Source organism: Pontibacter sp. FD36 (assembly GCF_015686655.1).
In the GTDB taxonomy this organism is placed as follows: domain Bacteria; phylum Bacteroidota; class Bacteroidia; order Cytophagales; family Hymenobacteraceae; genus Pontibacter.
The window spans coordinates 1-56,449 of record NZ_JADPMP010000009.1 but is presented as its reverse complement, the minus strand read 5'-3'; the positions used below and the strand labels follow the sequence as shown (position 1 = coordinate 56,449).

The 56,449-nt window shown below is 51.0% G+C and carries 55 protein-coding genes (1 of these 55 cut by a window edge); 26 read left to right on the top strand and 29 right to left on the bottom strand.

Going from position 1 to position 56,449, the window contains the following annotated elements; all coding sequences use genetic code 11:
- The 3 genes from ppk1 to hflX form a co-directional block, all read right to left on the bottom strand.
- Positions 1-548 carry the start of a polyphosphate kinase 1 gene (ppk1, locus tag I0P70_RS13615; protein WP_196118920.1) on the bottom strand. The gene continues 1,549 nt to the left of window position 1, outside the view, so 548 of the gene's 2,097 nt are visible here — the first part of the coding sequence; the start codon lies at positions 546-548; its stop codon lies beyond the left edge, outside the window.
- Positions 549-645: 97 nt separating this feature from the next.
- Positions 646-1,140, bottom strand: a complete 495-nt coding sequence (locus tag I0P70_RS13610; RefSeq protein ID WP_230392190.1) for a histidine phosphatase family protein — start codon at positions 1,138-1,140, stop codon at positions 646-648.
- A 234-nt stretch (positions 1,141-1,374) separates the two neighbouring features.
- The gene (gene hflX, locus I0P70_RS13605) at positions 1,375-2,583 is read right to left on the bottom strand and encodes a GTPase HflX (protein ID WP_196118916.1); all 1,209 of its coding nucleotides are present in this window, start codon (positions 2,581-2,583) and stop codon (positions 1,375-1,377) included.
- 213 nt (positions 2,584-2,796) lie between these two features.
- Here hflX and rfbC point away from each other — a divergent pair, with 213 nt between their 5' ends.
- Positions 2,797-3,339: a dTDP-4-dehydrorhamnose 3,5-epimerase gene (rfbC, locus tag I0P70_RS13600; protein WP_196118913.1), complete on the top strand. Its 543-nt coding sequence runs from the start codon at positions 2,797-2,799 to the stop codon at positions 3,337-3,339.
- 129 nt (positions 3,340-3,468) lie between these two features.
- On the opposite strand, the gene I0P70_RS13595 is transcribed toward rfbC, so the two are convergent.
- Entirely contained in the window at positions 3,469-4,764 is a 1,296-nt protein-coding gene (locus tag I0P70_RS13595) for a T9SS type A sorting domain-containing protein (RefSeq protein WP_196118911.1), read from the bottom strand.
- On the opposite strand from I0P70_RS13595, the gene I0P70_RS13590 reads away from it, so the two are divergent.
- A complete protein-coding gene (locus I0P70_RS13590) occupies positions 4,763-5,071 on the top strand; it encodes a hypothetical protein (protein WP_196118909.1) in 309 nt (102 codons plus the stop codon). The two genes, I0P70_RS13595 and I0P70_RS13590, sit on opposite strands and share 2 nt — an antisense overlap.
- 249 nt (positions 5,072-5,320) lie before the next feature.
- On the opposite strand, the gene I0P70_RS13585 is transcribed toward I0P70_RS13590, so the two are convergent.
- Together I0P70_RS13585 and murF are read right to left on the bottom strand one after the other, a co-directional pair.
- Positions 5,321-6,031, bottom strand: coding sequence for a hypothetical protein (locus tag I0P70_RS13585; protein ID WP_196118907.1), 711 nt, complete (start codon positions 6,029-6,031; stop codon positions 5,321-5,323).
- Between the two features lie 302 nt (positions 6,032-6,333).
- On the bottom strand, positions 6,334-7,620 hold the full coding sequence (murF, locus tag I0P70_RS13580) for a UDP-N-acetylmuramoyl-tripeptide--D-alanyl-D-alanine ligase (protein ID WP_196118905.1): 1,287 nt from the start codon (positions 7,618-7,620) through the stop codon (positions 6,334-6,336).
- 105 nt (positions 7,621-7,725) lie between these two features.
- Here murF and I0P70_RS13575 point away from each other — a divergent pair, with 105 nt between their 5' ends.
- Entirely contained in the window at positions 7,726-9,975 is a 2,250-nt protein-coding gene (locus I0P70_RS13575) for a T9SS type A sorting domain-containing protein (RefSeq protein ID WP_196118903.1), read from the top strand.
- Entirely contained in the window at positions 9,975-10,352 is a 378-nt protein-coding gene (locus tag I0P70_RS13570) for a hypothetical protein (RefSeq protein WP_196118901.1), read from the top strand. The genes I0P70_RS13575 and I0P70_RS13570 overlap by 1 nt, the downstream gene beginning before the upstream one ends.
- Here I0P70_RS13570 and I0P70_RS13565 read toward each other — a convergent pair.
- The 3 genes from I0P70_RS13565 to I0P70_RS13555 all read right to left on the bottom strand — a co-directional run bounded on the left by I0P70_RS13565 (position 10,344) and on the right by I0P70_RS13555 (position 13,369).
- A complete protein-coding gene (locus I0P70_RS13565) occupies positions 10,344-11,120 on the bottom strand; it encodes an amidohydrolase (protein ID WP_196118899.1) in 777 nt (258 codons plus the stop codon). The two genes, I0P70_RS13570 and I0P70_RS13565, sit on opposite strands and share 9 nt — an antisense overlap.
- A 455-nt stretch (positions 11,121-11,575) precedes the next feature.
- Entirely contained in the window at positions 11,576-12,724 is a 1,149-nt protein-coding gene (locus I0P70_RS13560; RefSeq protein ID WP_196118897.1) for a pyridoxal phosphate-dependent aminotransferase, read from the bottom strand.
- Positions 12,725-12,784: 60 nt separating this feature from the next.
- Positions 12,785-13,369 (bottom strand): uracil-DNA glycosylase family protein, encoded by a 585-nt coding sequence (locus I0P70_RS13555; RefSeq protein ID WP_196119356.1) that lies wholly within the window; start codon positions 13,367-13,369, stop codon positions 12,785-12,787.
- Between the two features lie 62 nt (positions 13,370-13,431).
- Between I0P70_RS13555 and I0P70_RS13550 the strand changes: the two genes are divergently transcribed.
- Positions 13,432-14,019: a hypothetical protein gene (locus tag I0P70_RS13550; RefSeq protein ID WP_196118895.1), complete on the top strand. Its 588-nt coding sequence runs from the start codon at positions 13,432-13,434 to the stop codon at positions 14,017-14,019.
- Positions 14,020-14,037: 18 nt separating this feature from the next.
- Here the strand turns inward: I0P70_RS13550 and I0P70_RS13545 are convergent, their stop codons facing one another.
- The 5 genes from I0P70_RS13545 to mfd form a co-directional block, all read right to left on the bottom strand.
- On the bottom strand, positions 14,038-14,481 hold the full coding sequence (locus I0P70_RS13545; RefSeq protein ID WP_196118893.1) for an acyltransferase: 444 nt from the start codon (positions 14,479-14,481) through the stop codon (positions 14,038-14,040).
- A gap of 236 nt (positions 14,482-14,717) precedes the next feature.
- Positions 14,718-15,548: a hypothetical protein gene (locus I0P70_RS13540; RefSeq protein ID WP_196118891.1), complete on the bottom strand. Its 831-nt coding sequence runs from the start codon at positions 15,546-15,548 to the stop codon at positions 14,718-14,720.
- Positions 15,549-15,701: 153 nt separating this feature from the next.
- A complete protein-coding gene (locus tag I0P70_RS13535) occupies positions 15,702-16,109 on the bottom strand; it encodes a response regulator (protein WP_007652775.1) in 408 nt (135 codons plus the stop codon).
- A 70-nt stretch (positions 16,110-16,179) separates the two neighbouring features.
- Positions 16,180-17,781 carry a PAS domain-containing protein gene (locus I0P70_RS13530; protein ID WP_196118889.1) on the bottom strand — a complete coding sequence of 534 codons (1,602 nt, stop codon included), beginning with the start codon at positions 17,779-17,781 and terminating at the stop codon, positions 16,180-16,182.
- A 181-nt stretch (positions 17,782-17,962) separates the two neighbouring features.
- Positions 17,963-21,334, bottom strand: coding sequence for a transcription-repair coupling factor (gene mfd, locus I0P70_RS13525; protein WP_196118887.1), 3,372 nt, complete (start codon positions 21,332-21,334; stop codon positions 17,963-17,965).
- 1,461 nt (positions 21,335-22,795) lie between these two features.
- On the opposite strand from mfd, the gene I0P70_RS21615 reads away from it, so the two are divergent.
- The 3 genes from I0P70_RS21615 (at position 22,796) to I0P70_RS13515 (ending at position 25,091) form a co-directional block, all read left to right on the top strand.
- Complete coding sequence (locus tag I0P70_RS21615; protein WP_370583226.1) at positions 22,796-23,089, top strand: alpha/beta fold hydrolase; 294 nt, start codon at positions 22,796-22,798, stop codon at positions 23,087-23,089.
- Between the two features lie 137 nt (positions 23,090-23,226).
- Entirely contained in the window at positions 23,227-23,583 is a 357-nt protein-coding gene (locus I0P70_RS21610; protein WP_370583225.1) for an alpha/beta fold hydrolase, read from the top strand.
- A gap of 110 nt (positions 23,584-23,693) precedes the next feature.
- Positions 23,694-25,091 carry a CPBP family intramembrane glutamic endopeptidase gene (locus tag I0P70_RS13515; protein ID WP_196118885.1) on the top strand — a complete coding sequence of 466 codons (1,398 nt, stop codon included), beginning with the start codon at positions 23,694-23,696 and terminating at the stop codon, positions 25,089-25,091.
- A 55-nt stretch (positions 25,092-25,146) separates the two neighbouring features.
- On the opposite strand, the gene I0P70_RS13510 is transcribed toward I0P70_RS13515, so the two are convergent.
- The 5 genes from I0P70_RS13510 to I0P70_RS13490 all read right to left on the bottom strand — a co-directional run bounded on the left by I0P70_RS13510 (position 25,147) and on the right by I0P70_RS13490 (position 30,838).
- Positions 25,147-26,223, bottom strand: coding sequence for a J domain-containing protein (locus tag I0P70_RS13510; RefSeq protein ID WP_196118883.1), 1,077 nt, complete (start codon positions 26,221-26,223; stop codon positions 25,147-25,149).
- A 66-nt stretch (positions 26,224-26,289) separates the two neighbouring features.
- Complete coding sequence (locus tag I0P70_RS13505) at positions 26,290-26,919, bottom strand: hypothetical protein (RefSeq protein WP_196118881.1); 630 nt, start codon at positions 26,917-26,919, stop codon at positions 26,290-26,292.
- A 68-nt stretch (positions 26,920-26,987) separates the two neighbouring features.
- A complete protein-coding gene (locus tag I0P70_RS13500) occupies positions 26,988-28,745 on the bottom strand; it encodes an ABC transporter ATP-binding protein (RefSeq protein WP_076421047.1) in 1,758 nt (585 codons plus the stop codon).
- Between the two features lie 185 nt (positions 28,746-28,930).
- The gene (locus I0P70_RS13495; protein ID WP_196118878.1) at positions 28,931-29,377 is read right to left on the bottom strand and encodes a PepSY-like domain-containing protein; all 447 of its coding nucleotides are present in this window, start codon (positions 29,375-29,377) and stop codon (positions 28,931-28,933) included.
- A 105-nt stretch (positions 29,378-29,482) separates the two neighbouring features.
- Entirely contained in the window at positions 29,483-30,838 is a 1,356-nt protein-coding gene (locus I0P70_RS13490) for a mechanosensitive ion channel family protein (protein ID WP_230392189.1), read from the bottom strand.
- Between the two features lie 221 nt (positions 30,839-31,059).
- Here I0P70_RS13490 and I0P70_RS13485 point away from each other — a divergent pair, with 221 nt between their 5' ends.
- The gene (locus I0P70_RS13485) at positions 31,060-31,587 is read left to right on the top strand and encodes a DUF2911 domain-containing protein (RefSeq protein ID WP_196118865.1); all 528 of its coding nucleotides are present in this window, start codon (positions 31,060-31,062) and stop codon (positions 31,585-31,587) included.
- An 86-nt stretch (positions 31,588-31,673) separates the two neighbouring features.
- On the opposite strand, the gene I0P70_RS13480 is transcribed toward I0P70_RS13485, so the two are convergent.
- A complete protein-coding gene (locus tag I0P70_RS13480; RefSeq protein ID WP_196118863.1) occupies positions 31,674-32,591 on the bottom strand; it encodes a glutamate--tRNA ligase family protein in 918 nt (305 codons plus the stop codon).
- Positions 32,592-32,799: 208 nt separating this feature from the next.
- Between I0P70_RS13480 and I0P70_RS13475 the strand changes: the two genes are divergently transcribed.
- From I0P70_RS13475 to I0P70_RS13430, 10 genes are all read left to right on the top strand, one after another.
- Positions 32,800-33,165 (top strand): hypothetical protein, encoded by a 366-nt coding sequence (locus I0P70_RS13475; protein ID WP_196118861.1) that lies wholly within the window; start codon positions 32,800-32,802, stop codon positions 33,163-33,165.
- 4 nt (positions 33,166-33,169) lie between these two features.
- Complete coding sequence (locus tag I0P70_RS13470) at positions 33,170-33,736, top strand: hypothetical protein (RefSeq protein ID WP_196118859.1); 567 nt, start codon at positions 33,170-33,172, stop codon at positions 33,734-33,736.
- Positions 33,737-33,983: 247 nt separating this feature from the next.
- A complete protein-coding gene (locus I0P70_RS13465) occupies positions 33,984-34,421 on the top strand; it encodes a DUF3592 domain-containing protein (protein ID WP_196118857.1) in 438 nt (145 codons plus the stop codon).
- A gap of 12 nt (positions 34,422-34,433) precedes the next feature.
- Positions 34,434-34,997, top strand: a complete 564-nt coding sequence (locus I0P70_RS13460) for a Crp/Fnr family transcriptional regulator (RefSeq protein ID WP_230392187.1) — start codon at positions 34,434-34,436, stop codon at positions 34,995-34,997.
- 82 nt (positions 34,998-35,079) lie between these two features.
- Complete coding sequence (gene yiaA / locus I0P70_RS13455) at positions 35,080-35,502, top strand: inner membrane protein YiaA (RefSeq protein ID WP_196118855.1); 423 nt, start codon at positions 35,080-35,082, stop codon at positions 35,500-35,502.
- Positions 35,503-35,574: 72 nt separating this feature from the next.
- A complete protein-coding gene (locus I0P70_RS13450) occupies positions 35,575-36,540 on the top strand; it encodes a DUF2157 domain-containing protein (RefSeq protein WP_196118853.1) in 966 nt (321 codons plus the stop codon).
- Positions 36,530-37,606, top strand: coding sequence for a DUF4401 domain-containing protein (locus I0P70_RS13445; RefSeq protein WP_196118850.1), 1,077 nt, complete (start codon positions 36,530-36,532; stop codon positions 37,604-37,606). The genes I0P70_RS13450 and I0P70_RS13445 overlap by 11 nt, the downstream gene beginning before the upstream one ends.
- Entirely contained in the window at positions 37,596-38,111 is a 516-nt protein-coding gene (locus tag I0P70_RS13440; protein ID WP_196118848.1) for a GDYXXLXY domain-containing protein, read from the top strand. The genes I0P70_RS13445 and I0P70_RS13440 overlap by 11 nt, the downstream gene beginning before the upstream one ends.
- Before the next feature lie 31 nt (positions 38,112-38,142).
- Positions 38,143-38,628 carry a hypothetical protein gene (locus I0P70_RS13435; protein WP_196118846.1) on the top strand — a complete coding sequence of 162 codons (486 nt, stop codon included), beginning with the start codon at positions 38,143-38,145 and terminating at the stop codon, positions 38,626-38,628.
- A 4-nt stretch (positions 38,629-38,632) separates the two neighbouring features.
- Complete coding sequence (locus tag I0P70_RS13430) at positions 38,633-39,073, top strand: hypothetical protein (protein WP_196118844.1); 441 nt, start codon at positions 38,633-38,635, stop codon at positions 39,071-39,073.
- 7 nt (positions 39,074-39,080) lie between these two features.
- Here the strand turns inward: I0P70_RS13430 and I0P70_RS13425 are convergent, their stop codons facing one another.
- Positions 39,081-39,605 carry a YfiT family bacillithiol transferase gene (locus I0P70_RS13425; protein WP_196118842.1) on the bottom strand — a complete coding sequence of 175 codons (525 nt, stop codon included), beginning with the start codon at positions 39,603-39,605 and terminating at the stop codon, positions 39,081-39,083.
- A gap of 137 nt (positions 39,606-39,742) precedes the next feature.
- Positions 39,743-42,118 carry a carboxypeptidase-like regulatory domain-containing protein gene (locus tag I0P70_RS13420; RefSeq protein ID WP_196118807.1) on the bottom strand — a complete coding sequence of 792 codons (2,376 nt, stop codon included), beginning with the start codon at positions 42,116-42,118 and terminating at the stop codon, positions 39,743-39,745.
- Between the two features lie 259 nt (positions 42,119-42,377).
- Here I0P70_RS13420 and I0P70_RS13415 point away from each other — a divergent pair, with 259 nt between their 5' ends.
- From I0P70_RS13415 to I0P70_RS13405, 3 genes are read left to right on the top strand one after another with little or no spacing between them, the layout of a single operon-like run.
- Complete coding sequence (locus I0P70_RS13415) at positions 42,378-42,725, top strand: DUF4174 domain-containing protein (protein ID WP_230392186.1); 348 nt, start codon at positions 42,378-42,380, stop codon at positions 42,723-42,725.
- 10 nt (positions 42,726-42,735) lie between these two features.
- A complete protein-coding gene (locus tag I0P70_RS13410) occupies positions 42,736-43,359 on the top strand; it encodes a hypothetical protein (protein WP_196118805.1) in 624 nt (207 codons plus the stop codon).
- A gap of 55 nt (positions 43,360-43,414) precedes the next feature.
- Positions 43,415-44,614, top strand: a complete 1,200-nt coding sequence (locus I0P70_RS13405) for a carboxypeptidase-like regulatory domain-containing protein (protein WP_196118803.1) — start codon at positions 43,415-43,417, stop codon at positions 44,612-44,614.
- 9 nt (positions 44,615-44,623) lie between these two features.
- On the opposite strand, the gene I0P70_RS13400 is transcribed toward I0P70_RS13405, so the two are convergent.
- A complete protein-coding gene (locus I0P70_RS13400) occupies positions 44,624-45,172 on the bottom strand; it encodes a lipocalin family protein (protein ID WP_196118801.1) in 549 nt (182 codons plus the stop codon).
- A 12-nt stretch (positions 45,173-45,184) separates the two neighbouring features.
- Positions 45,185-45,616, bottom strand: coding sequence for a GNAT family N-acetyltransferase (locus tag I0P70_RS13395; RefSeq protein WP_196118799.1), 432 nt, complete (start codon positions 45,614-45,616; stop codon positions 45,185-45,187).
- Positions 45,617-45,936: 320 nt separating this feature from the next.
- On the opposite strand from I0P70_RS13395, the gene I0P70_RS13390 reads away from it, so the two are divergent.
- The 4 genes from I0P70_RS13390 (at position 45,937) to I0P70_RS13375 (ending at position 50,462) form a co-directional block, all read left to right on the top strand.
- Positions 45,937-46,434: a YajQ family cyclic di-GMP-binding protein gene (locus I0P70_RS13390; RefSeq protein ID WP_196118798.1), complete on the top strand. Its 498-nt coding sequence runs from the start codon at positions 45,937-45,939 to the stop codon at positions 46,432-46,434.
- Between the two features lie 28 nt (positions 46,435-46,462).
- A complete protein-coding gene (locus I0P70_RS13385; RefSeq protein WP_196118796.1) occupies positions 46,463-47,245 on the top strand; it encodes a TerC family protein in 783 nt (260 codons plus the stop codon).
- 318 nt (positions 47,246-47,563) lie between these two features.
- Complete coding sequence (locus I0P70_RS13380) at positions 47,564-49,801, top strand: M28 family peptidase (RefSeq protein WP_196118794.1); 2,238 nt, start codon at positions 47,564-47,566, stop codon at positions 49,799-49,801.
- A gap of 106 nt (positions 49,802-49,907) precedes the next feature.
- The gene (locus tag I0P70_RS13375; protein WP_196118792.1) at positions 49,908-50,462 is read left to right on the top strand and encodes a DUF4142 domain-containing protein; all 555 of its coding nucleotides are present in this window, start codon (positions 49,908-49,910) and stop codon (positions 50,460-50,462) included.
- A 14-nt stretch (positions 50,463-50,476) separates the two neighbouring features.
- On the opposite strand, the gene I0P70_RS13370 is transcribed toward I0P70_RS13375, so the two are convergent.
- The 5 genes from I0P70_RS13370 to I0P70_RS13350 form a co-directional block, all read right to left on the bottom strand.
- Positions 50,477-51,145 carry a hypothetical protein gene (locus I0P70_RS13370; protein ID WP_196118790.1) on the bottom strand — a complete coding sequence of 223 codons (669 nt, stop codon included), beginning with the start codon at positions 51,143-51,145 and terminating at the stop codon, positions 50,477-50,479.
- Positions 51,146-51,235: 90 nt separating this feature from the next.
- Entirely contained in the window at positions 51,236-51,421 is a 186-nt protein-coding gene (locus I0P70_RS13365; RefSeq protein WP_007657379.1) for a hypothetical protein, read from the bottom strand.
- A gap of 178 nt (positions 51,422-51,599) precedes the next feature.
- The gene (locus I0P70_RS13360; protein ID WP_196118788.1) at positions 51,600-52,607 is read right to left on the bottom strand and encodes a dipeptidase; all 1,008 of its coding nucleotides are present in this window, start codon (positions 52,605-52,607) and stop codon (positions 51,600-51,602) included.
- Positions 52,608-52,751: 144 nt separating this feature from the next.
- Entirely contained in the window at positions 52,752-55,214 is a 2,463-nt protein-coding gene (locus I0P70_RS13355) for a TonB-dependent receptor domain-containing protein (RefSeq protein WP_196118786.1), read from the bottom strand.
- 371 nt (positions 55,215-55,585) lie between these two features.
- Positions 55,586-56,119 carry an RNA methyltransferase gene (locus tag I0P70_RS13350; RefSeq protein WP_196118784.1) on the bottom strand — a complete coding sequence of 178 codons (534 nt, stop codon included), beginning with the start codon at positions 56,117-56,119 and terminating at the stop codon, positions 55,586-55,588.
- Positions 56,120-56,449 lie beyond the last annotated feature (330 nt).

Sequence of the window (56,449 nt, the reverse complement as noted above, 5' to 3'; positions counted from 1 at the left end):
CGCTCGGGCTTCAGATCTTTCTTTTTAGGGTCGAATAGATGCACCCCCAGGTATACGGTCTGATCCTTGAGGAAGAAGTGCGTCTCAGTGTCGTCAAGCAATAGTGGCAGGATGTGCGGCTGTATGTGCTCGGCAAAGTATTCGCGGACCCACTTCTGCTGCGTTTTGTTCAGGTCGTTCTCGGTGAGGAGGTTGATATGATGCTGGCGCAGGTCGGCCAGTATGCCTTCTCTGAACACCTCTCCGAATTCCTCCTGCTGACGTTTTACCTCCTGCATCACCTGATCGAATGTGTCGGCAGGGTCCTCGGAGAGTTTGTCACGGGTTTTCTTTTTGAGCTTGATCAGGCGCTTGAGTGTGGCTACACGCACCTTGAAGTACTCGTCGAGATTGGCCGAGAAGATAGCCATAAACTTGACACGCTCCAGCAACGGCACAGTGCGGTCTTTGGCCTCCTGCAGCACGCGGTAGTTGAATGCCAACCAGCTGAGTTCGCGGTTGATCAGCGGTATGGTGGTTGGTTTTTTATCTTCGGTATTAGTTTCCATGGTTTTGTATGTTGCCCGGTGCGGAGCAATGTGATAAAGGTATAAGCATAGCTTACAGGTGTGGGGTTATACCTGTAAGCTATGCCGGTGTGCTGTGTTATTTGTGGTTTTTAGGTACATCGTAGAACAATAGCTCGGCATTGTCACGCTTGATGTCATACCAGCTGTCGCAGTTAAAACGCAAGGCCACCACGCCGGCTGTTGGCATGCTGGCCACATGTTTGGGTGAGAGCATGTTGGCAAACTCTGAAATGGATTCATTGTGCCCCACCATCATCATGCTGTCTACATCGGCGGGTGCTTCGCGGGCTATCTCAAGCAGCTCTTCGGCACTTGCGCCATACATACGATCATTTACTGCAATATCATCGGCATCGTAATCGTGCTCGCGGGCTACCAGCGTGGCGGTGGTAAGCGCCCGCACAGCAGGACTCGACAGGATGAGTTGTAGTTGGGCATTGTTGGCTGCCAGTTCCTGTCCCATGAGCGGTGCGTCAGTACGGCCGCGTTTGTTCAGTGGTCGGTCATGGTCGCTCAGCTCTTCGAACTTCCAGCTGGATTTGGCATGACGCATGATATATAAGGTTTTCATAAGGTAATTCTCTTTCAGAAAGGTATAGCAAGACGCCAGGTACATAGTACGGTTGCTATGCAAGGTGTTTACTGAAAGCAAAGGAAATTTGTTGTGAGGACGGAGCTTAGATTGTTTTTGGGGGAGGCTTGGCAGGTATAGCTGAAGGATAGACAGGTATAGGAGGCCCTTAAAAACAAAAAGGGAACAGCCCTTGCCGGACCATTCCCCCTTTTCTGATGTTTTAAAGATGGCTTACACGTTGTTCGGGTAGCGCTCAAAATGAATCTCTGCTACACGGCGCTGCAGCTCGGCACGCAACTCATCGATGTTGATGCGGTTGGTAGCTGATATGAACAGAGCCGGAGCATGGATCTTCGCCATGTAAGTAGCTTTCAAATCCTCGATAGAAGGCCGTACATGATGCTCTCCTTCTTCATTATTCCCGCTTTCTTCCTGCATCTCCTGCTCACGCTGCTCCAGGTACTGGTCTATTTTGTTGAATACCAGCAGCACCGGTTTGTCAGCCGATTTAATGTCCAGCAGGGTGTCGTTCACTACCGCAATATGGTCTTCAAAAGAAGGGTGCGACACATCCACTACGTGTACCAGCAAGTCGGCTTCACGGATCTCGTCGAGCGTGGACTTAAAGGCCTCAATCAGCTTGGTAGGCAGCTTGCGGATGAACCCTACCGTATCAGACAGCAGGAAAGGGATGTTGTCGAGCACGACTTTGCGCACCGTGGCATCTACTGTCGCGAAAAGCTTGTTCTCGGCGAACACATCGGACTTGGAGAGCAGATTCATAAGTGTGGACTTGCCTACGTTGGTATACCCAACCAATGCCACACGCACCATGCCTGCACGGGATTTGCGCTGCTCAAAGTTTTGCTTCTCGAACTTCTCCAGTCTGTCGCGCAGCAAGGAGATTTTATCGCGCACAATACGACGGTCAGTTTCGATCTCGGTTTCACCCGGACCCTTCATGCCGATACCACCCTTTTGCTTGGAAAGGTGAGTCCAGAGGTTGGTCAGGCGGGGCAGCAGGTACTGGTATTGGGCCAGTTCCACTTGGGTGTGGGCCTGTGCCGTCTTGGCACGTAGCGCGAAGATGTCGAGGATTAGCAAGCTCCTGTCCACGATCTTGACCTGCAGTTCGCGCTCAATGTTGCGCACCTGCGAAGGGCTCAGGTCATCGTCAAAGATCACCATGTCGATGTTGTGCTCTTTCACATAAGCCTGTATCTCTTCGAGTTTGCCGCTACCCACAAAGGTGCGGGTGTCGGGCTTGTCAAGCTTCTGCACAAAGCGCTTCATGGTGACGGCGCCGGCTGTTTCGGTGAGGAAGGCCAGTTCGTCGAGGTACTCGTTGGTTTGTTCGTCGGTTTGCTTATAACCGGGCACAGCTACCAGTATGGCGGTTTCCTGTGGCTTGGCGGTTTCGTAGTATTTTTGTTTACCCATTGTCAGATGTTAAGCGTAGCGGTTTGGTAGCCTTAAATTCGGCTTGAGTCTGTGTACGTAATTGGTCCCGACCCCGGTTGGATGGCGACAGGTATAGCGCTGCAAGCGCATGCAGGACAGATGCAAGTTAGGTGAAAAATTTCAGAAGAAAGGGGAAAAAGCCTAACTTGCTACTCTTATAAGAGAGCCACAGCCTATCCACTAACACCAGCCATGGAGCACAAGACCTATCATATTGAGGGCCTGATCGAGTTTATACCGCGCGTGTTCCGCGACGAACGTGGCTGGTTTATGGAAACCTATAATACCAGCATGTTTAAGCCTTTCGGCATCGACCCGGTATTCGTGCAGGACAACGAATCTGTATCGAAGAAGGGTGTATTGCGTGGGCTGCATTTCCAGAAGCCGCCTTATGCGCAGGGTAAGCTGGTGCGCGTTGCTTCGGGCCGTGCGCTGGACGTGGCGCTCGACCTCCGCAAAAACTCTCCAACCTACGGACAGCACGCCACCTGCATACTCGATGCAGAGCAGCACAACATGCTCTATATCCCGGAGGGTTTTGCCCACGGCTTTATAGCTTTAGAGGACAATTCCAGCTTCCTTTACAAATGCACCAACCTGTATCACCAGCCATCAGAAAGTGGCATTCTCTGGAACGATCCGGCTCTTGGTATAGACTGGGGTATAGTCGAGCCGCTGGTGTCGCCAAAAGACGAAGTATTGCCGCTGTTGCAGGATTTTGATTCGCCGTTTTGAGTGCCTGGGCAAAAGAATTAAGATAGGGGTATTTCGTCTGAAATTTAGGTTGATGACGCGTCTGTATTTAGAAACAACAAGGCCCGCGATTGCAGTCAATTGCGGGCCTTGTTTGTTCAACCGGGTTGGTTACTTCTCTATTATCATTCTTTTGGTCGTGGATTTGCCGTTATGCTCCACCCGGAGCATGTACGTGCCAGCCGGTATGTCCTTGGTGCTCACCTTTGCCTTCTTGCCCTTGGCTTTGCCGGAAAGGCGCTGGTTTCCCTGCAAGTCATATAAGGTATAGCTGTAGCTCTCGTCAGAACTGCCAGAAAGTTCTAGGGTGAACTCGTCTTCTGTAACTGGATTCGGGCTAAACATAGGCTCTGCACCATTGTCGCAGTCGCGGATCTCGTAGAGCATCACAAACTGCTGTGTCCAACCGAGAGGAGTTTCAACCTCTAAGCCGATTGACATGCGGGAGCTAAAGTTAAACCCTGCTGCCGTTACAGTAAGTGTCGAACCTGTTAAGTCGCCATGGCTGCTCACATTACCAACTGTCCAACGGTAGCGCGTTGGCTGCCCCTGATATCCGTTACTGTAAACAGGAGCAAAAGTGTGTTGTTCGTAGGGGCAGGTAGGGTATTTGGCACTGCCAAAATAGCTGAAGTATAAAATTTCTGGTTGGCCTACCCAAACATTTTTGGTAACTGAACTACTACTGCACAGCGCACTATTGGCCGTTACCTTCACCCAGCCTGCACCGCTATGGCCGGGCCTTTGAGTGATTGCTACTGCCGTTGACGTGCTTTGTAGCGGCGAGAGTTGTCCATTGATTAAGATGTTGGGGCTTGCCTCCCAGGTATAGCCGGAAGCACCAGCCACTGGGGTTATGCTATAAGAAGACGCAGTATTGCCTATATCGTAAGGGGCGTTGCTGAACGTCAGCGCGGGCAGGTTGCTGTTGTAGTTGATGGTGATAGGTTTTGAGTTGACCGCCTTGGTTGGGGTGGTGCAGGTAATGTTAGCGGCTACCGATACCTGCCCGCCATTCGTGCCGCTTGGTATGGCTGAGATAGAGTTGCCGGAAGCAGATCCCGAAATCGTCCAGCCCTGCGGTAGCGACCAGGTGTAGGATGTCGCCCCCGTCACAGTCGGAACCGAGAGATTAACAGGGTCTCTGTCGCCGCAGTGCAAATTGGTTTTGGAGGCAATGATTGCGCCTACCTGAGGTTCGCGCGTAACAGTGAGTGTGCTGTAATTGCTGTAGAAGTTTACACGCGGCGAACTGTATATGCTACATTCCTGATTCAGGCCTCTCACCTTTACCTGGCCTCCGGACCCTGCTGCAGGTATAACAGAAATGGAGTAGGAAGAAGTGGTAAAGGTACCCGTCTTATTGTCATTAGTGCGCCACCCCGTCGGTAGTGTCCATTCATACATGTCTACATATAAAGTAGAGGAAAAGAAAGGATTAGAGCTGCTTGGGGTGTTGGGAATTGCAATTCTGTCTATGGCAAGTGTTATAGGGGCTGTGCTGCACCAGTCTATGCTGTGGCTTGATTTTGCTACGTTGTTTACCTTAACTTGTGAGGGGTTAACGCTGTTTATGGATTTTATTATGACGCCACCTGTAGTTGGCGTGCCATCATTAGATTTGTTGTTACAGGACGTGATCGTTACTTTTAATTCTCCTTTATTTGTTACATCGTTCCAGATTACTTCTACAGAACTGTTGGATGTAGTATAATCATCACTGCTGTTAGTAAAGTAAAATTTGCCGTTTGTAATGGACCATTTAAAAGAGCAGCCTGCATAATTGGCAGAAGCAGAACCACCTGCTGGAAAAGCTGTATAAGCAATTCTATTTCCAGGACATTGAGGAACTCTGCCATCAGGCGTTAAAGCTGTTTATGCAGCTAATAAAAATGGAACTACTAAGAATAGTAGTAAGAAGTATAGCTTCTTCATAAGTTTGTTTTATTTGATTTATTAAGTTTTAGAAAATCCAGTTAAGATTTACAAACGTTATTGGGATGTAGGAAAAAACAAGTTTGTTAATAGTGTAGTCAATATAGGTCTTGGGGTTGCCGAAACTATCGTATTCTGGGGAGTATGTTTTGAGGGAGAGTACGAGATCTTGCGAGCTTTTTACTTTGCTTAAGTGGAAAGCTGTTTCTGTCGATAAATAAAGTCTGGTGCCAACATTAGCGCGCAAGCCAATAAACGGCCTTATCCCGTAAGAGGTGGTAGTAAGAAGATCTTTTAAATGTTTCTCTACTACACCATATGGATCCGGTTCACTAAACTCATCCCACATCTCTATATTCCTTCCTTTCTGATTGTAAAAGGCATCTGCTCCGTAATACAGCATAAAAATTTTGGATAGAGGCTTCTGCCATTCGTGGCCAACACTTCCACCTAAAAGGTAATCGGTAATCTCGTCGCGACGATTTGTATAAGACTGAGTAGAGTCGGACTTGGCATATGTCCCCTCCAGCCCGATCCGGATGGCCCCGGTTCGGGAAAGTTGGTACTTGTACATAAGCTGCAGGGGCATGCGGCTGGCCGGGTCAACGATTTTGTCAATAATTACACGTGTATTGATGCCGATGTGGTGACGATAGAATGTTGTGGAATCCTGCGATTGAGCAGACGCAAACTGGCAGACGAAGAGTAGAAAGGCAATTAGAGGATACTTGAATTTCATAAAAGGCAGGAGTTAAAATAAATAATTATATATAATAATAGATATAGTTATGTGTCTAATAAAGGAAAGTTTGCCCTTAAAGGTAACTTGGATGTTATTTATATAAATTATAATTTATATGCAAGTATAGTAATTCAAGCCGTAATCGAGGCGTTTTATAATTGTTATAATGCGTGTTTAAGTCGTATTTGTAACAGAGTGGAAGGCTTGAATTCAAAAGAAGACAATAATTAAAAAAGCGCCTGGTAAAACGGGTCTACCAGGCGCTAACTGCTGTACTAAATAAATACCCATCTCCAACTCTACAGCACCTCCACCAGCGTCTCCAGTCCCATACCTCTTGAACCCTTCACCAGCACGTAACTTTCCGAAACCCGATTAGCCTCCAGCCAATTTTGCAATTCAGGCTTTGTAGCGAAGTAGTGGAAACGGCTGTCAGTTTCGGCAGCGTGTTTCATCTCCGGCCCACATAGCAGCACGGTTTCAAAGTTCTGTTCCGCGATGATCTCACCGATGGCTTTGTGCTCTGCGGCGCTTTCGGCACCCATTTCCAGCATATCACCCACGATAACCACCTTGCGCGGCGCGTTCATGCCACCGAAGTTGCGGATAGCCGCCGCCATGGAGGTTGGGTTGGCGTTGTAAGCATCCAGAATCAGGGTGTTGGAGCCTTTCTGCATCACCTGCGAGCGGTTGTTCACGGGGCTATAGTTTGCGATGGCGGCATTGGCTTTCTCCAGCGGCACACCAAAGTACTTGCCAATGCAGGCTGCTGCGGCCATGTTCTCGTAATTGTAGCTGCCCACCAGTTGGGTATGCACCACATGACCCGCTTCGTCTTTGTACACTACATAAGGCGAGGCCTCCAGCAATTCGCTGTGGTAAAAGTCGCCAGATGCAGGGTAGGTTACTTTGTCTTCAATGCGGCGGCTCATGCGCATGAGGTGCTCGTTGCCGGTGTTCACGAACACAGTGCCGCCATGCTCGAGCAGGTGCACGTAAAGCTCACTCTTGCCACGGGCCACGCCCTCCAAACTGCCAAAGCCTTCCAGGTGCGCCTTGCCGATGTTGGTGATCATACCGTGTGTAGGCTGAGCGATGCTGCTGAGCAGGGCAATCTCGCCGATGTGGTTGGCGCCCATCTCGATGATGGCCATTTCGTGCTCCGGCTTGATGCGGAGCAATGTAAGTGGCACCCCGATGTGGTTGTTGAGGTTACCCTGGGTATAGAGCGTGTTGAATTTCTGGCTCAGCACCGCATAGATCAGTTCCTTAGTGGTGGTTTTGCCGTTGCTGCCCGTGATGCCGATCACCGGTATGCTCAGTTGCTTGCGGTGGTGGCGAGCCAGGTCCTGCAGTGCCTGCAGCGTGTCTTCCACCACAAACACATTATCAGACGCCAGGGCAGGGTCGTCAACTACCGCGTATTTGGCACCTTTGTCCAATGCGCCTTGCGCAAACTTGGCACCTTTAAAGTTAGGTCCGTTCAGGGCGAAGAACAGGCTTTGGTCCTGCGGGGCGCGGGAGTCGGTGCTCACGTGGCGGCACTCGAGGTTTTTTTGGTAAAGAAAATCGATGCTGTTCGGCATGAAATGCGTATTTTTAGTCTATGATTGAGGCAGCTGCCCGTAAAGAGGTATGGTCCGCCACTGTCATGGCAATATACACCCAAAACGGCAAAAGCAACAGCCCAATTGCCTAACAAACTGTCTATGCGCTACCTGTTGTTCCTTCTCTTTTTCTTCCTGCTGGTGCCTGCCGTATCAGCTCAGGAGCCTTTGCGTTTCAGCCAACGCAGTGATATCCCGGTTACGGCTAATGGTGCCCAGCTGCAAAATCCCTGGGGTGGTGGGCTCAACACCCCGCAATTCTCGACCATCGACCTGAACAAAGACGGCCGCGACGACCTGTTTGTCTTCGACCGCATGTTGCGCAAGGTCTATACCTACCTGGCGGTGCAGCAGGGAGGTCAGTGGCGCTATCAGTATGCGCCCGAGTATGAAGTCATGTTTCCGGCCGAATTGGAAAACTGGGTGCTGCTGCGCGATTACAACTGCGATGGCCTGAAAGACATTTTCACAAGCACACCCCTGGGTATACGGGTATACCGGCAGGAGGCAAGCAGCAACAAGTACCCGACTTTTGTGCTGGCACAGGATGCTCTCTTTTACCGGAGCCGCAATGGCGTGAACACCATCAACATGCAAATGAATATCTCTGATATACCTGCCATCGTGGACATGGACGGCGACGGTGATCTGGATATCCTGCTGTCGGAGTTTTCGGGGGGCTATACCTTGGAGTACTACCAGAATATGCAGGTGGAAGAAGGCAAGCCCTGTGGTACGCTGGAGTTTGCGCTCGGCTCCGATTGGTGGGGGCAGATCACCGAGTGCCATGGCTGCAATAATTTTGGGTTCGGGATACAGTGCCGTATGGCCACACCGCTGCACTCCGGCCACGACGGCTCGGCGCTGCTGGCTATAGATCTGAATGGTGATGGCGCGAAAGACCTGATGATGGGAAGCGTGGAGTGTCAGGACCTGGTGATGATGGAAAACAAAGGGACCAGCACACTGGCCCGCATGGAAAGCTTTGAACCTGCATTCCCCGTCGGCCCAAAGCCAGCCAGTTTTAATCTGTTCCCGGCGGCTTACTACGAAGATGTGACATTTGACGGTATACCTGACCTGCTCGTAGCCACAAACAGCAACGAGAACATGGGGAACCTGGAGCTGCAACGCTCCTCCTGGCTTTACCGCAACACAGGCACCACAAGTCAGCCGAACTTTGAGTTTACGCAGGATAACTTTCTGCAAAGTCAGATGATCGACTTGGGCGAAAATGCCTACCCTGCCTTTGCGGATATAGATGGCGACGGCCTGCTTGACCTGGTAGTCGGCAACGGACGGTCGGATCGTAATGGCCGCTTCGTGGCAACGCTCAGCCTCTATCGCAACACCGGTACTTTAACTGAGCCCGCCTTCACGCTTGTCACAGACGATTACCTGGCCCTCTCCAATAAGAACATACTCTCACTGAAGCCATCATTCTTCGATATTAACCAGGACCAGGTGCCGGATCTTGTTTTAACTTACAAGGAGCATGGGACAGGACATCATGGAGGAAGCACAACGCAACTAGCGTACTTCATAAACGATGCGAAAGCCGGGCAACCTGTCGCTTTCAATACGTCCCGCCTGCTTCCGCTGTATACGCTGGCTGATGGCGATACTCCTCACTTATTTCAGGTAGATGGCCAGCGCGTAGACATGCTGGTTGGAAAAGCCACAGGTACGCTGGACTATTACCGCTCTTCTGGCAACAGTTTCGTGCTGGAGAAGCAAAGCATCGGCGGAATTAAATTTGACTTTTACCGCCGCAACCTGGCACCGGTTGTGGTGGACATAGACGGCAACGCCAAGCTCGATCTGCTCACCGTGGATGACAGTGGGGCCCTGCGTATTTACAATGATTTTCTGGACCATCTGAATGGTGACTTTATCGAAACCACAGAGGTGTTGGAAAACGAGCTGACAGGAGAAGCACATGCTACCCGTTTTGGTCGCGGACTCGGACTGGCTGTGGCTGAACTGGGTGGGCCTTACAAGCTATACCTGGCCATTGGCACGCAGGGAGGAGGGCTATACCTGTTGCAGCAAACGGCCGGCAACTACGGTAATCCAAATGATAAAACCAGCGGCCTTGGACTGAAGGTATACCCGAATCCGGTGGCTGGTGCGCAGGAGCCCGTGCAGGTACAGGCGAATGAGTCCGTATCGCTGGTGCTGCACGACATGATCGGGCGCAAGGTATACGATGCCGCCGATAGCTACAACCGCCGCCATACCCTAAAGCTGGGCCATCTGAAAGCAGGCGTATACCTGCTGCGCGCCACTTCCCGCGACGGCCGCCACGAAACCCGCAGACTGGTAGTACACTGATGCAGGCCTTTCTGTTAGTAGATCTTTCGGAGGAAACCGCATTCAGCAAGCCCATCCTGCAGTTGGTGCGGCAGTACGCCCCGGCTATACCTGTCTTTGATGTAGACGCCCTGTCTGATGCCTCTTTGCAGCAGTACGCCGTGCGCCTGCTGCAGGAAAATCCAGAAACTGTCGTGTGTGTAAAGAGTGGGGCAGGGGACCTGAACCGGCTGATGCCCTTACTGGAAGAACTGCTTTTGCCGCATCCGCAGCGTCGCTTGCTGCTTGTCGGTGAGCAACCTCGATTACAGCGCATGTTGCAGGCTCGACAAGGTATAGCCTATACCTTGTTAGCCGACGAAGAAGACCTGCGGCAGTTTTTAGAAGGATCAGTTTAGCGTGAAATCATCCGCATCAAGGTGCGCCGGGAAAGCTTCCCGGAAATCCGTCAGCTCTTTTTTGTTGAGCGTGATGGTGTGTATACCTTCTGCTTCTGTGGTTTCAAGTAGTTTATACCCTTTCGGGTGGATGACGGCTGAGTCGCCGGAGTAGGGGTGCCCGTTGCCGTCCGTTCCGACCCTATTCACACCCACCACATAGCTCAGGTTCTCGACGGCACGAGCCTGTAACAGAATGCTCCAGGCATTGGCTCGTGGCTTAGGCCAGTTAGCTACGTAGAGCAGCAAATCATACTCGCTACCTACGTTGCGGCTCCATACCGGGAAGCGTAGATCGTAGCACACCAAGGGGCAAATTTTCCAGCCTTTCAATTCCACCAGCAGCTTCTCTTGTCCCGGGGTATAGGTATGGTGCTCCTTCGCCATCCGGAACAAGTGGCGCTTATTGTAGTGCTGATAAGTGCCGTCAGGATGAACCCAATACAGGCGGTTGAAATACTGCTCACCCTCCCGCACGATCACACTACCCGTGATCACGGCGCTATACCTAGCTGCTTCTTCTTTCATCCATTGCAGGGTGGGACCTTCTGCCTCTTCTGCCAATCCGGCTGCGTCCATGCTGAATCCTGTTGTGAACATCTCAGGGAGCACGATCAGATCAGTAGCGGGTGCTACAGCAGCAAGCTTTTCCGAGAACATGGCTCGGTTTGCAGCAGCGTCCTGCCAGTGCAGGCTGGTTTGGATGATGGTAACGCGAAGGTCTTGCATAATAGAGAGTATTAAAAATAGCTTTTTACGATTGTATTAACATTCTATTCCAAGCTAACCCTTTTGTCATTCTGAAAGAATCTTGTGGACAAGTTAGATAAGCTCTTGCTACGTAGCTTCTGCTATTGCTCCTCTTAACTTGACATTGTTTTATAGCTGGCTTTTGCCCTGGCCGGGCGGGCCTTACTTTTTTCCTTGATGAAAAAATCGAGGGCCCCTACCCCCAGTAAGCAAAAAAATCAAGACGCTCCAAACTCGCTGAACGCTCAAACAGTGGAGCGCCGCAAAGCGCACTTGGCACCGCTGCTTATTTCATAGCCAGCGTGCGAGTTAGTCTTGCTATACCTGCCAGTGGTTGTGTTGTAAAAGGCTTTTATCTGTGTCTGCGTACTTGCATTAGCCGAACAACAATTTAACCTTCAACAATCAACAACTAGCAATCAACAATTTAACCATCAAAGTTTCACCAACCTCTCCGCTGCTTGCCTGAGCGTGTCCTCACTTTTAGCGAAGCAGAAGCGCAGGTAGTGATGGTCGGTTTTGTTGTGGTAGAAGGCTGAAACGGGTACGGAGGCGACACCGATCTCCTGCGTCAGGCGCTTGGCAAAGTCCAGGTCGTGCTCCTGTGAGATGGCATCATACTTCAGCAGCTGGAAGTAAGTACCTGCCGAAGGTATAAGCTCAAAACGAGACGGCTTCACCAGTTCGCAGAACAGGTCGCGCTTGGCCTGGTAGAAGTCGGGGAGGGTACGGTAGTGCTCCTCGTTGTCCATGTAGTCGGCGATGGCCAGCTGTAGTGGCGTAACGGAGCAGAACGTGATGAACTGATGCATCTTGCACAGCTCTGCCGTAAGGGCCGGTGGCGCTACGACATAGCCGATCTTCCAGCCAGTAGTATGGTAGGTTTTTCCGAAAGAGGAAATCACGAAGGCCCGTTGCCGCAGCGACTCGATCTGCAGGGCGCTCACATGCTCCTTCCCGTCAAATACCATGTGCTCATATACCTCGTCACTCAAAACGAGAATATCGGTACCATCAGTCAGGTTAGCCAGCTTTTCCAGGTCCTCTCGCGGAATCACAGCACCCGTCGGGTTGTGGGGTGTGTTGATGATAATCATGCGGGTACGACGCGAGATGTTCTTCTTAAGCAGATCCCAGTCAATGCTGAAGTCAGGTATAGCCAGCGGAACATAGATTGGGATGCCGCCAGCCAACCGGATGGCAGGTGCATAGCTGTCGTAGCAGGGTTCCAGTACCACCACTTCGTCGCCGGGTTTTACCACAGCCGTGATGGCCGCAAACAGCGCCTCGGTAGCGCCGGAAGTAACCGTCACTTCCTGGTCCGGGTCTGGACGATAACCGTATACCTTCTCCGTCTTTTCGCTGATCTTGTGGCGTAGTGCCGGCATGCCAGGCATGGGGGCATACTGGTTGTAACCTTCCTGCATGTACTTGGTCACCAGTGCAATCAGCTCGTCGGGACAGTTAAAATCCGGGAAGCCCTGCGACAGGTTAATCGCTCCGTGCTCATTGGCCAGCGCCGACATCACAGCAAAAATACTGGTGCCGACATCAGGAAGTTTGCTGCCTGGGTAGTTGATCATAAGGTGGTTTTATTGCTGATGAACGAAGATAATATTTACGGGGTAGATACCAAGTAAAATTTAGCCAAGGGTCTGGGCCACGAGCTGCTGCAACTCAGGTATAGCTTCCTGCTCAAACCAGGGATTGCGTCGGAGCCAGAACTGGTTTCGTGGCGAGGGGTGAGGCAGCGGCATATACCTGGGGAGGTAGTCTGCCCAATGCGTTACGGTTTCGGTGAGGGTCGGTTTGGCCGCTCCGCCCAGAAAGTAATCCTGTGCATACTTGCCTACCAACAAAGTGAGCTGAGTATTGGGAAGTAGCGGCAGAAGTTGCTGGTGCCAGTGCTGGGCACACTCAGGTCGGGGTGGCAGGTCACCGCTTTTGCCTTTGCCGGGGTAGCAAAATCCCATCGGGACGATCGCCACTTGCTGCTCATCATAAAACACTTCCGGATCAATGCCCATCCACTGCCTGAGGCGCTTGCCGCTCTGGTCGTCCCAAGGCACGCCACTGGCGTGTACCTTCGTGCCTGGCGCCTGCCCCACAATGAGCATTCGTGCTGAAGGAGCCGCCCGCAGCACTGGCCTGGGGCCATGTGGCAGGTGCTCAGCACAAAGTCGGCAGGAGCGTACCTGGTCCAGTAAAATGTCAAGCGAAGTGGTCATACTGTGTGCAAAGGTACGGTGATCTGCTAACAAAATGCGTTCTAAACTGTATATAGTGGGGTATGCAGCAGCTTTGTCGAACTTTACTGTTATTTCTCTTCAGCTTTTCGCTCCTCCTGCCGGGCCATGCCCAGGAGCAGCCTGCCTACAAGAACGCCTTCACTGTAAAGTTCTTTGGTTTATCCATGCATTTGCGCCCAACGCCATACCCAGAGCTTTTCAAGAACCGGCTTGACCGGAAAGGTATAGCCGTGCTGAATTTTGGAGGTATAGTAGGCTACGACCGGTTTGTGGTGCGCGAAGTAATTAGTGTGCGGGTAGAGCAAGGCCTATACTCCGACTGTGCCTCTTCACTCGCAGGCTTCACACACCTGGGTTGGCGCGGACAGATATTCAAGGCAGGGCGACACTCCCTGAATGGTGGCTTTGGCCCCACGCTGGTGTACCGCCGCGACTGGAACCGACTGCAGGGCTACGAAGATGATGGGTACTTTAACCGTAGGGGTGACTGGCAGTACAAGTTTTACTGGTACGGCGGAGAGTTTGAGTACAACTACCAGCTAAAGGGGCAATATGACCTGTCGCTCAACCTGGTGCCCGGCATACCCGAGCTGGTGTCGTTTGGTGCCGGGTTCAGGAAGCGTTTCTAGATTTTACAGGGTAGATCGTTACCAGCCCCGTTGATCCCAATCCTCGTCGCGGCGGCTCTGGTGCCGGCGTCGCTGCTCTCGCAGCGGAGGGAGCTGCTCATGCTGTTGCCACCGGTCCCGGGCATGCTGGTTCTCAGGGCTATAATGCTCATTGCCATCGCGCCATTCCCTGAGTTCCTCTCTTCGGTGTTGCGGGTGGTGATCATCTGAAAAGCCGTGCTGGTGTCGGTTTATATTTTCATGCTGCCGCCGCTCATTTTGCTGCTGCCTATACTCATGCCGCTCCCGCTCTTCCCGTATGCGCATCTCTTCTTCGTACTGCCTTCTTTCACGGTCATGCATAAAGGGTCTGGGCTCTTCCCATCGGCTGCGAAAGTTCTGCTGCTCTACTTCGTGGCGTGGGTGCGGACGGCGTGGGCGATCATGCCGCTCATGATGTCTTTCTTGTTCCTCGTGATGCATTTGTTTTCCTTTTGTTTTCTAAGATGTCTAAAAAATAAGCACTGGTGCCGCAGGAGGCTGTAGGACATAGGGGCCACAGTCAGGTATGTGACAGCACCGGATTTTATGTACGGGCACACGAGCCTGATGTTTAAAGCGTTTGAGTTCAGCACAAAAAAAGGCAGCCCGCCGTTGCCGGTGGGCTGCCTTCATTACTAATCTACTACCAAAGTAACCTAATCTGTCTGCTATACGCATTAGCGACGGTTACGTTGGCTTCTGTCAGTGCCTTTATAATAATCATCGTTTCCAGAGTCAATCTCGTCGGCCCAGCGCGGACCACCTTCGTAGCCACGGTCAAAATCACGGTCACGGTATGACTCCCCGCTGTAGCGGTTTCGGCTGCTCAGTTGCTCGGCTCTGCGCTCAGAGTCGTAGCGGTTGCGCGGCTGGTAATCCGGGTCATCAGAGTGCATGATGTCATCCCAGGTGTCGCGTACACGCTCAAAGAAGCCACGCTTATCGCGGTTGTCCGGTTCCACGTCAGGCGAGTAGCGACCTTCGTTGTACCAGTTGTGCGAGCCGCTGCCGTAGCGGTAGTCGGTTTCCTTGTAGCGGCTGCGGCTGCCAGGCCCTTCACGCCACAGACTGTCCTGTGAGGTAGGGGGCTCGTTGTAGTTGCCGGGCTGCGAGCCACCGCCCATCTGCGAACGGTATGACTGCTGACTACCGCTGCCCTGGCCTCTGTAGCCATAGTTTAGGTACTGGCTCTCGTTGCGGTAAGGGCTTTCGCTGCGGCTGCCATAGTGCCCGCTCTGGAAAGAGCCTTGATTGCTCTGATAGGTAGCAGGTCTGTTGCCTAAGTAGTGACGGCCGCTTTCAGCCTGTCGGTCGCGGTCCTGTGCTCCTCTCGGGCTAGGGCCGGTGTGGAAGTAATTGCCCTCGTCCCATTTTCTTTCATTCTGGTCCTGGCCTCTGTAAGCGTAGCGCTGTGGTTGGTTCTGTTCTCTATCCCTGTTGTATAGTTCCCGGCCGATGCGCTGGTTCTCATCACCAGGCCTTCCGTGGTTTTCTCCTCTGTTTTCCATAATTCTATTTTAGTTTTAATAAGCGATGTAAAAATTTAGCCTTGCGGCGGCGTTATTTTTTACGGCTTACAGAGGCTATTGTTGGCAAAGCATCAGGTATAAAAAAAGACGCCCCTTGTGAGGGCGTCTCTTAAACTATCAGATAAGGTACTGCTAAAAATAGGTTTCCATGATCTCGCGCACATCGGCCTCAGCCAGTGGCTTGGAGTAGTGCCTGCGTACCTCCGGATATTTTTTAAGACGTTCCAGGTCATAAAAGCTGGCCGAAGAAGTAAGCATCAGCATGACGGTGCGCAGCTTGCTGTCTTCGTCAAATCGCTGGTACTCATCCAGAAACTCAAAACCGTCCATCACAGACATCTTGATATCAACAAAAATAAGGTCCGGCTTCGGATAGTTCTCTTCGCCGCTGAAGGCTTTGTTGAGGTAGTCGAGGGCTTCTTCACCGTTGGTTACCACCCTGATGTCCGATGCAGCTTCCATACGGGACAGCAGTCGCTGGTTTAGGTAATTGGTTGTATCGTCGTCGTCTATAAGCAGGATAGTCTTTACAGATTTCATAATTGGTATTTTGAGTTCTTTTACAAAGTATAGCCTTTTTTGTTTTAAAAAAAGACAAAAATCAGAAGTGTCAGGATTCACCTTTGGCTAATGCCTCCGCTCTCTGCCTGGCCCTCACCAGGTTAGTCACTTCGATTGCTGAGATGATAATGCCCTCTATGCAGGAAGTGCTGTCAAAAAGGGGCTGGTATTTGAAGTTGATATAGGCATCGCGCAGCTTGCCGTTTAACTCTTCATCGATCTGAGTACGGAACTCGTTGATGTAAACGGTACGGCCTTTGGTGTATACCTCGTGTAGCAGGTCAAAAAAACCAAGCGGCTCGAGCTCTGGCCAAAGCTCACGGGCAGAGCGACCTATGTAGTTTCTGTTGCCGTAGAGTTTGTATACCCCAGGTGTCACATACTGGCACACATGATCCGGCCCATGCAACATGCACAGGTGTACCGGCGCCAGGCGCAGTATGCTCTCCAGCCTGTCATCTTCACGAAAGTCCCCCTGATTTTTCTGGTCGTCTATGTCCGTGTAAGTGCCAATCCAGAGCGTGATGTTTCCGTCTGAGTCACGCATAGGCAGGCCACGATCCAGGAACCAGTGGTAGCTGCCATCTATGTGGTGGCGTATGCGATACTCTATCTCGAAGCTACTGCCTGAAGCCACTGCATTGTGCCAACTGGTGAGCACCATGGCTGAGTCTTCGGGATGTACCGCGCTGATCCAGCCATCGGTCTGGCCGGGACGCATACCTGTGTAGCTGTACCAGTTGTCGTTGAAAAAAAGCACTTTGCCTTTTGGGGAGGCCGTCCAGGCCATGTGCGGGAGCACCTCCAACAGGTGACGGAAGCGGGCGTCACTTTCCCGAAGCGCCTCCTGTGTGTCTCTGTTTTGCGTGATGTCGATAATAGAGCCAATGGTCCGGATAGGGTTGCCTTTGGAGTCATAGGCCGTGTAGCCCTGGTCAAGTATATAGGCATAACTGCCATCCGATTTCTGAAAACGGTACTCTCCCGTCCAGGTACTCTGCTTGCTGGCCAGTGCCTGCTGTATGCTGCGTTGTACTTCCTCAAAATCATCCGGGTGCACGCGTGAATCCCATGACTCGCCACCTGGACCCATTTCTTCTGGCGTATAGCCCAAAACTTCCTGCAGCCCCTCGCCCCATGTCATGCGGTTGTTTACGATGTCGTATTCCCAGGCAACAGCCTTGGTTGCGTTTGTGAGCAGGTTTAGCTGCTCCTGACGCAGCTGATGCACACGATCGATCAGGACCTTGTCGGTTATGTCGCGTACCTCCTGCAACAGATATTGCACTTCCCCAAATTCATTCATGATAGGGATGGTGGTTGTGTTCCAGTAGCGTTCCTCAAAGCCGTTTTCTGAGGGAATGTCGTAGCGAAGCACTTCGATATGATAGGGTTCTTTATGTACCAGTGCATGCTGCATACATTGGTGCATAGAGCCCTCTGAGTCTACCTGTAGGTTATCGGGGTTGTTCGGGAAAATCTTAAACACATGCTGTCCTATGGTCTCGTCGCGCTTTATATGCGTTTGCTTCAGCAAAGCATCCGTAGCATCCACGATGACTAAGTCAGGCGTCAGGACAAGGTATAGCCCAGTCAAAGCCCTGAAGATGGGCTCTAGTGTAGGTACGGATGTCGGGATTTTAGAATGCACAGGTATAAATTTAGACTTAAGTTTAGTTTTCGTAGCATAGTAGTTACTAAAATAGCAAAATTTAGTCTAAGAATTACCTAAATCGTTTTACTTCCCAAAAAATTAGTCAGCCGCACAGAGCCATGCTATTTATGATGCCCTGTGCAGCTGATGAAGTATTATGGGAATATCATTCTGAAGTTTACCCCTTCACAGTAGCTTTTACGTCAAGGCTGTCAAAAACTTCCCGGGCATCAGCGATGCACTGGATGTCCTCTACAATTACGATGAGCTTATCCTTGGCTTCCTTAAGCCGTGAGCGGCGCGAATGCTGCTGTACATACTTGAGGATGTTGCCAAAGGTCTCAGACTGGAAGTAGGCATCGTTATTCTCGCTGGGCAGGTAGCCTTTCATCACTTCTTTTTTGATGGTGAGTTTCTCGAAGCCCAGTTGCTGGGCCTGCCAGCGCAGTTTCACGATCTCTACCAGCTTCTGCACCTCTTCCGGCAGCGGCCCGAAGCGGTCGATGATACTGGCCTTCAACTTCTCCAGGTCCTGCAGGTCTTTGGTGCTGTCGAGCTTGCTGTAGAGGTTGAGTCGCTCGGAGATGTTGCCCACATACCAGTCAGGTATAAGCACCTCCATATCCGTCTCGATGTTACAGTCGCGCACCGGCTCCACGAACTCCGCCAGGTTGTCTTTCAGGAACAGGTCGCGGAACTCGGTTTCTTTGAGCTCCTTAATGGCATCGTCGAGCACCTGGTGGTACATCTCGAAACCGAGATCGTTGATGAAGCCGCTCTGCTCACCGCCCAGCAGGTTGCCGGCCCCCCGTATGTCAAGGTCACGCATGGCGATCTTGAAGCCTTCGCCCAGATCGGAAAATTCCTCGAGCACGCTCAGGCGCTTGCGGGCATCGGTCGGCAGGCCAGCCACAGGCGGCGTAAGCAAGTAGCAATAGGCTTTCTTGTTGGAACGACCGACACGGCCTCGCATCTGGTGCAGGTCTGAGAGTCCGAACATGTGCGCCCGGTTGATGATGATGGTGTTGGCGTTCGGTATATCCAAACCGGACTCGATGATGTTGGTCGACACCAGCACGTCGTACTCGCCTTCCACAAACTTCATCATGCGCTTTTCCAGCGTCTCGCCGTCCATCTGGCCATGGGCATAGGTGATGCGTGCATCCGGTACCAGTTTCAGGATCATGTTGGCGATCTCTTCAATATCCTTCACGCGGTTGTGCACAAAGAACACCTGTCCGCCTCGTTTCAATTCTGCAGCTACAGCGTCGCGGATCAGGATCTCGTCGAACACATGCAGCTCCGTTTTCACAGGCTGACGGTTTGGTGGTGGTGTGGCGATTACACTTAGGTCGCGGGCACCCATCAGGGAGAAGTGGAGCGTTCTAGGTATAGGGGTTGCTGTGAGCGTAAGCGTATCCACATTCACACGCATCTCCTTGAGCTTCTCCTTGGTCTTCACACCAAACTTCTGCTCTTCGTCTATCACCAGCAGGCCGAGGTCTTTGAACTTGACATCCTTACTGGCAATGCGGTGTGTGCCGATCAGGATATCCACCTTGCCCTCGGCTACCCGCTGAAGGGTGTTTTTGATGTCCTTGGCCGTTTTGAAACGGTTGATGTAGTCCACTGTAATCGGGAACTGCTCCAGTCGGTCGCGGAAGGTCTTGAAGTGCTGCATAGCCAGTACAGTGGTCGGCACGAGCACAGCCACCTGCTTGCCGTCGCAGGCCGCTTTGAAGGCGGCGCGTATGGCCACCTCGGTTTTGCCGAAGCCTACGTCGCCGCACACGAGGCGGTCCATCGGGTGCGGTAGCTCCATATCGGCTTTCACGTCCTCGGTGGCTTTGCCCTGGTCCGGGGTATCTTCGTAAATAAACGACGATTCCAGTTCGGCCTGCAAAAAGCCATCGCGGGTATAGGCGTAGCCCGGCGCAGCTTTGCGCTTGGCGTATAGTTGAATGAGCTCGGCGGCGATATCTTTAACCTTGCTCTTTACTTTCTTCTTTTTGTTCTCCCATTCCGGCGAGCCCAGCTTGCTCATGGTCGGAGGGCCGCCCTCTTTGCCGCTATACTTGCTGATCTTGTGCAGCGAGTGGATGGACACATACAGCAAATCGTCGTCGCGGTATACCAGTCGGATGGCCTCCTGCAGACGACCGCCTACTTCCACTTTCTCCAAACCGGCGAAGCGGCCCACGCCGTAGTCCATGTGCGTGATGTAGTCGCCGGGCTGCAGGGTACGCAGCTCTTTCAGGGTCATTGCCTTTGTTTTGGAGCGGCCCTCTTTGGCTTTGTGCTGGTAGAATCGGTCGAAAAGCTGGTGATCGGTATAGCAGGTGATCTTGAGCTGTTCGTCTATAAAACCTTCCCGCAGCGATACGGCCAAATGCTGGAAACGCATGTCGTGGTCCAGCTCGTCGAAGATGGTGGTAAGACGGTTGATCTGGCGCGGCGACTCGGTGGCGATGATGTTGACAAAGCCCTTGCTCTGCTGCTCGTGCAGGTCTTTTACCAGTCGGTTGAAGTCTTTGTTGAACGAAGGCTGCGGCTTGGATTGCAGCTGCAGGACCTCCGTGTCTTTGTAATTAAAGCGCTTGCCAAACTCCACGATGCTGAACTTCTCGAGCAGCTTCTTGAACTGCTTCTGCGTCTGGAAAAGCTGCTCCGGGTCTGATACGATCTGGGTGCCGCCGCTGCCTTCCATCAGCTTGTCAAAAGCATGTGACGCCTTGTCGAAGTACTCGTCGATCACATCCAGCGTCTGGCGCACATCCTTAAACCAGATGGCTGTGTTCTTCGGTAGGAAGTCGAGAAAAGCTTCGCGTGTTTCCTGCAGCAGTTTGGTCTGCACGTTCGGTATGATCGAGATGCTTTTCTTCGTCTCCACCGACAGTTGCGTGTCGGGATCGAAGGAGCGTATACTCTCGATCTCGTCGCCGAAGAGTTCAATGCGATAGGGCAGGTCGTTGGCGTACGAGAATACATCCACGATACCACCGCGCACGGCGTACTGTCCCGCCTCGTACACAAATTCCGTCCGCTCGAAGCCATACTCAGCCAGCATTTCGCTGAGGAAATTCACATCCAGCTTTTCGCCCACTTTGGCTCCCAGCGTGTTCTCTACCAGCGACTTTTTGTTGATCACCTTCTCAGTCAGTGCCTCCGGATAAGTGACGATCAACTCGCCTTTGTCGGATTTGGTGTTGAGGCGGTTGAGTACCTCGGCACGCATCAGAATGTTGGCATTTTCGGTATCGTCGAAGCTGTAGGGGCGCTTGTAGGACGTTGGGAACAGCATGACCTCCTTCTCGTCGCCGAGCAGGTTCTTGAGGTCTGTATAAAAATAAGCCGCCTCCTCCTTGTCGTGCAACACAAAGAGTTGGTGCTGCGGGTGCAAGGTATAGACCGCCGAAGCCATCACAGCATCGAGGCTGCCTGCCATACCTTTGAGTTGCAGGCGGTAGGGTTTATCGGCTTTGAGTCGCTCAGCAATGGTCTGCACCACCCCGTCAAGTCGGTACAGCTCTAAAAAATCAGTTACTTTCATTCAGTTCAAAAAGTCACAAAACAGCAAAGGCAGAACACAGGACTTTTCGATAGTCGTGTTCTGCTGGTTGTAGTTTACAAAGATACGGAAGTTATGGTTTTTTGGGGGAGGGGTTTTAGCTAAGCTAAATTATTGTAGTTAGAATTCTTCTGGTTAAAAGTAGTTTAGCATTACGAGCACGATCAAAAGCATGATGACATTCATAACGGTCGCATTCAGCAGTTGCTCCTTATTGTTCCACATAATTACACCAAGCAAGGAGATTAATGCAAATGTGATGGGTATGAACATAAGCGTCCCAAACATTCCAGCCTCTTGTGTCAAAGGTTTGTCAAGTGAGGGTACCTTTATGGTTCCTCTCTCTATTATTTTAAGAAGAGGAGAACTCGTTATTTGAACAGAGTCGGCCTGCTCAAGATGTATGAAGGCAATTGCTCTGAAAGGAATTCTAAAATTATCCGTGATTAAGACAACGTTTTCTAAAGGTTTTGTAACGCGATTGTAGTGTATGTTGCGAAACGTTGCATAAGTTTCCTCTATTGCTAAAATTCTTTCCTGGTGGACAGTGCGAGGGAGTAGGAGGACATCCAGATGAGAAACAAACAGCCGACATTAAACCATCTGCATATCTGGAGTACTAAGGGTGGGAGAGAGTTAGCATACGCCATACATGGTAAATATAAGTACTGATGAATGATATTGAAAATTGAGGCTTTTTTCTATTGTGTTACCCAATTTCCCGTTAAAAACTTTATACCTTGTATACCCATGGAAACACCACTGCTTCGCTATAGACTGACTGACCCGATCGGCTTTACGACGAAGGTATACGCCGTAATCATTGTCGCTGGTGGCATTTGGTTGTTTACGCTCTATCCTGTAGTTGGTGTCCTCATGATCCTGTTCGGGATTTTTCCACTGGTCCAGTACAAGTGCCTCGAAATCGATCTATACCATGGTACTTATTGTATAGGTGTCAATATATTGGGGCATACCATCGGAGACCGAGAACCGTATTCCGGACCAAAGTGCATTTTCCTTAAGAAGAACAGACACTTCTCTTCCAGCTCGCGCCGTTCCTGGCGGCCTACCGCATCCATTTCGTTTGACAGTTATTTATGGCTGGAGGATGGTACTAAAATTCCGCTATCGTGTGACGGCAGCAAAGAAACAGCGATGCTGAGAATCCAACCTCTCGCGCAGGAATTGCAAACAGAAATCAGGGACCTAACAGAAGGAATCCCACATTCTTAACTCACCTTTCGTTGTTGTATTAGAGTTAATCTCCCAAACGATTATCCTGCTATATGAAACTTGCCTTCCTCTCTATATGCAGTGATGGTGACTAAATCTCTCTATATAATTTGTTTTAATCCAAATTAAAATTCGTATAGGTATAATATAAGGTTTACGTTATAGCTATAAAGAGCGGTAGAGAAAAGTAAATGGTAAGGGGATGCCATGGATGTGATCAAGCGAAATAATATCAACGTTTTCGGGAAAGGAGAGCAACCGCTCATGTTTGCACACGGCTTTGGCTGCGATCAGAATATGTGGCGCTTTGTTACGCCTGCTTTCCAGCAACACTACAAGATTGTGCTGTTTGATCATGTGGGGGCAGGCAACTCTGATCTTAGTGCTTATGACGCCAGTAAGTACAACACCCTCAACGGCTACTCAACTGATATACAGGAAATATGCCATGAACTTAATCTGCAGGATGTGATCTTTGTAGGGCATTCAGTGGGGCCATGATGGGAGTGCTCAGCGCAATCGAATCCCCGAACTTATTTAGCAAATTGGTATTGATCGGGCCTTCGCCGTGCTATATCAACGATGAGAATTACATTGGAGGGTTCGATCGCGCCGATATACTGTCGATGCTGGCATATATGAAACACGATTACACACTTTGGGCAGATACTTTTGCTCCGCTCATAATGGGAAATCCGGATAAGCCTTCGCTAGGGGAAGAGCTAGTAGAGAGTTTTTGTAATACAGACCCGGAGATTGCACGCCATTTTGCCCAAGTCACTTTTCTGTCAGACAATCGGCTAGACCTTCCAAAGCTCAAAACTGATTCACTGATTATGCAGTGCTCTGAAGACGTGATCGCTCCTATCGAAGTAGGTAATTACGTGCATCGGGCAATCCGAAATTCTACGCTGGTGCAAATGAAAGCGACAGGCCATTGTCCGAACCTGAGTTCTCCCCTGGAGGTGATCGAGGTTATGGAGAACTACCTGTAGGTATAGCTGTCGCTCAAGCAGAAGTTAAGAGAAGAAATAACGTGATAATATGGCTGAACTTATATATATTGAGACTGCAATTAGTGCAATAGTCAATATAGCTTTCGTTCATGCTCCATTCTTTTACACTTCAGTTAAAGCAAACTGCCTCCGACATCTGGCTTTTCCTCAGGAACCCCAAAGACCAGCCCGCTACCGAAAATAGCGGCTCTTTTAAGTTGCGCATCCTGTTGTATGTGCTCTTGATTGACATGGTACTCATGTTTGTACTTACTGGTGTCATCAATTTGGTTGAGTGGATGGGGTGGCATAGTAACAATAGTCATGCTGTAATTGAAATGATGCGGTCTTTCCCGGTCTGGGCCTTCCTGCTACTGGGTGTGCTGGCGGTTCCTCTGCTAGAGGAGCTGGTTTTCCGTTATGGCCTGCGATTCAAAAGCGGGTACATGGCGCTGCTGGCGTTCGTGGCGACCATTGCACTGGGTGTTTTGGCCTACTCAGTGCTGCCTTTAGAAGGAGCAATTGGGGTCTGGGTTATATCGGGTATGGCGCTGATGCTGTACGCGCTAAACGCCGATGCCATAACTGGTTTTCTTAAAAAGCTATGGGATAAGATATACGGTGTCTTCTTTTACCTTATAGCCTTTGCTTTTGGCCTTATTCACATTACCAATTTCACCGACTTTGACTACGCCTCGGCTGCTGTTTTACTGATCCCGATTTTGATTGCGCCTCAGATTGTGGGGGGTATGCTGATGGGGTATATGCGTGTGAAGTATGGCTTTTTCTGGGGCTACTTCCTGCATGCGAGTCACAATGCGCTGTTCTTTGGACTGGCCCTAGCTACAATGGGTATGCTAGACGAGAAATTACACATCCAGGATGAAAATTATACCCTGCAGGTGGAGGAACACATGCTCTATGACCAGACCGCTCTTTCCTCCAAGCATATAGGCAGTGACTCGCTGGGATTTGAGAATCAAAGGCTGCACGACGTTATCCTGGCGCTGCTGGATAAGGATGAGTCTTCCGTAGAGCTTGATAAAAAGAAGCATCAGCACACGGCGATAGACCTGAAGTTTAAAGACCACAGCACTTCCAGAGATATAAAGCAAAACAAACAACTTGTGCTAAAGCAACTGCAGGAGGTATATAAGTTTGAGGTAACCTACCGTTCGCAGCAAATGGACGCCTGGGATGTGGCGATTGCCGACTCCAGCCTGCTGGCTGCCCATGCGGTGGCTGACCTCAAAAGGTCTACCGTCAGGTATAGCGAGGAGGCGATCACGTTCGAAAATGTAACGCTCGGAGAGTTGGTAGGTGCCGTCGAGAAAAACTTTAAGGTGGGACTTATTTCTGAAAGAAAACTGCTGGAGTTGGGTAAGTACGATTTCAAGCTACCCAAGAATGATTTTGAGCAGGCAAAGGAAGACCTGAAAACGAAGTACGGGATTCTGCTGCAGTCAAGGATGGAGCTGGCCGATCTGGCAGTCGTGTCTTTTAAATAACGAGTAAAGTCTGAAGCAGCCGCTCACTTGTCTCTCTGACCTGTGAGCGGCTGCTTTATTTTAAAATCACCTTAATCTGAACCGGGTCTTGCAGCACACGCAGGTTCTGCTTCAGCTGCTCTAACTCATAGGTCAAGCTTTCCTTCGCCTGTTTAAATTTCTGATTCATCTGCTTCGGGCTTCCGCAGAAGCGGTCGTAAAACGTGGCGTTGGGACCGAAGATGAATCCATTGAGCTCAGCCTGTAGTTCGCTTAACTGTTCATCCAGTAGCCTTACATAGTATTGCAGCTGCTCATCGGGCAGTTTGTCAAGTGCCTGGCCCTGCTCCTGCATAAACTCCATCTGAAGGCGCAGCAATTCAAAGAAATCATCGTGGTGGTAGGCCTGTGTGACGCGCTTCATGGCCTCTTCTTTCCAGGCACGTTTGGTTTCGTCACGCTCTTTGTCGGGGTGCAGTTGCTTGGCCAGGTCGGTATACACACGGCGGCTGGCTTTGCTGATGTTGCTGAGCTCGGCCTTGGCTTTTGCCTCTTTCTCTTTCTGAGCTTTGGTTTTGCGGCCTTTCTGGCGGTTTTGCCTGGCCCGCTCCCGTTCTTCCTCTTCCCGGTTCAGCTGGGCCTGCAGGCGCTCAAACTCATCGAGCTCATCCCAGTTGTCAGGTATAGCGGTCTCTTCCTCGCTGATTGCGTCTTCCTCTGGAGAATCTTCCTCGTCAGCTGCGTATACCGCCCGCTCGGCATAAGGGGCCTCGGCATATCGGTCGTGCAGGGCGATCAGGTCCTGGCGCTCGTAGTTCTGGATCAGGTCCAGTGCGATGTCGGCAATGAGCAGGGCGAGCTTTTCTTTCTCTCTGAAACTGAATAGGGGGAGGGCAAAGGCCTCGTCCAACAGATGGGCCAGTTCTGCCCGCTGCTCCACCTGTTGCATAATAATGGGGCGCAGTTCCTTCTCAATCCGCTTCTGGGCCAGGTCCATGCTGTCGCGTCGAGAGGTTAGTTCCTGCTTCAGCTGCTCTATCTGCGCTACTTTCTTATTGAAGTCCTGCTGCAGTTTGCTTAGCCTGCGCTGGTCTTCAGAGGAGATTTGTGGCGTGAGCGAGGGAACAGGTTTGTCAGACTTGGAAGCAGGCATAGACTATTAGCAGGTATAAAAAGAAGGTATAGCGCCTGCAATTTACGGATTAACCACCGCTATACCTTACTGCTGGGCGTCGAAAGGTATAAACCGGTTGTTTTGCAACAGGTATAGGGTAGTGCGGTTGCCGTCTAGCACAGACACGCCATCAGTTTTGAGGTTTGTGAACTGTTGCTGGCGGGGGTTGCGAACAAGCGAATCCTGCGGGGCTAGTTTGAGCTGCAGGGTGCTATACCTGCGGTCGTTCAGCTGCTGCGACGGATAGGAAGCCACTTTCATTTCGCGGACCTGCGGGGTGCCGTAATCCAGAAAAGCGAGGATGTGAATGGAGTCATTCTGCAGCACCTGCACTGCGTAGTCGGGGTTACGGTTGCCATTGAGGTTGCCACGCAGGTATAGTGGGTTGTCTACCTGCAGGCGGCGGTTCGACATAGTCTGGTCGGTGAGCACTGCCACCTCGGCCTGCGGCTGGCGCTGTTGCAGCAGGGTTGTCAGCGTGTCGGGCAGCGGGTGCAGAATAGCGCCTTCGTCGGTGGCGCGGGCCACGCTGTCGATAGAGGCTTTGGTGTCGGAGTCGATTTGCTCGTCAATCAGTTCATCGTCTGCAGCGCGGTTGTAGTTGCCGTCGGCGGAGTCGGAGCCGCAGGAGGCGAGGATCAGCAGGCAGGTGATTGCAAAGAGGTATAGTTTCATAGGTATAGTGTTCTGCTTTAATGTGTTGCTTTGCATACCGTGTGCGCTGGTAGAAAGTTGCAAGGCATCTACCGGATCAGCTCCACCTTACGCTCGCCTATCTGCTGGCGCCACATGGCGTAGTACAGACCTTTTTGCTCCACTAATTCTGCGTGGTTTCCCTGCTCTATGATCTTTCCTTTTTCCAGCACATAAATGGTGTCGGCGTGCATGATGGTGCTGAGGCGGTGGGCGATCAGGATGGTGATCTGCTCCCGCAGGGCAGATATTTCTTTCACAGTAGCCGTGATCTCTTCTTCGGTAAGGGAGTCGAGGGCGGAGGTGGCTTCGTCGAAGATGAGCAGGCGCGGGTTTCGAATAAGGGCGCGGGCGATGGAAAGGCGCTGCTTCTCACCACCCGACATCTTCAGTCCACCTTCGCCTATCTGGGTGTGGATGCCCTGCTCGGAGCGGGAAAGCAGGGTGGTAGCGGAAGCCTTTTCCATGGCCCGTACTACTTCTTCGTCAGTAGCGTCCGGCTTCACATACTGCAGATTCTCTTTGATAGTGCCCGAAAACAGATTTGTTTCCTGTGTCACAAAGCCCAGTTGCCGGCGTGCCTCGTTCAGCCAGATTTCTTTCACGGGCGTGCCGTTGTAGTAGATCTCCCCACTGGCCGGCAGGTATAGCCCCACCAGCAGCTTCACCAGCGTAGACTTTCCTGAGCCCGACGGTCCTACAAAGGCAATCGTATCGCCGGTGTTGGCTTCAAAGGAAATGCCATCCACAGAGTTCTGCGGAGCGCCCTTGTGCCGGAACACTACGTCCTGAAAACGCAATTGCTGCAGCGGCCCCACATCAATTGCCGACTCAGGCCTGGTCTCGACGGGCTTGTTCATCAGCTCAGCGAAGTTGTGCAGCGAAGCCTCGGCCTCCCGGTAGGTCAGGATGATGGTACCCATGTCCTGCAAGGGACCGAAAATGCTAACTGAGATAAACTGCATCGAGATTAGCTCGCCGGTAGAGAGCACATCCCGAAAGATCAGCCAAAGGAGCGTGAAAAGGATGGACTGCTTGAGCAGATTAAGGGCTGTTCCTTGCAGAAATGAAAGTGTGCGCACCCGTTTTACCTTGGCCATTTCCAGCGAAAAAATACGTTCCGTGTGCTCACGCAAACGGCGTATTTCGGGGTAAGTCAGGCCGAGGCTTTTTACCAGTTCAATGTTGCGCAGCGACTCCGTGATCACACCCGACATTTTGTTCGTGGCCCGGTTGATGGAGCGCTGCATGGTCTTGATCTTCGCGCTGAGCAGACTGGTAAGGCCGCCGAGCACGACCATTCCGATAATGAAAATAGGTACCAGCGCCCAGTGTTTGGTGATGGCGTACCATACCAGGAAGCCCACACCCACCAGTGATGAAAAGAGAATGTTGATAAACGAGTTGATGAAGCGCTCCGTGTCACGGCGCACCCGCTGAAGTATAGAAAGTGTTTCGCCACTGTTCTGGTCAGCGTACTCCTGGTAAGAGAGTTTAAGGGTCTGCTTGAGGCCGTCGTTAAAGATCTGTACCCCGAACTTCTGCACGACCAGGTTGGTGAAGTACTCCTGGAAAGCCTTGGCCAGGCGAGAGAGCAGTGCGACAACCACAGCCAGCAGCATCAGCCACAGGGCCCCTTTTACCCGCTCTTCGCTGGTCATGGTGAAAGGCGGCGTGGCGTAATCGTCGATAATCTTGCCGAAGATGATGGGGTCGACGAGCGCCAGCACCTGGCTGATGCCGGCAAGTACTAAAGAGAGTATAACAAGTCCGCGGTGGGGCTGCAGGTAGTTCCAGAGTACGCGCATGGGCCATAAGGTAAGTTCAGGTTCTCCTCCTACGCGGGTATTCGGCGCAAGTATACAGTTCACCTATATCTCCGCTTAGAGCAGTAGGTCATGAGGAGGCAGGTATAGGCTCTTTGGGGTATAGGTAAAAGAAATGCCCGAAGCATAGCCCCGGGCATTTCTTTTAATATTTAGAAGGCAAGTAGTTAGTCCCAGTAAGCTGGTTCCGTTACTTCTTTTCCATCCTGTGACAGTACTACCTTTTTATCCTGGGGCTTCTGTTCAAGCTCTAACTGATAATAGGTGTTGCCGTCTTTCTCCAACTGCTCGATGTCGTCCAGGCGCATGCCTTTGTAATTCTGGCTGATGGCAGTGCGTATGTTTTGTGGCAGGTCTTTCTCCTCTATATCACGCTTGGTCATCAGTATCTTACCAGATGGGTCAATCATCACGGTATGGTCGATGCGGTCTATATCAAAATCAGCCTCGTAGTTCTCACCGTGCTTTTCCCACTCAAGGTCGGTGGCATTGGTATACTTTTGCGACAGCGCACTTTTCACAGCTTCAGGTACATCCTTTTCGGCTACATCCTGCGCCTCAACCGCTACAACTGAACCTATTACGAAGGCAAATCCAACTAGTATCTTTTTCATAACTCCTGATTTTTAAGTGTTAAAAATTGGTATGTTACAAGTTTACGGTGCAATTCTGAAGCAAATCTGAGCTTTGCAGGTTTCTGATAGTAAATTAGTTGCGGTTTAAGATTCAGTGTTGTTGCTGGGGTTGGCTTTTGTAGGAATGCCATCCGGATTGATAAACTGCACCTGCTGACGTGGGTATACCGGAATGATCTTTCCAACATACTCGGGTTTGTTCAGTTCGTTGGTGATGCGCAGGGTGAGTTCGCTTTTCCACTTACGGCGCTCACGTGCCCCCACCAGGTAGCGGATGGTCACATTAGTCCACGACTCATCCATGGAAACGAATACTTGTGGCTTGTCAGGCACAGCGTCGTCCAGCCCCGCCCGCTGCAGGAGTTGGGAGTAGGAGGCAGCCGGAGTCTTCATGTAATTGCCTAGCAGGCCTAGTGCCACACTCTCCAGCACCTCCATGGCCAGTGGCACATCTGATTCGTTGGCTACGCCCACATCCAGCTCGTCCCACACATAGGGGAAGTCGCCAGTCAGGTTGATGACCGTTCCCGTCAGAACTTCGTTGTTTGGGAAAGTGACCAGGCGGCCGGTTGGCTGCTCTGCCCGTACGAAGCCCGGCTGATAAGGCGCCCCGATCTCCCACACAGTAGTAGTCAGGAAGTCGATGCGGTATACGTCGCCAAACACCTCGCCTACCCGGATGCGGTCGCCCACACGGTAGTAGCCCTGGTAGGAGTTCATGAGCCAGCCCGTAAAACTTTCAATAGGCGTTTGCAGCGACCATGACAAGGCCAGGCCGATGAGGCCAAAAGAACCAACCAGCGCCCGTATGTCGCCGGCCACGACGCTGAGCGCTACGCCAACTGCCAGTAGCCAAACCGCGATAGAGACAAGCGAGATGATGGCGCTGGAGCTTTGCCATTTGCCGATGGTGCGCTGCAGGATAGCCCGTAGCATACGCACCAGCAGCCAGGCCAGCACTAGCGTGGCCAACGCAATCAGGATCTTGGGCAGGTTGAAGATGAAACTTTCCCAAAGACCCTGCAAGGCCCCAATAGCTTCCTCTGCGGCTTCTTTGGTAGAGCCATTCTGGGTTACCGCTTCTGAGGTTGTATCGCCGGGCACCAGCTCCTCTACCGCCACTTCCTCCACCACGGCTACTGAGTCCGGGCCGTTTTCCTGCGCAAGACCAGCTTCGCTTGGAGCAAACATCAGGAGGATAAAACCCGTGATGGCAACGGCCAGGATAGAAGCCTGGCGGAAATTGCGAAGCCTGTTCTGGGCGCCTTTCACGGCAGATCCCCTGGCTGGCTTTCTTCTGCGGGCTTTGGTGCGAACGTTTCTGCGGGTGGGAGCAGTGGTATAGGTTTGCGGCTGACCAGTACCCTGTGTGCTGGTACCCGTTGTAGAGACGCGTAGTCTTCGTGTAGAAGTTCTTCTGTTTCGGTTAGTGGAAGGCATAGGCTTCGCGGCTTTCTCAATTGTCCTGCCATCTTGTAGCAGTTTTTCTCTATACGGAAGAAAGACGGGTATGCTGCAAAGGGCTAGTAGCGAAGGGCCAAATCCTTTGCTTCGGTTACACAATTTGGAGTTGCTGCTGCTCGTTAGCTAATTGGTTGATAATCTTGTAGTAGAGTATCGGTCTATTGCCTATCTTTCTGCCTAAATCAAAATAAACTACTATGAAAAATCTAAGATTTCTGAATGCGCTTGTGATGCTGTTCATCGGCATAATGGTATCATCCACAGCCTGTGCCCAGGATGCGAAGCAAAAGGCCAGTCCGCCAGCTACTGCCTCCGGAAAGGTGGGCGATGCGACCATCACCATCAACTACAGCAGTCCGTCTGTAAAAGGCCGTACCGTCTGGGGCGAACTGGTGCCTTATGGCAAGGTATGGCGTGCCGGGGCAAACGAAGCGACCACCGTTACCACCGACCGCGATGTGATGGTGGAGGGGCAAAAGCTACCAGCTGGCACTTACAGCTTCTATGCTATACCTGGCGAGGACGAGTGGACAGTTATTTTCAATAAAACCGCCAAGCAGTGGGGCACACAGTACGACGAGAAGCAGGATGCGCTGCGTGTGACGGCCAAGCCGCGCCAGGCTGACACGATGAACGAGCGACTGGTGTACGATGTGACCAATGAAGGAATTGTGCTGCGGTGGGAGAATCTGGAAGTGCCCGTGATGATTCAGGCGGCTAAGTAAAGCGCTCCATCTTAGTAGAAGCCCTGCTGTGTGTTCAGGTATACCCTTGAAGATAGCAGGGCTTTTTTGTGCCCTTTGGCAGCGGGCTATACCTGTAGTGCTTGTCGTGGCAGGTCTTTTAGCTCAAACTGCTGCAGGAAACTTTGTGCGTCGGCTATACCTGCGTTTTGCCAGCCGAGCAGTTCGGCCAGCTTTTGCCAGAATTGCCTTGGGGTGAGGCCAGCCTTGCGCATTTCGGTAAGTGAGAGAGCGTCATGCGACTTGGATAGTTTGCTGCCCTCAGCGGTAATAAGCGGGTGGTGTACAAAAACTGCATTGGTGAAGGCCACGGCACCTGTGTGCTGCGCCAGGTATAGCTGAGCTGCTGTAGAGAGCATCAGGTCTTCGCCCCGCACGATCAGGTTCACGCCCATGGCCAGGTCATCCACGATCGAAGCAATCTGGTAGGCAGGTATACCGTCTTTGCGGCGCACCACGAAGTCAGGCATCTCGAGGGCCAGCGCCACAGTGCAGTTGCCGAGCAGTTGGTCCTGGAAGGAGACGGTGGTCTCCTCTGGTATACGCACACGCCAGGCGGCATTGGGGGTATCGAGCGGCAGCTGCTCGTCGCGGCAGGTGAGCGGGTATAGCCCTTGCGGCGACAGGGCTGCTATCTGGCTGCGGGAACAGGGGCAGGCATACACCATACCCTGCTGCACCAGTTTGTCGAGTTGCGCCTGATAAGCCGGAAGCCTGAGCAATTGTGAGTAGTTCTCCTGAAAATCTTTTGGATTGCGCGGTCCCTCGTCATAGTCGAGGCCCATAAAGGCGAGTGTGTCGAAGATGTCCTGCAGGTACTCGGGGCGGAAGCGGGCATTGTCGAGGTCGTCGATGCGCAGCGCCACTATGCCTTGCTGCTTGCGGGCCAGTGCCCACGTAATGGCAAACGACAGCGCATTGCCCAGGTGCAGGTAGCCGCTGGGAGTCGGGGCGATGCGGGTTTTTATGGATGGGGTCGTTTCCACAGGTATAGCGCTGGGTTTGATGAGGCCAAAGGTATAGCTGCTATTTATCAAGTCAAATCAGAAACTGTTAAAATACCTGAAGTTAAGGTGGATGAGTTCCGGAATTTCGTTATGTTTGATCATATACAGATAAGTATATGTTTACGCTTTTGAATACGTTAGGCGTAAGTGTCCCCAACTCCTAAATGATTAACTGAAAACTACCAAAATGAAAAAATGTACTTACGCAATCCTGGCGATTCTGCTGATTACCCTATCCAGTTGTTCAGAAATGACCGGAGAATTTAAATACATGAATCAACTAAAAGAGACTATCTCCAAAACATACGAAACAGAGAAAGTTGAAATTGACATCAAAAACAAAAGTGAATTGACTGTATCGCTTTTAGACTCAAAATTTGATCATTACAGTCAAGCTGAAAAAGAGCAAATATCCCGGGAAATTGGAAAGATGGCGCAGGAGCTGAGAGAAGGTGAGGAAAAGATAAAATCAGGTGTGGTGAATTTCCGGGATGAAGAAAATTATGGCATTGCTAAGACAAGCAGCACGGAAACTTTCCAGATGTACGAATAAGGGAATGAGAAAAAGTTTATCAAGCATCCTTGCAGTTGCAATTATGTGTCTTTTGAGTGGCTGTGCAGCAAACAGGTATGTATCCCAGGTAAAGCAAGATAATTTACCGCCTCTAAATTTAGCTTTTAGCGTTCAGGAAGTTCAGATAACAGACAGCAGAACAGATCAATCTATTGAGGATATAAAACTGCCTCTCGTCTCAAAACCAAACTCTTTGATTAAGCATGTGCCGGCTTTAACAGCGACCCACAAACAAATAATAGAAAACGTAATCAAGGAAAACACAACTAATGTGGGCATCCCTGTAAAAGCAGTCATAAACATACCCGATAGCTACAAGGAATTCTCAGCTACATGGAGTAGTGAAAAAGAAAGAGGATTTGCGCAGGTTCAAATCAATCTGGTTAATCAGGAATCGGGTGAATTGATTACAGCATGCGATTCAAGTGGAGAACTATTTGTGCAATCAATAGATGCTACGAACGAAAGGATGGAGGAAATTTATCAGCTTACCATTAAAAACGTCATCTATAATTGTCTGAAATCAATGTCAGGTCAATCAGAAAATTAACGCAAGCCAACATTGTGTGAATTTTATGCTTCGGTCGACCGCCTGGCACGCATGGTTCCTTGATCCCATAACAGCCGCCTTATTATCGAGCATTAGTCTAAATTCAGCCTGTGGTATCGCTAATATAATCTTCACCAAGGTTCTTAGGCTTGTTCTCCACCATAACAGGGTTTTCTGCGATAAAGTAATGCATGGAGCTGTTGCCAAAATCCTACCTTGCCATTATCCTTAACGCATAAGTCCATTGATGAACCTGCATATCAGTAAAGCCAAGTTTCTCACGGTATTAGTTTTGATTCTATTACTTCCGCTGTTAAGTAAGTCCAGACTATTATTATTCGGGTTAATAACTGAAGGTGAAGTCATTGGTTATGAAGAAGCATACACTAGGTCGCTCCGATTCTCTGGCAAAACGACTTATTCAATTGTAGAATTTAAGACTGCTAAAGACGTGATTACGATGCTAGGCCCTCCTAATTCTAGCTATGAATTTGGGGAAAAGGTCAACGTTATCTACCTTCAGAATGATCCTGATGACTGTGCTATTATGAGCTTCTCAGATATCTATTTAGGATTAAATGCTGTGCTGCCAGCGATGCTTTTACTGCTTTGGGTATGCCTGTACGTTTCATTAAAGGAATACGCTGCTCAGCATGCTAAATCCAAAAGATCGATGCCCTTATAGAATTGCCCCAAGATGAACGCCTTATACAATTGCATATCGCAGTACCATCCCATTTCTTCAGGAGCGTGGGAGGCGCTTTCCAAAGCATTAACGCGGGTAGAGATTCCGAGGAATTCATTTTTGGTACGGGAAGGAATGGTGTGCAGTAAGCTGTACTTCCTGGAGCGAGGTTGCCTGCGAGGATATTATAACCTGGATGGGAAGGAAGTGACGTATTGGTTTGGCTTCGAAAATAATTTCATTACGTCTTTCTACAGCTTTATCTCCCGGAAGCCAGGTATAGAAAACATACAGGTCCTGGAAGACTCCACTCTGTGGGGGATAAGTTTCGAAGCCCTGAACGAGCTGTTTGATCAGCACCAGGACCTGGAGCGCCTTGTGCGGATCATAAACGAGCAGTACTACATCAGACTGGAAGAGCGCTTGATGGCCATGCAGTTCAAGACGGCCCGGGAGCGGTACGAACAGCTATTGGAAACATCACCCCACATTCTGCAGCGGATTCCGCTTGGGCAGATTGCGTCCTACCTGGGCATCAGCCAGGAAACCTTGAGCAGGATCCGAAGCCAGGTTTGATAGGCTTCCTTTTTTGACAATTGTCAAAAGAAAGTTTTAGGGGCTGCTATACCTTTGATTCATCACTTAAACGAAAGAAAACATGAATCAGAAACCATCCAACGCATTCGTAGCAGCCTCCTGGGCTACTTTATTGACAGGTATGACAGCCTACATCATCGGCCTTTGGAACGCCGACATGATGCTGAACGAGAAGGGCTATTATTTTGCCATCCTGATGTTTGGTCTGTTCTCAGCCATCTCACTTCAGAAAAGCGTGCGCGACCAACTGGAAGGTATACCGGTTACCAACATCTATTATGCGCTCAGCTGGTTTTCGACCCTTTTGGCGATCGTGCTGCTGACAGTGGGGCTTTGGAACGCCGATCTGCTCCTGAGCGAAAAAGGCTTTTACGGTATGTCCTTTCTGCTAAGCCTTTTTGCTGCGATTGCGGTACAGAAAAATACCCGTGACAGTATGAGCAGCGAAATGTCCATAAAGCATGAAGCGGAGCAGTATTACTAGACGCCACTTTACAGCAGCCTCAGAGCGCATCAGTTTGGATTCTATCATGACAGCCTCTTTTCAATTGATTCTATGAAACCACTCCTCTCCCGCGAGATCATTTACAGCATCGCCAGGCACAGTAACTGGCGCGAGGCAGGTATAGCCGGCTGGCTCCGCAGAGGGCAGGTATACGCCGGGGCGCAGGACTGGATCAGGTTTGTCCGGCTGTTCTTGCTGGGGCTTGGAGGCAGTTTTTTGATCTCGGGTATCATCTTCTTTTTCGCCTATAACTGGGCTGACATGCACAAGTTCGTGAAACTGGGCCTGATCGAGTTGCTGATACTGGCGGTGACGTTTGCGGCACTGTTTACAAAACGCAGTGGCACGGTGAAGAATGTGCTGCTTACAGCTAGTACCGTGCTCGTCGGCGTACTCTTTGCCGTATTCGGGCAGATCTACCAGACCGGGGCCAATGCCTATGACTTCTTTTTGGGCTGGACGATGTGCGTCGTGCTGTGGGTTGTTGTGGCTCGGTTTCAGCCGCTTTGGTTCATCTTCCTGGTGCTGCTCAACACCACCTTAGTGCTCTATACCCAGCAGGTGGCTTTGCACTGGAGTTTTGCCATGGTGATGGACATGATGTTTATTCTCAACGCAGCGGCTGTTGTTGTCTGGGAAGTACTGGCCGCAAAAGGTCGTGTAGGTATACAGCACCGCTGGTTTCCGCGTCTGGTGGGGCTGGCGGCGATCACGGTCATCACCATTAGTATGATCTCCACTCTGTTTGCAGGTATAAACTGGGATTACGGACTAGCCTATTTGCTCGGCGCGGCTATGTATGGCGCAGGTATAGCCTACGGCCTGCGGGTGCGCGACATCTTTTACCTGACAGCTTTGCCCTTTAGCGCCATAGCGGTGGTCACGGCCATCCTGGTGCGGATCGGGGAGAACGTGCCGGAGTTCATGCTGTTGCTGGCCACGATCTTTGTGGTAGGCAGCATTACCTTACTGATTCAGTTCCTGGGCAGACTTAACAGACAGTGGCATGGCCGATAAAGAACCAATACAACTCGAAACCTTGCTGCAGGAGATTGCGCAGGAGCAACTCGACTTCAGCTACGACGAAACGGCCATTAAAGCAGAGGTAGCACATTCTACTTCGCTGCTCAAACGCTGGCCTGTGAAGGTGCTCACAATTCTGGGTGGCTTGCTGGCTATGGGTACTTTAATGGGAGCCATCGCCGGAACGCAGCTACTCAGCTCAGGTATGGCCATGCTGCAGTTGGGTGTGATCTTATTGATTGTTGCTGAAATAGTAGTCCGCATGAAACAAGACACGACCACTGACGCCTTGGGTATTGCTATGAACATTACAAGCTACGTGATGCTGGCTTTCGGTACTGGCCAGCTCACGGATGATACCACTTCAGTAGCCGTAGTCTTAGGTATAGCCGCTGTGCTTGTGCTGATTTTCTCGAAGAGCGCGGTTTGTGTGTTCATCTCGGTACTGGTGCTCAATGGCAGCCTGCTGAGCCTGATCTTCATACACAAGGTATACAACCTGTCGCATGCTCTGATTATGGTGCTGGCAGGTATGCTTACTTTCATCAGTCTATACGAAGCGAAGTTGTTGGCCATGTCACGGCGATTGGCGCTGGTTTTTGGGCCGGTCCGCATGGGGTTGATCTTATCCCTGATCCTCACGCTGGGGCTGTTTGTGCATCAGAAATTCCTCTCCACCAACATCACCCATTTCTGGTTATCGGGCTTGTTTCTAATTGGCTGTCTGTTGCTGTTGCTACACCGTGTGCTGCGCGAAAGCGGGCTGAAGGACAAGAAGACACTGGCCATTTTCTATACCTGCTGTGCTGTGGTGTTGCTGCCAACAGTACTGGCGCCTTCGGTGCCGGGTGCTTTACTGGTGGTACTGTCCAGTTTTTACATCGGGCACAGAACAGGCCTCTGGGCCGGACTGCTGGCGCTGGCCTACTTTCTGGTGCTCTACTATTACGACCTGAACATGACCCTTCTGGCCAAGTCCGGGGTGCTGGTGCTCACGGGTGCCTTGTTTTTAGGTGGCCTATACCTGTTGAACCGTTATCTGCGAAACCATGAAGCGTAACCTCAAAAGCATAGTCGTGCTGGTCAACCTGGTGGCGGTGCTGGTTTTTTTTAACCTGTCGGTAGTGGAGAAAGAGGAGATCCTGGAAGATGGCCACTTGGTGCTGCTCAGCCTGGCCCCGGTAGACCCGCGCTCGCTCATGCAGGGCGACTACATGGTACTCAGCTATGCTATCAGCCAAACGCAGGAACTGGAAAAGCTGCCCAGCCGCGGCTATGCTGTGGTGCAGTTAGACTCCCAGAATGTGGCGCAGCTGGTGCGTTATCAGCCGGAAATGGAACCACTAAATGAAAGAGAGATCCTACTCAGGTATAGCAAAGGACGTTGGTCGCTCAACCTCGGGGCAGAGTCTTACTTTTTTGAAGAGGGGCAGGCAGAGACTTTTGAAAAAGCGGAGTACGGCGGCCTGCGAGTGGATGATAAAGGCAACAGCGTACTGGTAGGATTGTATGACGAAAATAGAGCGTTGATTGTGCCGAATCTGGAGCAAGTTTCTCAGAAATAAACTTTATATTGACTATCATTTCAGAGAGCCTATGCCAGCAACTTTACACAGCTATAACACAGGACACTACTTCAGTGCAAGCGCACGGGTATTCAGCTGGATCACCACCGCACTTGCGGTCACGATGATTGTAAATGGCTCAGTAGCAGCTTATGCCTTTCTTCCAACAGCTATCATCACGCAGTTTACGCACTATCGCACAGAGTTCGATCTGGCGCAAATGACCTACCGCGAAGGGGTGCGCTTTGCAGGTATAACATTCGGTAAAATGCTGCCGCTCGCTGGTATTGATTTCCTCTTCCTTAAACGGAACAACTACAAGCAGGTGAGTGAGTCGAGGGCATCGATGAGTACTTTCCAATTTGTGAAATATGATGGCTACATCAAGCTGTCGGACAACCTGAAGCTGCACCTGCTGCAGCGCAAATCAAAAGAGCAGGCCATGCAGGAAATGCAACATATCGCACAGGACCTGCGGGTAGAACTGCGCGACCTGACCGAAATGAAAATACAGTAAGGATATGCGTATTAAGAATAATCTGATAGCAGGTATAGGGCGGGGGCTGGCTTACTATGCAGGAGGTTTTGCGCTGGTTTGGCTCACTTACCTCGTATTTGGCTGGGAGTACGCACATGCTCCGGGGCTACACCATTTGGTAGGTTTATTGGTGCTGGTAGTTGGAGCTTTGATGCTGATACGGCGCATCATTATCGTATTTGCAATTCCAGCCGACACACATAACAAAGGAGCGCTTTTGGTCCATGCTGTGGCGGTGGTTAGTTTTATCTTCTTCTTCAAACTCATCATCCTGAACGGAGCCATCAAACGAGATACCGGCGATCTGGAAGCTTCTGAAACCCTGACACTCGACCACAATACCCAGACCCTGGCTCTCACAAACGAACTGCAGGATACGCTATTTTACCAGGTGGCAGACTCAGCACATGTGAAGATCCAATAACAGCCTTTTACCAATCCATCCTTTTCTTTAGCTCAGTGATATGCGCCAGGTGGTGCTCACCGTGCCAGGCGTATAGCCCAATGTGCTGCCGTATGGTTTGCTGGCCGGAAACCGGGTGAACAAACGTGCGGTTAAGTTGCTCGCGAGAAAGTTGGTGCAGCATCAGGACCCAGCGCTGGTGCAAGGCGTGCAACAGTGTGAGCGAAATGCCCGGATCTGCTGTTTTAGCCTCTGGAAGCTCTGCCCAAGCTACTTCATCATAAGGTCGGATAATTGGATTCTCTTCTGTCAGGGCCAGTTTTTGGCGGGTATAGCCATTGAGATGACTGTCTGGTAGGTGATGCACAACCTGGCGCACAGTCCAGCCTCCGGGTCGATAAGGCGTATCCAGTTGTTCATCCGACAGGTTGGCTACGGCTTGTGCCAGTTTTGTAGGCAGGCTGCCAATAGAGAGAATATAGAGGTTCAGTTGGTCTTCCGAAATGCTTGCATCCAGGTCGAACTGACCGATGGGGTAGCGAAGTTTGTCCATAGTTTGTCAGAGAAGAACTTAAATATAGAGAATACCGGCAGACCTTATACCTGTTACCCACATATATTTTCTACCCCTAAAGCAAAACGCCACTTCCAGTTTATGAAGGTGGCGTTTTGCTTTAGGTATAGAGCTTTCTAGAACTCCACTCTGTAATTCAGAATCGGCAGCATGCCCACCATGTAGCGGGTTACGACTTCTTCTTTTATGCGGTCGTACTGCACGCCAAACACGTTCTGGCGGTTGGTGAAGTTCTGGATGTCAAGCGACAGGATGTAGCTGGCGTTGGGTCTGTTTTTGCGGTAGCTCACCCGGATGTCGGAGCGAAAGTAATCGGGCGTCTGTACTCCGAAACGATTGTCCACATCCAGCACCTCGTACTTCATCTCTTTCGATTTCTCCAGGTCGATCGGGGTATAGCGGTTGCCGCCCGCCCACATCACTTTGCCGTTCAGCCCGATCAGGTTTTGCTTGTTGCTGCCCACCTTGAACTCCTTGCCAGCCAGCAGGTTCACAATGTGGTTGCCGTTGAATCGGGTGCTGCGCTCAATGCCTTTGACTGTGGTGTATTTAGAGTCGTAGAGCGAGGTGGTGAGCAGGAAGTAGTAGTTGTTTGTGAAGAATTTCTCCAGCGTCATCTCTACCCCATAATTGCGTCCGGTGCCCTCGTTCACCAAGGTCTCGCGGCTGATACTACGCTCGTAGTTCAGGGCAGAGTAAGTACTGTTTTCGGCCGCGCTCACCGGCACTTTGAAGAGGTGCTGGTAATAAGTCTCAACTTTCAGACGGAGGTCTTCGCGCAACATTTGGTCATAACCCAGCACGTAATGCGCGGCGCGGGTAAAGCCCAGTTTTCGGTTTGGCTGGGTATAGCTGCCGTCGGCCTGTCGCTGCTGCGCAAAGTAAGACGTAAGGGCGTCGTGGCGGCTGTGCAAACCAAAGGCAGCGCTGAAAGATTTAGTAGCATTTACCTGGTACTTCAGGCCCATGCGCGGCTCTACCACGGTGTTGCCATTTAGCCCAAAATAAAGGCTGTGCAGACCAGTGTTGAGGGTGAGCTGCTCCGTGAAGCGATACTTCCACTGCGCAAAGGCCTGCATCATTTGTGTGCTGCCGCGCTGGTTCACAAATTCGCCTTCTTCGTACTCTATGTTGCGTCCGCCTGCATAAGAATCATAACCCAATTGGCTCAGGATAAAACCGGTGCGCAAGGTATGTCGGTTGTTGAATTTGCGGTTGTAAAGCGACGAGAAACGGGTAGCCTGCTGTGCAAAATCGTGGCAGTAGAAAGGTATAGCTGTATAGTCTGTTGCCAGCGAGTCGACCCATACCTTGTTGCCGCTCGTGGAGAAAGAAAGCGTAGATTCGATGTAATCGTCTTTGCCAAGGAACAGAATGTGCGTGAGACCCGATGAGGCCATACGCGCCTGAAAGCGGTCGTCGAAGCGGTCAAGATAACCTTCCCACTGCTCGGCGTCACGTTCGGCCTTTACATTCTGCTCACTCAATCCGCCCAACCCCCAGAAAGAGAAGTAGCCTGCTTTGGCCGTTGGCAGGTATAGCTTAAAGGAGAAATCCTGAAAAACAGGCACGGCATCACCTGATATTTTCACACCGATTTTGTTCAGCATAGCTAGTGTCGAGTAGCGGTAGTTGGCTAGGTAGGAGGCCTTGGAACCTGCCTTAAAAGGACCCTCGGCGGCAAAGTCTATACCTAGTATACCTGCCTGCAGTGCATACTCGCGTTTCTCGTTGTTGCCGTTGCGCAAGCGGATGTCGAATATGCCGGACAGTGCATTGCCATACTCCGCCGAGAAAGCGCCTGTGTTGAAGTCGGAGTTATCAAGCATGTTCACACTCAGGATGCTCACGGCACCGCCGGCTGCACCTTCTTCTGCAAAGTGACTTGGGTTCGGTACTTCAATCCCTTCCACCCGCCAGAGCACGCCTCGTGGTGAGTTACCCCGCACCACGATCTCGTTGCTCATGTCCTGGCTGATGCCTACGCCGGCATAGTTCTGGGCGGCACGGGCCGGGTCGTTCACACTGGCAGCGTAGCGCTTGGTCTCCTCCACCGAAATGGAGCGCGAGCTGATCATGGCCATCTCATTGAGCGGGTTTCCTTTGCTCTGCTGCTCGGCGCTAATCACTACTTCTTGCAGTTTTCTGAAGGATTCGCTCAGGCCGATGTTCAGCACCAGTTCCTTGCCCGAACCAAGCAGCAACTCAGGCAATACCTGCTCCTCATAGCCCAGGTAACTGATGCGCAAGGTATGGCGCCCCACTGGTACTTTGTCGAGGCGGAAAGTGCCGTTTATATCAGTAGTTGTGCCCATCGGTGGGTCGATGGTCAGGATGGCCACCGTGGCTCCGATCAAAGGTTCCTGTGACTCTTTGTCGATGATTTTGCCCCGGATGGTTTGGGTGAGCTGCTGACCCAGCACAGTGATTGGGGTACTAAAAAATAAAAGCAGTAGCAAGGCTGCCAAAGCAGTTAACGCATTGAATTTCATGGTTTTATTTTGTGTAGTTGTGGTTGCGGTGTCAAATCAGGGCGCAAAGGTATAGACTTTTATTTTAGATTCATATAATCTATTCATAATATGTTTCTATTTTAGATGAGCTAACTTATTCCATCGACTAACTGGTGTTACACCCTGCTTACTGGTACTTTCGTATGAAAAGGATATGGGAAAGCAAGTGATGAAAATAACTGTACTTTGTCTAGTATTTCTGCTCCCGTTATTGACACAGGCACAAAAGAAAAAAGAAATGAATCTGGAAGCTTACAAATGGGAAAATCGGCTTTTGCTGCTCTTTACAGCATCAGGAAGTGATGCGGAATTGATCAGGCAAAAAGAATTAAACCGCAAAAACATGCATGGTTTGGCGGAGCGGAAACTGGTGGTGCTGGAGTTGGTACCGGGTGGTAATGCAGCTAATATGCGGGAGGATCTGCTGAAGAAATTCGAGGTAGAAGCGGATGGCTATACCTTACTTTTGCTGGGGAAAGATGGACTGGAGAAATACCGGAATCGGAAAGCAGTGCCTCTGGAAGAGGTGTTCAAAATAATCGACCAGATGCCGATGCGCAGGCAGGAAATGCGTAAACAGGACTAAAACGATTGCCATGACCTTTGACCATCGTCCCCTCCGTCACGAAAAACGATCGCTGATAGCCGATGTGCGTTACCAGCTCATCTCTTTTATCCGATCTTTTACACTGGTGCTTTATGTCGCGGTGGGTATGGCCGTCGTAGGTGTTGCCATGAAGTTCATAGGCCTGACGGGTGGCAGTTTTGTGTTTGTTTTCGCCATGGCTGTACTGATATTGCTATTTCTGGTGCAGGTAGGCCTTTCATTCTTCTACATCGTTTCGAACGTATGGCTAGCCCTGCTGGGAGCACTCAGTAGCTTTTCGCTGGTTACAGGGCTGCTGGCGCTTATTTTCCGCTACCAGAACTGGTATGGCTGGCAAGTGATCTTCTATGCAGTAGTTCCGCTTTACATACTGGTAGGCGTGTTGCTCTTCTTATACCTGAAACGATTCCGGAAGCTGCACGAGCCGTTGCGTGATTTCTTTTATCGTAACCTGGTCTTTCCGTTTGTTTTTGTGCTGCTGCTAGGCATCGTGTCCTTTATGTTCAGTGCCGACCGCTTTAATACAGAAGAGGACCCCATGCTGCAAGAGTCACCTATACCTGCCGATGGAGCCGCCGCTGAGGACACCACAGGTATGTGGCGGGCTTACTGAGCACGGATCAGGTATAGGTTTGACTATTAGGAGGAATATTGGTAGTTTCAGATATATGAGACAAACGCTCCTGATCTTTCTGTTTTTTTTGATTTCGATTGCAGTGCAAGCCCAGACACTGAAAGGCCGCGTAGTGGATGCTGCTACTAATGAGCCCCTGGAGTATGTGTCGGTATACCTGAACACCACTACCAGAGGCACCACCACAAATGATAAGGGCGAGTTTGCGCTTGCAATGCCGGCAGGCACCTACGAGGTGATTGTCTCATACTTGGGTTACGAGCCACTGGTATACACAGCACGAACCGATAGCCTGCCTTCAGCCATCCTTTTTAAACTGACGCCCAAGGCCCAGATGCTCGGGGTAGTAGAAGTGCAAGGTAAGCGGGATGCGCAGTGGTATGATAACCTGGAGGTGTTCAAAGAAAACTTTCTGGGCAGGAGCTGGATTGCCAAAGGATGCAAACTCCTAAACCCGGAGGTGCTGACCATTGATTTTGATCATACCAGTGGTGTGTTGTCGGTAGCAGCCCGTGCCCCGCTGCTGATCGAGAACAGTTTGCTAGGGTACAAGGTGGGGTACCTGCTGACAGACTTTACCTATCGGACCAAGGAGGGGTATGTGACATTTGAGGGGTATCCGCGCTATGAACTGATGCAGGGAAGCAAAGGCAAGCAGCGCAAATGGCAAAAGAACAGAGAATCGGCTTACCGTGGCTCTGCCATGCACTTTGCCCGAGCACTGCAGCAAAAGCGCCTGGAAGAAGAGGGGTTTAACCTGCGTCGCCTTTACCGCTTGCCTAACCCTAATAGGCCAACAGACGAAGAAATAGCAGAGGCCCGTGCCCACCTGCGAGCGAACGGTAACACAATCACTATTTCCGATAGCATCAGCGACATCCTGAGCCGAGCCCGGCTGCCACGTTTTGTGGAGCAGTTGGACATGAATCCTGTGCCTTACAGCGAGTATATGACATTAGCTGAAGGTAAGGCCCGTTTATCTTTTGAGCAGTTTATGCAGGTCGTGTATACTGGTGAGCAGGAAGAACCTGCTTACGTCAGGAGCACCTCTGATTTTCTCAAGGGTGCCACTGCCCGTAAACCTACATTCCAGACATCAGTTTTCTCTTTGCAGGCAGACACGGTAGGAGTAGAACCCGCTGGGAATTTCCTGAATCCGCTGGATGTGCTTTTTGAAGGATACTGGTCATGGGAAAAAGTAGGTGACATGCTGCCGCTCGACTATCAGCTTTAACACTGGCCGCTATTCTGCGCAACGTTGTTCAGTCATCTGCAACTGCTCCACCGGAAAGCCTTTGCTCTTGGCTAACTGCTCCAGCCTGGCATAAGTGGCTTCGTCCATGGTAGGGGTGCGGGAGAGGAACCAGAGGCTTTCGCGGTCAGGTGCACCCACCATCACATACCTGTACTCAGGATCGAGCTCCAGTATCCAATAGTCGCCTTTGAAGGGCCAGAAAAACTGTACCCTGAGTTTGCTGTTACTGCTGCCCTCCACCGGAAAAGCTTTTCCTTTCACATCACTCACCTTACCCTCTTTCAGACAGGAGTTGTAAACCTCCACATAACCCTCTTCGGCGTTGAGTTTATAGTCGGCCGTGGTGCAGGTGCAGCCTTTGGTGAAGCGCTGAGGTATAGAAGCGATTTCATACCACTTGCCCATGTAGCGTTTCAGGTCCACTTCGGGCACTGTTTCGAGTGGGGCATTTGTGCTGCTGCAACCGCTGATGATAATAGTGCCTAATAAGACAGCACCGGCGGTGAGAAGGAGCTTGTTCTTTTTGTTGAAGGTCATTTTCGCAACGCATTACAGTTGCTTGGTCATCTTATAGTGCTGAATGGAGCCAAACAACAGGTATGTTTTTTCTACTACTTCATACCCGTTGCGACGGTAAAAGTTTACAGCATTTTCGCGGGCCTGCAGCGTCATGGAAGTAGCTCCAAGTTTTCGGGCGCGGTCTTCGAGGTAGCTGATCAGGTGGTCGCCGAGGCGCTGGCCCTGCTTGTCGGCCCGCACCCCCATGAAGCGGATCTGTCCTTCCTCTGGCGTGTTCAGGTGCAGACGGCAGACTCCCACGGCCTCACCCGTATCATCGACCAGCATGGCGTGTATGGCCTGGTCATCGTCATCGGCACGTTCGCTGCCCTCAGGCTGGTCCCAGGGCTTGCGCAGGGAATCGTAACGCAGTTGGTAATACTGTTTGAGTTGCTCTGGTGTAGCAGGTTCAATGACTTTCATTTGTTTGTTGATTGCTGGTTATTAATAGGGTGGAATGAAAAATACTGCCCTGTCCTCTCAAGAGAGGCTTTTGACTGCATCGTTAGAGACAGATTGCCAATAAAGATCTGTAGACGGTTCAGTGAGGCAATTTAGCAACCAGTCACCAGCAATTACCAATCAACGAACAACAATTTACTGGCCAACAATCATCAATTAGAAATTCAATCATTAAACCACTTCAATAAAAACAAGCAACAATTAGCAATCAACAATCAGATAAATAACTTTGTGGGTTATAAATCGTGTAAAACTTATTTCTGTTACCTAACCTAAAAACTATGGCATCTTTTGATATCATCAGCAAAGTAGATCCGCAGACGATGGACAATGCGGTGAACGTGGCCCGCAAGGAGATCATGAACCGCTATGACTTCCGCGACACCAAAGGCTCGCTCGAATTCGACAAGAAGAACAATGAAGTGCACATCAGCATGGAAAACGACATGCGCCTGCAGCATACCGAAGACGTGCTTATCGGCAAAATGGTAAAGCAGGGCCTCGACGCCACTGCCCTCGATTTCTCCAAAGAGCCCTACGCATCCGGCGCCATGGTGAAGAAGGACATCAAAGTGAAAGCCGGCATCGACAAAGAGACTTCCAAGAAGATCATGAAGCTCATCAAAGACAGCAAGGCGAAAGTATCGGCTGCCATGATGGATGAAACCATTCGGGTGACAGGCAAAAAAATCGATGACTTGCAGCAAGTAATCGCGCTTCTGCGTACAAACGCCGAAGAAATTGGTATGCCGCTTCAGTATGTCAATATGAAGTCGTAATACCCTCACCTCACTCACCTTATATCGTATGTTTGACATATTCGCTAATCCGGATACCTGGATCAGTCTGCTGACGCTGACCTTTATGGAGGTGGTGCTCGGCATCGACAACATCGTGTTCATTTCCATTATTGTGGCGCGGCTACCCAAGGAGCAACAGGCCAAGGGGCGCAACATCGGCATTATGCTGGCGCTGGTTTTCCGCATTATTTTGCTGATGTTTATCGCAGCAATCGTAAGCGCCAGCAACCCGCTTTTCTCGATCAACCTGCCATTCACCAACGAGGATTTCCCGGTGTCGTGGCGCGACATTATCCTGTTTGCGGGAGGTTTGTTCTTGCTGGCCAAGTCCGTGACCGAGATTCACAACAAGCTCGAGGGCACCGAAGAGGGGCACAATGTGGGAGAGGGCTCCATGACCATGGGCAAAGTGCTTGTGCAGATCATCCTCATCGATATCGTGTTCTCGTTCGACTCCATCCTGACGGCGGTGGGCCTGGCGCAGGAGATTGTCGTGATGGTGGTCGCCGTGATCATCGCCATGATTATCATGCTAGTATTCGCCAAGTACGTGAGCGACTTCGTGAACAAGCACCCGACTGTGAAAATGCTGGCGCTTTCTTTCCTGCTTCTTATCGGCTTTATGCTGGTGGTGGAAGCGCTGCACCAACATATCCCGAAAGGCTACATCTACTTTGCGATGTTCTTCTCGCTGATGGTGGAGATGCTCAACATGAAGCTACGCAAGAAGACCACTCCGGTGCACCTGCGCCAAAACGAGGTGCTGCCCGAGGGCGATCCTTCCCGTTAGGTGTTCCAAAACTATTGTTGAAATCCCCGCCAGGTATACTGGCGGGGATTTTTTATATAGGATATCCTGGAGAAATCCCGCCTGTTCTTCAACTTGGCAGAAGGGCTGTGGAGTTGTCCCTATACCCAGTGTACCCACAGTGTCTTGAATACATATGCACGTACGGATGGGTTCAGGTATAAATACAATGTATATAGGAATTTGCTATATTAACCGTATAGAACCACCCCATACCTGGCCATGTCTAAAAGACCCTATTTCGTTTCTTTATTCCTACTGGTTGCCCTTGTAGGGTTGAGTGTATACAGCGTTAGTCTGATGAGCCCACCTGAAGCTTTGTCGGCTGATGCTCCAGCTACTGACTTTTCGGCGGAACGTGCTATGGCACACGTTCGGAAAGTGGCCAGCCAGCCGCACGCCATGGGTACGCCGGGACATGCGGAAGCGCGACGGTACTTGCTGAAACAAATGGAGATGCTGGGACTTCAGCCTGAAGTGCAGGAACAGGTGATTGTGAATCCGGTGGGCGATGCCAGCAATGTGGGCTATGTGTACAACTTGCTGGGCAGAATAAAAGGAACGCAACCAGGCGGGAAAGCTGTGCTGGTGATGGCGCACTATGACTCGCAGCCCAACACCCCCGGTGCCGGCGACGATGGCGCAGGTATAGCGGCCATGCTCGAGACTGCCCGTGCCCTGCAGATGGGTGAACCGCTGCAGCATGACGTTATTTTTCTGATGACTGATGGTGAAGAGTATGGACTGTACGGGGCCAAGGCTTTTCTGAAGCACCCCTGGGCGAATGAGGTAGGCGTAGTGATAAACGTGGAGGCACGTGGCAATGCCGGCCCGAGCATGACCTTCGAGATAAGTCCCGAAAACGGCTGGATCGTGGAGCAGTTTGCTGAGTCGGCGCCATACCCTTTTGCCAGCTCCATGATGTATGAGGTATACCGCAATCTGCCCAACAACACCGACTTCACCGTGTTTAGGGATGCCGGGTACACGGGGGTAAACTCCGCTTTCATCGACGGCTTTGTGAACTACCACAAAATGACCGACTCGCCCGAAAACCTGGACCGAAACAGCCTGCAGCACCATGGCAGCAACATGCTGGCGCTGGTGCGGCACCTGGGCAATGTGTCGCTCGAAAGTACCAAGGCGCAGGACAAGATTTTCTTTAACCCGGCAGGCAGTTGGCTGGTGCAGTATCCGGCCGGATGGAACCTGCTATGGGCGGCACTCACGACAATGCTGCTGCTGGCATGCATCGTGGTGGGTATTCGCCGGAAAGCTTTTTCGGCGGTGCAGTTGATCGGAGGTCTTGTCGGTTTTCTGCTTGTGGTCGGCATCGTGGCGGGACTGACATTCCCCATCACCGGCTTTGTAAAGGGCATGCTGCCTTACAGCCATGATATGAATGGAGTATACGGTGCCGGAAGTTTCTTTATGGGCTACCTGCTGTTGGCGCTTGGGTTGATGTTGTTGCTGAGCTGGCTGCTGTTGCGCTGGGTGTCGGTATTTGCCTTGGCCATGGGCGTCTGCCTGCTCTGGTTTGCCCTGATGGTGGCAGCCCTGCTGCTGGTACCGGCTGCGGCTTATCTGTTCATGTTTCCGCTGCTTTTCTGCTTGTTGGCTATGCTGGTGCTTTTCCTGAAAGACCTGCACCAACAGCCCGTCGGCTGGGCTTATGCACTGGTGCTGCTGGCAGGTGTAGTGCCCGCTGTTTTTATGCTGATGCCGCTGGTTCGTTTTCTTTTTGTGGTATTTGCCTTGCAGATGCCTGTCGCTACGGTAGCCACGTTGCTCTTGCTTGCCGGCCTGGCTATGCCTTTGCTGGTCACCATCGAGCGTAGCTTCGGCTGGCGTACGCTGCCGCTCTTGCCCGCCTTTCTGCTTTTTGCAGGAGGTATACAACTGTTCCGGGCCATCGAAGCCGAGAAGCCAAGCCCTGAGCAACCGCTGCACAGCCATGTGAGCTACTACCTCAACGCCGACGATAGTGTAGCCGTCTGGGCCTCGGCTTACCAGCGCACCGATGACTGGAACCGACAGTTTTTCCCTAATCCCACTACAGGAGCTTTGACCGAAATATACCCGATGGCTGCAAGGCAGTACCTGAAAAACGAGGCAGAGCCTATACCTTTGCAGGCGCCGGTAGCGAGTCTGGTGAACGAAGGGATAGCCCCCGGCGAGCGTGTGCTGACCATCCGGCTACAGTCGCCGCGTGGGGCGGCACACCTGGACCTGGTGCTGCAGCCCTCCGAAGAAGATGCTATGCTGGGAGCTGCGATCAATGGGGAAGCGCTTGAGCTGGGGCCCATGGAAACAGAACAGGGGTCGGTATACTTTGCCAAGGTGCACGGCCTGCCCGATGCTAAAGAGGTTGAGCTGGAAGTGCGTCTGAAGCAAAGCAGCAGCCTGCAGCTATACCTGTATGATGTGAGCATTGGTCTGCCCCAGCAACTGGTGCGGCAGCCGATGCCCGCGCATGTGATACCGGAGCAGGGCCGCGAAAGCAACCTGACACTGGTCCGGAAGTCGTACCGGTTTTAAACCTGATAAGGGATTGCTGTACTTTTAAGTGTTTTTGAGCAGATGGCATAACTTGTGATGCCGGGCATACGGTATAGCTATTCAACTACCTGACGGCCCCTTACTTATGCTCAACGATAAACTGCTCACCCTTGCCTGCGGGCTTTTATTTTTGCTGATGATCGCCTGTGGCGACAGCCCCAGTACTGATCAGGCCAAAACTACCACGCCTCCGGTTGTAAAAGAGATGAGCCGCAGCGCCGCCTTTATCGACTATGCCGCCAGCACCACGATGTTGCAGTCTGAGCTGGCCCGCCTGGCCACCGAACGTGCCCAATCCGAAGAGGTCAAGGCCCTGAGCGCAGAAATGCTGGCCTTTTATGGTGATGCGATGAAGCAATTGCAGCAAGTTGCCAAAGCAGAAGGTTTGCACACGAGTTTGCCCGATTCACTGGGTTCAGCTGATCGGGCTACTTTAGAAGAATTTGGGAAGTTGACCGGCGCTGAGTTTGACGAGCACTATCAGGCGTATGTGTATGCTTCGCAGCGATCGCAGCTGGATCATTACAGAGAAATGTTGTTAAAAGCAGAAGAAGAGGAGATCCGGAACTGGGTCAATGAAATGCAGCTACAATTGCGGGCGCGCCTGCAACTGGCCGCACAGTATGACAGCGTCAGGTAGTATAGCAGACAGGCTTAGCTCCAGAGATCGGCAGCTTTTCGGGCCATCCGGAAGAACAGGTCTTTTTCCAGGCCTGCCACCTGCCTGGCTTCACACTCAGAATAACCGTTTTCGGAGGCATTCAGGTAATCGTAGTAGAGCTGTGCCAGCTCCAGTGAGTCGTCCTCAAACTGCTCAGTCATGTTCTCGCGCTGCAGCTTTTCTGGCTCGAAGATCTTGGAAGGATATAGTTTGTCCAACTGGTAGATCAAATACTTCTGCGAGGTATTGTCAGAGCGCTTGCTTCCGCCACCCAGCAGTTGCTCCAGTGGCAGGTCGTCATCGTCATCATACTCGTCTTCAAATTCATCGTCCACAGCCAGTGGTTCGTACACTACCAGGTCAAAGCCGGTTAGCTCCAGGTAGTCGTCAAACTGCTCTTTTATAGGTACCAGAGTAGGGGAGTCATGTTCGCTGTTGAGCACGTTGGCCATATGCAGGGCAATCTCCTTGCCTTTCTCGCCGGCGCCGATCAGGATTTGGTTGAATTGTGTGAAATCGCAACCCAGGTAAATAAATTTGTACTCATCATCGAGCACAGTAAAACACCACAAGGTGATGAACTCTGTATCGTCTATTACGACTGTATCAATATAGAGCTCATTGATCTGGATGTAGTAAGGTGTGTACTGCGGAGAGTCCATGGCTGATTCGGCTTTTGGTGTACAGTATTTGCGTATACGCAGTTTGTTTGCACATGGCAAAGTTTCTATATAGAAAATAAGCGAATGGCCCTAATCTTCGTGTCGGTAAATATAGTACAATACCCCACCAAGCGCCGTGATGCCTGCCCGGATAGCCCAGCCAATGCCCTCGCCCCACTGGTTAACCCAGTCCAAAGCCAGCAGATTGGCGCCTGTGAAACCAATAACGAGCGAAACCAGCCCGGCAAGAAGGAGAAAAAGTCCAATGAATTTCATAACAGCATTTTATAAGGTGACAGACCTGAAATACAGAAGTATGTTATAACAAAGAATGACGTGTTTTAAACAGTCTCTATATAGTCCACTTTAAATATAATAAATATTATTTTCAGCACAAGTTTTTTGCTGAAAAAGCGTTATCGGGTGCTGTCATTCTATTGGACAAAAGCACGAATCAGGACCAGATTCGGTTGATGAAATTCTGTGTGTTTTTATAGGCAAGCTTGGCCAGCTGTTCTTCGGAGAGGTGGTTTTGCAGCCGCTCCAGCAAGAAGCTGTAACTGGTGCCTGCCTGCTCGTGCTCCGGAAAATAAAAAGGAACACGCGTTGGATCCGGAAAATCAGCGGTATAGAAGTAGTCGGCACCGAAACTGATGACATCTTCGGCACCCTTCCCAAAACCATACAGGATGTGCTCTATCAGTGCGTCAGGCTTCCCGTCGTTCACAAAAGCACGCAGGAAGTTCATGCCGATCAGCCCCCTGCGATGAATAATCTCCTGCGCCAACTCATCGGGCAGGTTGCGATTGTGTACCCATACCGGTCTAAAGTTGGAGTGACTGGCGATAACAGGTATAGCAAGCCGCTCCCGGTCGATGTGCTCTAGGATGTCGAAAGCCAGGGCGTCGCTGGTGTGGGAAAGGTCTACGGCGATGCGGCGTCCATGCAGATAGTCGAGCAGCATTTTGCCATCGCGGGAAATACCCCTGTCCGTCATGTTGCCGCCCCCGAAGCGATTGCCCATGTGATGCGTAAAGCTAATGTAAAGCAGACGGCCTACGGTATCAATGATCTTCTCGAGTTTCTTGAAACCATCTTCCAGTGGTTCATCTTCTTCACAAAAACCGGAGGCATTCTCAATGGCTGCCACCATGCCGATGTTGCCTTGGCCGGACAGCACTTGGTGCAGAGTGCCTGGGTCTGAAACAGCAGTCAGGCAGCTTTTATCGTCTTCTGCCAGCTTTCTGAATATCTCGACTTGCAAGTGGGCATAATGGGTACTGCCCGGAGCGGTGGAGCAGTAAATGGCCATGGTCTGCAAACGCACATTGCCTTGTGTAAGGGCAGGCAAAGAACAGCCAATTTCCGCTACGTTATCAATAGCAGAGTTGGGTACGTCAGAAAGGTATACCAGGAGGTCGCAGTGCAGGTCAATGATAGGCAGTCGGGCAGGAGCAGTCATTATGTTTGGTTTGGTTTCGGCTTAAGGTACGGAGAAGTCATGAAAGAAGGTATACCTGCCTGCATTGCCTGGGTACGAGTAAGGAGGTGTGCATAAAAAAAGCCGGAGATTACTCCCCGGCCTACGTTTGCCTATGCATCGCTGTTAATAATCAAATCCGTCGTCACCGCCTCCCTGCTCATCGCGCTGTCGACGGCGTTCACGGTTGCTGTCTTCGCTGTTGAGGCGGTAAGTGAATCCAATAAAGGCAATGCGTGTCTGGCGCTTGTTGTTGTGCGTCTGCTCAAAGCCTGGCCCGAAGCTCTCAAAGTTAAACTCGCGGGTGTCGAATATGTCAGAAATGCGCAGTGTGATGGTGCCTTTCTTGTTGAGCACGTCTTTTTTCAGGCCCAGGTCTACCGCATACATTTCCTGCATCTGGCCCTGTATATCAGCCATCGGAGCACGGTAGTTAGCCGATACCTGTATGGCAAGATCTTTCCAGACGGTCATGTTGGAGTTAAGTTTGGAGTTCCAGGTCCACTGGTCATTGCTGAGCTCGGTATCTCCGCCCGCATCATTCAGTTCTACCCTGAAGCCCGATACGCTGGCATTGATCTTCCACCACTTAAGTGGATTATACGTTCCGACCAGTTCCACGCCATAAGATGAACCGCTGGCAAGATTAAGAAAGGTAGTGGACGTTACGCCAGAAGCCGGATCAAAAGTACGGAAACGCTGGATCTGGTCGTTTGTGCGACGATAAAACACGGTGGTGTTAAACGAGGTGTTGTCCCAGTACTTGATATAGCCCAGCTCGTAAGAATTAATGAACTCAGGCAACAGCTCCGGGTTACCAGAGCGGATGTTGAGTGTGTCAGAGTAGTCGATGAAGGGGTTAAGCGACCAGGCCCGTGGTCTGTTAATGCGACGGCTGTAGCTGAACTGTACCGTGTTGTCACGGCTGAATTCTTTTGTGACAAACAGACTTGGGAACAAGCTAAAATATTGGTTGTCGAACACCCTGTTCTGTGTACGCTGGTCTGATTTGGTGAAGGTCTGCTCTGCCCGCAAACCCGCCTGGAAACTAATGTCCTTAATCTTATTGCTGTAATTACTGTAAAGGGCATGTACCTGCTCATCGTACACAAAGCGGTTGGTCACATTGTCGTTCACCAGCCACTGGTTGGTTTCCGGGTTGTAATTAAAGAACTTGTTGTCGTTGTCGAGCAACTGGAAACTGCTGCGGTAACCGGCCTCAAAGCGACTGTTTTCGTTGATTGGGTGCACATAATCAGACTGCGTTACAATGCGGCGGGTATTATCATCAGAAGTAACCCGCTGTTGGTTCATACGGTCGACAGGCTGTCCGTTTTCGAGTGTTAACCGCTGCATGATATTATCCACCTCGTCACTGAATCGCTCCGTGTAAATCACGTCGGCAGTCCACTCGCGGCCTTTCTGATCGAAGGTGCGCCGGTAGCCAAGGTTATAATCCATCACACCGTCATCCTCAGTGCCGCGTGTCTCGCGCAGGTTCAGACGTGTCAGGTTCATCTCACCATCCAGGTTGCGGTTCAGAATGCTGTTAAAGCCCCGCTCGTCGCCGGTGCGGTATAGGGCAGATGCCGAGATAGTGTTTTTGGGATTGATGCTATAGTCGGCTCCAAAGCGGAAGCTGTGCGAAATGTCGGTTCGACGGTTAGAGCCCAGATCTTCACGGAAAGTGCCCTCCTCCAGGTTAGTCAGAAAAGAGCGGCGCACACCGGGACGATAGCTTCTGCGGAAATCGTAGCCGCCGTTGAAATTCCACTTGTAATGGCGGTAGTTCAGGTTGAGGGAGCTGTTGTAGTTTTCGTAAGTACCCACATTCACGGTGGCAGTGCCATTGAAACCGGGCTTCATGTTCTTCTTCAGGATCAGGTTGATCACACCGGATGTGCCTTCCGGGTCATACTTGGATGATGGATTGGTAATCAGCTCCACGCTCTCGATCATACTGGCCGGAATCTGGTCAAGGGTCAGGTTGGACAGAGCCGTACGTTTGCCGTCTACCAATATGGTCACGTTGGAGCTTCCCCGCAGACTCACATTGCCGTCAAGGTCCACATCCACAGAAGGCACATTTTGCATAGCATCGGCTACACTACCCCCTTGCGCCGCTATGTTCTGCTCCATGTTCACTACTTTTTTGTCGAGCTGAAATTCCACCATAGGCCTTTCGGTCACGATCTGCACCTCTTTGAGCTGCGTAGTGCCCCCTTTTACAGGTATAGCGCCTAGTCTGATGTTGCTGTCAGTATCAGTTACCCTGATATTCGGGATGAAACGGGTCGGGTAGCCTACAGAGGAGATGCGCAGGATGAACTGCCCTTGTGGTACACGATCGAGTTCGAACTTGCCCTCTATATCGGAAGTGGCGCCGGTTACCAAGCTGGAGTCGCGGGCAGTGAGGAGTACAATGTTGGCGAAGCCCAGCGGAGCTTTAGAGTCGGCATCCTGTACAGTGCCGGATACTTTGCCGCGGGTGCTGGTGTTTTGAGTGGGTTGGTCCTGCGCCTGCAGGTCAGGTGGAGCGCTAAGGTATAGAAATGTTAAAAAGAGTAATGGTAAAACGTAGGTTCTCATAATTTTAGATACGGATATGTCAAGAAAGCGCTGAGTTGCTTCAGGGTGGGAAGCGATGGGGTCGTGTAGGAAATTGTGCCGGGGCTAGCCATTCCTTTCCATCTTAGAAGATCATAGTTCGCCCCGGCTTCAACTATTAGCCACAGGTAGGACAGGTGGGAAAGGCAAAGGTTTAATCAGTGGGACAGATTTCCGGGAGAAAGGAGCAGGATTAGTGCAATTTTTTGGAGGATATGTTTTTAATAGACTGATAGTTAGGTGTTTGCGTGGAAAGTGTTTTTTAAAAAATTGTTGTTAAAACTTTATTTGGTTAGGCAAACTAGTAAAACCCTTGCCCTCTGTAGTTTGAGAGGGCAGGGGTCGTATATTGGTTACTTTGGCATCACCTTACTCAGGAAATCCCATACCACCACACCTGTGGCGACTGAGATGTTGAGTGAGTGCTTAGTACCAAACTGCGGGATTTCGAGCACAAAGTCAGAATGGTTGATGACTTCCTGTTCCACGCCAAATACTTCGTTGCCAAGCACCAGAGCATAATGTTGCTGTGGTTCAGGTATAAACTCGTTCAGTTTCATGCTGTTCTCAGCTTGCTCCACCGATCCAACCTTATACCCTTGGGCTTTTAGTTGCTTCACCAGCTCCAATGTATCCGACACATGCTCCCACTCCACGGATTCAGTAGCGCCGAGGGCCGTTTTCTCGATGTCGCGATGGGGTGGCGTGCCGGTAATACCACAGAGGTATACCTTCTCGACCATAAAGGAGTCGGCGGTACGGAAAACAGAACCCACATTATTGAGGCTGCGCACATTGTCGAGCACCAAGACTAACGGTATTTTTTTCTTATTTTTGAATTCTTCAACCGAGTCGCGGTTGAGGTCGTCCATGGAGAGTTTGCGCATTTTTTAAGGACTCAAGATATCAGACACAGGACGCAGGAATTCTGCGCAGGTATAGCATTTGCCATGCTTCGGTGCAAAGGTCCGGCGGTTAGGGGAGAAATCAAATAGGGATCAGGATTTAACCCACCCCTGCCCCTCTAAATAGGGGATTCCTTGACACTGCTTAGCATTGTAATAACTGTTACACATCGCTGGCGGGTATGGCAAGACTAACTCACACGCTGGCTATGAAACGAGCAGCAGTGCCATGTGCGTTTTTCGGCGCTCCACTGTTTGAGCGTTCAGCGAGTTTGGAGCGTCTTGATTTTTTTGCTTACTTTTTTCATCAAG

Excerpts from the sequence above, each read along its gene's own strand:
- I0P70_RS13610 (WP_230392190.1), bottom strand. The coding sequence starts at position 1,140 with ATGAAAACCTTATATATCATGCGTCATGCCAAATCCAGCTGGAAGTTC.
- hflX (WP_196118916.1), bottom strand. The coding sequence starts at position 2,583 with ATGGGTAAACAAAAATACTACGAAACCGCCAAGCCACAGGAAACCGCC.
- rfbC (WP_196118913.1), top strand. The coding sequence starts at position 2,797 with ATGGAGCACAAGACCTATCATATTGAGGGCCTGATCGAGTTTATACCG.
- I0P70_RS13590 (WP_196118909.1), top strand. The coding sequence starts at position 4,763 with ATGTCTACATATAAAGTAGAGGAAAAGAAAGGATTAGAGCTGCTTGGG.
- I0P70_RS13595 (WP_196118911.1), bottom strand. The coding sequence starts at position 4,764 with ATGTATGAATGGACACTACCGACGGGGTGGCGCACTAATGACAATAAG.
- I0P70_RS13585 (WP_196118907.1), bottom strand. The coding sequence starts at position 6,031 with ATGAAATTCAAGTATCCTCTAATTGCCTTTCTACTCTTCGTCTGCCAG.
- murF (WP_196118905.1), bottom strand. The coding sequence starts at position 7,620 with ATGCCGAACAGCATCGATTTTCTTTACCAAAAAAACCTCGAGTGCCGC.
- I0P70_RS13570 (WP_196118901.1), top strand. The coding sequence starts at position 9,975 with ATGCAGGCCTTTCTGTTAGTAGATCTTTCGGAGGAAACCGCATTCAGC.
- I0P70_RS13565 (WP_196118899.1), bottom strand. The coding sequence starts at position 11,120 with ATGCAAGACCTTCGCGTTACCATCATCCAAACCAGCCTGCACTGGCAG.
- I0P70_RS13560 (WP_196118897.1), bottom strand. The coding sequence starts at position 12,724 with ATGATCAACTACCCAGGCAGCAAACTTCCTGATGTCGGCACCAGTATT.
- I0P70_RS13555 (WP_196119356.1), bottom strand. The coding sequence starts at position 13,369 with ATGACCACTTCGCTTGACATTTTACTGGACCAGGTACGCTCCTGCCGA.
- I0P70_RS13550 (WP_196118895.1), top strand. The coding sequence starts at position 13,432 with ATGCAGCAGCTTTGTCGAACTTTACTGTTATTTCTCTTCAGCTTTTCG.
- I0P70_RS13545 (WP_196118893.1), bottom strand. The coding sequence starts at position 14,481 with ATGCATCACGAGGAACAAGAAAGACATCATGAGCGGCATGATCGCCCA.
- I0P70_RS13540 (WP_196118891.1), bottom strand. The coding sequence starts at position 15,548 with ATGGAAAACAGAGGAGAAAACCACGGAAGGCCTGGTGATGAGAACCAG.
- I0P70_RS13535 (WP_007652775.1), bottom strand. The coding sequence starts at position 16,109 with ATGAAATCTGTAAAGACTATCCTGCTTATAGACGACGACGATACAACC.
- mfd (WP_196118887.1), bottom strand. The coding sequence starts at position 21,334 with ATGAAAGTAACTGATTTTTTAGAGCTGTACCGACTTGACGGGGTGGTG.
- I0P70_RS21615 (WP_370583226.1), top strand. The coding sequence starts at position 22,796 with ATGGATGTGATCAAGCGAAATAATATCAACGTTTTCGGGAAAGGAGAG.
- I0P70_RS21610 (WP_370583225.1), top strand. The coding sequence starts at position 23,227 with ATGAAACACGATTACACACTTTGGGCAGATACTTTTGCTCCGCTCATA.
- I0P70_RS13515 (WP_196118885.1), top strand. The coding sequence starts at position 23,694 with ATGCTCCATTCTTTTACACTTCAGTTAAAGCAAACTGCCTCCGACATC.
- I0P70_RS13510 (WP_196118883.1), bottom strand. The coding sequence starts at position 26,223 with ATGCCTGCTTCCAAGTCTGACAAACCTGTTCCCTCGCTCACGCCACAA.
- I0P70_RS13505 (WP_196118881.1), bottom strand. The coding sequence starts at position 26,919 with ATGAAACTATACCTCTTTGCAATCACCTGCCTGCTGATCCTCGCCTCC.
- I0P70_RS13500 (WP_076421047.1), bottom strand. The coding sequence starts at position 28,745 with ATGCGCGTACTCTGGAACTACCTGCAGCCCCACCGCGGACTTGTTATA.
- I0P70_RS13495 (WP_196118878.1), bottom strand. The coding sequence starts at position 29,377 with ATGAAAAAGATACTAGTTGGATTTGCCTTCGTAATAGGTTCAGTTGTA.
- I0P70_RS13490 (WP_230392189.1), bottom strand. The coding sequence starts at position 30,838 with ATGCCTTCCACTAACCGAAACAGAAGAACTTCTACACGAAGACTACGC.
- I0P70_RS13485 (WP_196118865.1), top strand. The coding sequence starts at position 31,060 with ATGAAAAATCTAAGATTTCTGAATGCGCTTGTGATGCTGTTCATCGGC.
- I0P70_RS13475 (WP_196118861.1), top strand. The coding sequence starts at position 32,800 with ATGAAAAAATGTACTTACGCAATCCTGGCGATTCTGCTGATTACCCTA.
- I0P70_RS13470 (WP_196118859.1), top strand. The coding sequence starts at position 33,170 with ATGAGAAAAAGTTTATCAAGCATCCTTGCAGTTGCAATTATGTGTCTT.
- I0P70_RS13465 (WP_196118857.1), top strand. The coding sequence starts at position 33,984 with ATGAACCTGCATATCAGTAAAGCCAAGTTTCTCACGGTATTAGTTTTG.
- I0P70_RS13460 (WP_230392187.1), top strand. The coding sequence starts at position 34,434 with ATGAACGCCTTATACAATTGCATATCGCAGTACCATCCCATTTCTTCA.
- yiaA (WP_196118855.1), top strand. The coding sequence starts at position 35,080 with ATGAATCAGAAACCATCCAACGCATTCGTAGCAGCCTCCTGGGCTACT.
- I0P70_RS13450 (WP_196118853.1), top strand. The coding sequence starts at position 35,575 with ATGAAACCACTCCTCTCCCGCGAGATCATTTACAGCATCGCCAGGCAC.
- I0P70_RS13445 (WP_196118850.1), top strand. The coding sequence starts at position 36,530 with ATGGCCGATAAAGAACCAATACAACTCGAAACCTTGCTGCAGGAGATT.
- I0P70_RS13440 (WP_196118848.1), top strand. The coding sequence starts at position 37,596 with ATGAAGCGTAACCTCAAAAGCATAGTCGTGCTGGTCAACCTGGTGGCG.
- I0P70_RS13435 (WP_196118846.1), top strand. The coding sequence starts at position 38,143 with ATGCCAGCAACTTTACACAGCTATAACACAGGACACTACTTCAGTGCA.
- I0P70_RS13430 (WP_196118844.1), top strand. The coding sequence starts at position 38,633 with ATGCGTATTAAGAATAATCTGATAGCAGGTATAGGGCGGGGGCTGGCT.
- I0P70_RS13425 (WP_196118842.1), bottom strand. The coding sequence starts at position 39,605 with ATGGACAAACTTCGCTACCCCATCGGTCAGTTCGACCTGGATGCAAGC.
- I0P70_RS13420 (WP_196118807.1), bottom strand. The coding sequence starts at position 42,118 with ATGAAATTCAATGCGTTAACTGCTTTGGCAGCCTTGCTACTGCTTTTA.
- I0P70_RS13415 (WP_230392186.1), top strand. The coding sequence starts at position 42,378 with ATGAATCTGGAAGCTTACAAATGGGAAAATCGGCTTTTGCTGCTCTTT.
- I0P70_RS13410 (WP_196118805.1), top strand. The coding sequence starts at position 42,736 with ATGACCTTTGACCATCGTCCCCTCCGTCACGAAAAACGATCGCTGATA.
- I0P70_RS13405 (WP_196118803.1), top strand. The coding sequence starts at position 43,415 with ATGAGACAAACGCTCCTGATCTTTCTGTTTTTTTTGATTTCGATTGCA.
- I0P70_RS13400 (WP_196118801.1), bottom strand. The coding sequence starts at position 45,172 with ATGACCTTCAACAAAAAGAACAAGCTCCTTCTCACCGCCGGTGCTGTC.
- I0P70_RS13395 (WP_196118799.1), bottom strand. The coding sequence starts at position 45,616 with ATGAAAGTCATTGAACCTGCTACACCAGAGCAACTCAAACAGTATTAC.
- I0P70_RS13390 (WP_196118798.1), top strand. The coding sequence starts at position 45,937 with ATGGCATCTTTTGATATCATCAGCAAAGTAGATCCGCAGACGATGGAC.
- I0P70_RS13385 (WP_196118796.1), top strand. The coding sequence starts at position 46,463 with ATGTTTGACATATTCGCTAATCCGGATACCTGGATCAGTCTGCTGACG.
- I0P70_RS13380 (WP_196118794.1), top strand. The coding sequence starts at position 47,564 with ATGAGCCCACCTGAAGCTTTGTCGGCTGATGCTCCAGCTACTGACTTT.
- I0P70_RS13375 (WP_196118792.1), top strand. The coding sequence starts at position 49,908 with ATGCTCAACGATAAACTGCTCACCCTTGCCTGCGGGCTTTTATTTTTG.
- I0P70_RS13370 (WP_196118790.1), bottom strand. The coding sequence starts at position 51,145 with ATGGACTCTCCGCAGTACACACCTTACTACATCCAGATCAATGAGCTC.
- I0P70_RS13365 (WP_007657379.1), bottom strand. The coding sequence starts at position 51,421 with ATGAAATTCATTGGACTTTTTCTCCTTCTTGCCGGGCTGGTTTCGCTC.
- I0P70_RS13360 (WP_196118788.1), bottom strand. The coding sequence starts at position 52,607 with ATGACTGCTCCTGCCCGACTGCCTATCATTGACCTGCACTGCGACCTC.
- I0P70_RS13355 (WP_196118786.1), bottom strand. The coding sequence starts at position 55,214 with ATGAGAACCTACGTTTTACCATTACTCTTTTTAACATTTCTATACCTT.
- I0P70_RS13350 (WP_196118784.1), bottom strand. The coding sequence starts at position 56,119 with ATGCGCAAACTCTCCATGGACGACCTCAACCGCGACTCGGTTGAAGAA.